Source organism: Fructobacillus apis, assembly GCF_023893635.1.
Lineage (GTDB): Bacteria > Bacillota > Bacilli > Lactobacillales > Lactobacillaceae > Fructobacillus > Fructobacillus apis.
The window spans coordinates 1-57671 of record NZ_JAMWYK010000006.1 but is presented as its reverse complement, the minus strand read 5'-3'; the positions used below and the strand labels follow the sequence as shown (position 1 = coordinate 57671).

The following is a 57671-nucleotide window of genomic DNA, read 5'->3' as shown; positions in this document are numbered from 1 at the left end:
TGCTTGGTTCTTTGCAAACGGCGTAGGACGCACGTTAAATCCGATGATGATGGCACCAGAAGCACCGGCCAATGAAACGTCAGATTCGTTGATGGCACCAACGGCGGCGTGAACAACGTCAACCTTAACACCTTCAACATCAATCTTCTTCAATGAACCAGCCAAGGCTTCAACAGAACCTTGAACGTCGGCCTTCACGATAACAGGGACCTTCTTCATGGCCTTTTCAGACATCGTGTCAAACAACGTGTCCAAGGTAACAACGGAACCAGCGTTGCGAACTTCTTCGCGGGCACGCTTTTCACGTTCTTCACCAGCGGCACGGGCGGACTTTTCGTCTTGCATGACAACGAAACGGTCACCAGCAGATGGCACGGCGTTCAAACCAGTGATTTGAACAGGCGTTGCTGGCTTGGCTTCCTTCAGGTCTTCACCCTTTTCGTTTTGCATCGTACGGATACGTCCATACGTGTTTCCAACAACGACAGGGTCTCCGATGCGGAGCGTTCCTTGTTGAACCAAAACAGTTGAAACAGGTCCACGACCCTTGTCCAAACGGGCTTCGATAACAGAACCACGTCCTGGTTGTGTTGGGTCAGCCTTCAATTCCAAAACGTCGGCTTCAAGCAAGATCATTTCAAGCAATTGGTCGATGTTTTGTCCTTGCTTAGCGGAAATCTTAACGAAGATCGTTGATCCACCGTATTCTTCAGGCACAAGGTCGTAAGCCATCAATTGGTTCATGACTTGGTCAGGGTTCGCCCCTTCCTTATCAATCTTGTTCACGGCCACGATCACTGGCGTACCAGCTGACTTGGCGTGGTTAATGGCTTCAATCGTCTGTGGTTGCACACCGTCATCTGCGGCAACAACCAAAACAGTGATGTCCGTTACGTTGGCACCACGGGCACGCATTTCAGAGAAGGCCGCGTGACCAGGGGTATCCAAGAAGGTAATCAAACGACCGTCCAAGCGTGCTTGGTAGGCACCGATGTGCTGCGTGATTCCACCAGCTTCACCTTCGGTAACGTTTGTCTTACGCAAGTAATCCAACAACGTCGTCTTACCGTGATCAACGTGTCCCATGATCGTTACAACGGGAGCACGTGGTTCGAGGGCTTCTTCGTTAACCGTTTCATCGTCGAAGAAGCGGTCGATGTCGGCCAAGTCTTCTTCTTCCTTTTGCTTGGCGTCGATACCGTAATCAGCTGCAAGGATTTCGATAGTATCTTCATCCAATGACTGGTTTTGGTTCGTCACAATTCCAAGCAAGAACAACTTCTTGATGATTTCAGAAGCGTCACGGTGCAAGAGCTTTGCCAAGTCCTGCACGTTCATGCCGACCTTGTATTCAAGCACTTCTGGCAATGGCTGTTCCTTACGAACCGTTGGTTGCTTCTTTGGTTGCTGCTTAGCAGCGATACGACGCGCCTTCTTTGAACCGTGTGGCTTGTCGTTACGACGAGGCGTTTGTTGTCCCGTTCCGTTCGTGTTGCGCTTACGCGTGTTGTTACGGGCGGAGTTGTTTCCTGAAGCAAGTGAACCACCGAAGCGTCCACCACCGTTAGCTGGCTTTGCTGCTTCGGCTGGCTTAGCAGCAGGCTTCTTTGCGGCTGGCTTCGCCGCCTTCTTTTCAGCTTGCTTTTGAGCTTCTTGCTTGGCCTTGTTGTTTTGAGCCACGTATTCCTTCAAAGAATCATCCTTCTTTGCTGAATAGTTAACTTGTCCTTCACGAGGCTTCGTTGACCAAGACTTCTTTTCGCGCACCATTGGGCGTCCAGAAGACTGGTTTGAACGGTTGTTTTGTGGGCGACGTGAGCCACCTTGACCTCCACGAGGTCCACCGTTTTGTCCGTTACGGGAAGTTGGACGTTGTCCGTTTCCTTCGTTTCGTGGTCCGTTTGACTTTGGACGTGCTGGACCAGCTGGCTTAGCCGCTCCCTCTGACAATTTAGCGGCGTGACGACGTTGGGAAGCTGGAAGTTCCTTTCGTTCTGGCACTGCCATCTTGCGGGTCTTACGGTTTGATCCAGAGAATTTCTTTTCTTCTGCCATTTAGTTCCGCTCCTTTTCTTCAAGTATTTCTTTGATTTTTTTTGAAAAACCAGCGTCTTCGATTGCTAGGACCGACCGGTTCATCCCGATGGATGAAACCAGTTCCTCTCTGGTCAAAGCATCTGAAAAAGTCACTTTATAGAAAGCACACTTATCTGAAAACTTCTTATACTGGCTAGCCCCACCATCTTTTGGGAAAAAGACGATTCGAGCACTTTGATTTTGGATGGCCTTCATCGTTGGGCCTGATCCTAAGACGACTTTGTTAGCACGACGGGCGAGACCCAAAGTCTGCATCAACTTATTCATCGTCATTTTCAAAGAGCTCTTTTCGGGCTTGTTGATGATCGACGTAAGCGTAAAGTTCATCATAGAAAGCCGGTTCGATTGCCTGTGAAAAGGCACGTTCAAAGACTTTCTTTGCTTTGGCCGCTTCAGCCGTCTTGCGGTCTAGCGCAATGTAAGCACCGCGACCGTTTTTCTTACCGGTTGGATCCAAGAAGACTTCGCCTTCTTTATTCTTCACCACCCGGACAAGGTCTTGCTTCGGGAACATCTCGCCCGAAACAATGTCTTTTCTTAACGGAATCTTCCGTGTTTTCATCGAAGAACCTCCTCGAAATTAGATTTCAGGATTTTCGCTATCGTCTTCAGCCAATGCATCAACACCAGCATCTACATCAGTGTCAACGGCTTCATCAGCGGCGTCATCAAATGAATCGTCTGCTGCTTCGTCCATGGCAACGGCCAAGTCAGCGGCTTCTGATTCAGGCTTGATGTCAATCTTGACACCCGTCAAACGAGCAGCCAAGCGGGCGTTTTGTCCCTTCTTACCAATGGCCAATGACAATTGGTCGTCAGGAACAATTACCGTGACGGCTTGATCGTTTTCAGGATCAAAGATAACGTCCGTTACTTCAGCTGGATTCAAGGCGTTTGCAATGTATTGCGCTTCGTCTTCAACCCATTCCACGATGTCCATGTGTTCGCCACCCAATTCAGTGACAACGGCTTGAACACGTGCCCCACGCTGACCAACCAAGGCTCCAACTGGATCCAAGTCTTCGTCGTGCGTGTAAACGGCAATCTTTGAACGGTCACCCGCTTCACGAGCAACGGAAACGATTTCAACCGTTCCATCGTACACTTCAGGTACTTCTTGCTCGAACAAACGCTTAACCAAACCAGGTGCCGTACGTGAAACAAAGATTTGTGGTCCCTTCAAGGAATCATCAACCTTTGAAACCAATACCTTGATGCGGTCACGCATGCGGTAGTGTTCCGTTGGCATTTGATCACCGGCCGTCATCACGGCTTCTTGCTTACCAGGAAGCATCACGTACAAGAAACGCGTGTCTTGACGTTCAACTTCTCCGGAGATGATTTCCCCTTCGTAGTCCTTGTAACGTTCGTAGACAGCCTGACGCGTTGCTTCACGCATCTTTTGTACGATAACTTGCTTAGCAGCTTGTGCGGCCATACGACCGAAGTCCTTTGGCGTTACGTCGAAACGGATTTCATCACCCGCTTCGTAAGCCTTGTTGATTTCCAAAGCTTCCGTCAAAGAGATTTCAGTGTCAGGGTCCAACAAGTCTTCGTCCAAGACAACCGTCTTGACCTGCTTGATGGTCATCTTACCCTTCTTGTCGTCGAAGGTTGCTTCGACGTTTTGGTTCGCGTTGTATTGCTTCTTGTAAGCCGCCTTCAAGGCGTTTTCCAAAGCTTCAACAACGACTTCACGGTCGATGCCTCGTTCTTGTTCCAAGGCATCCAAGGCCATTACTAATTCTTTACTCATATCTATAACTCCACTTTTAAACCATCAAAATTGGATTGAAACAACGGCTTTGGCAATTTCGTCAAAGTTAAAGCGCTTTTCTTCTCCATCAACTTCCAAAGAAAGACCATCATCATCTAATGAAGAAATGGCACCTGTCCATTTCTTTTGACCATCCTTAGCAGCAAACAAAGCAATTGAAATTTGTTCGTCTGCTTCCTTTGCCCAAGCAAAGTGCCAGGGTTCAGAAAGTGAACGATCCCAACCTGGTGATGCAATGTCTAGCATGTACTCACCTGGAACCGGGTCTACTTCTGCTTCGTCCAAGGCCTCGTTTACCGCCTGCGTAAAGGTGGTAATTTGAGTCATTGAGATGTTGTTATGATTTGGTAAATCAACTAAGATTTCTACTGTCTTTTTGCCGGCAACCTTCTTGATGACCAAGTCCCACAACAGCAGGTTTTGATCCTCAATAATCGGTTGGACAATGTCTAGTAGCGCTTGATTCTTTGCTTGTACCATCGCCGCTCCTTATCTATCAAAGTCATAAAAAATGAGCCGGTCAAATCTCCCTGACCCGCTCATTTACGACTGTAAATTAACTTACCTTTATAGTAGTTGATTTCCATTCAAAAAGCAAGGTAGACAAAGAAAAAACCACAGCAAGGCTGTGGTTTGTTGATTCTTTTTACCAAGAAGCCTTACGAACACCAGGAATCTGACCCTTGTGTGCTAATTGGCGGAAGTTCAAACGTGACATTCCGAATTCACGCATGTAACCGTGTGGACGTCCATCGATGCGGTCACGGTTGTGAACACGTACAGGTGATGAGTCCTTTGGCAAGGCAGCCAAACCGATGTAGTCACCGGCAGCCTTCAAAGCAGCACGCTTGTCAGCGTACTTGGCAACCATTACTTCACGTTGCTTTGCCTTTGCAATCTTTGATTTCTTAGCCATTACTTAATCTCCTTAAACGTTACAACTTTACGAAGTTTTGGTGAGTACTTCTTCAACTCCAAACGATCAGGGGTGTTACGACGGTTCTTTGACGTCAAGTAAATACGTTCCCCAGTTTCGTCATTGCCTAATACGACATGAATACGCATAGCTATAGCTCCTCAGTGTTAGTTTTTTGATAAAAATTTATTTGCTTGTCAATACAAAATAGTATTATACAGGCTAGTTTCTAGACTGTAAAGGGGTTCTTTTAACTTTTCTTAAAAAGTTCTTCAAACCCGTTCTTGTCTTAGAATTGCTTTTGCAATCGTGGTACCACTTGCTTCTTACGTGAAACCACGCCAGGCAAGTCGATGATGTTGTTTTCTAACTTAGCATCGAAAGCCTTTTCGATGTTGTCAGCGGCATCACCCAAGTAGATGGCCTTTGAATTGGAGTTCAAGATGTCCGTGATAACCAACAAGAAGTCTTCGTAACCAGAAGCCTTCATGGCCTTTTCCAAGTCACCTTGACGCTTCAAAACATCATCGATGTCAACCGTGTTCACCTGTCCGATACGGAAGTCGTGTGAACCCATGGTAAAGGACTTGGCGTCCCCTTCCAACAATTCTTCGTCAGAACGTGATGAAAGGTCCGTTCCGGCCTTCAACAATTCCAAACCGTAAGCTTCGATGTCATCGATGCCAGCAATCTTTGCCAATTCTGGCAAGGCCTTGCGGTCAACATCCGTTGTGGTTGGGCTCTTCAACAACAACGTGTCAGAAATCAAACCAGATGCCAACACACCGGCAATCTTAGCAGGAATCGTCAAACCAGCTTGCATATATTCGTAGTACAAGATGGTTGAAACAGAACCCCAAGGCTTTGCCGTAATGTAAAGTGGCGTACCGTTTTGGAAGTTGAACTTGTGGTGGTCGTAGATGCCGTAAACCGTTACGTCGGCCAAGTTGTCGACGGATTGTGCGGCTTCGTTGTGGTCAACCAAAACAACTTCTTCGGTTGAAGCCTTATCGATGATTGGCAATGCCTTCAAACCAAAGTGGTCCAAAGCAAATTGCGTTTCTTGGTTTGGCTTACCTTGTGCAACTGCTTCGGTATCCAAACCTTGTTGTGACAGCAAATCGGCCGCGGCCATTGCTGAGGCAACCGTATCCATATCAGGATTCTTGTGTCCAAAAACTTGAATCTTTGCCATGTTTTTAACTCCTCAATTTGCGGTAATCCGCATCAATTCATATCTATTGTAACCGATAACAGTGGTTGCTGACTAGTCTTCCGCGTCTAATTCCAAGACTTTGATTGACGTTGCTTGGCCATCGGATGATGGATCCAAGAGCGCTGAACCATTGGCCGTCCGGTTCGACAACGAGTGGTCTTGCAATTGAATGTCAAAGGTCTTCATCCGATCCGTTTCAATACGCAGGGCCGCTTGGTCGTCTTCAACAGCGGTGGCCGCCGCAACGGCGTAATCGACCGTCTTACGTGGTGACAAGACCTGGAGCCCCTTATTTGCACGGTGGGAATCGGAGATTTCGTCGAGGCGGGAGTACTTAAACGTTCCCTGGTTTGTCACGAGGGCCAAGTAAGTGTCCTTTTCTGACAAAGTCAATACGTCGGCAACCGAGTCACCGTCGCCCAACTTAATCGCCTTCACACCGGCGGTACGAGCACCAACCGTTGGCACTTCATCCGCCTTAAAGCGGAGTCCGAGTCCAGCCTTTGCCAAGACCAAGACGTCGTTGTCGTCGCTAACTGGTGCAACCGCAGCCACACGGGCAGCGTCGGACTTGAGCTTCATGACCGTTGCCGACTTCTTCTTGTATGACTTCGGTACCATGTCGACAATTTCGGAACGCTTAATGTAACCGTCCGTTGAAGCTAAGAGGACGGTGTCCTTAGCTGCTGGGTCCTTAATGACCATCGCGGCGATGATGGCTTCTTCCGGATCCCAGTTTGAAAGTGTCTGGGAGAAGTGTTCTCCTGGTTCCTTCCACTTGAATTCGGAAATCTCGTAGATTGGTCGGTAAATCAAGTTTCCCATGTTGGTGAAGGCCAACAGGTGCTCCGTCGTGTTCACGGTCTGTTCCATGATGATTGGGTCATCATCGGCCAAACCGTTTTCTTCGGCCGAAGCCTTGAATGAACGGAGGGATGAACGCTTCACGTAACCGTTTTGTGAAAGCAACAAACGAACGCTTTCGTCTGGCACCGTCACGGCCGTGTCGATGACAAGGGATTCGATTTCCTTTTCGATTTCCGTCAAACGAGGCGTTGCGTATTCGTCGATGACTTCTTGCAATTCCTTGCGGATAACGTCGTGCAAAGCAGACGTCTCGTTCAGAATTTTTTGCAGTTCGGCAATCTTCTTTGCCAAGGCGTCGTGTTCGTCTTGCAGCTGCGTCACGTCCGTGTTGGTCAAACGGTAAAGCTGCAAGGTTACGATGGCTTCCGCCTGGGCCTTGGTGAAGTCAAACTTGTCCATCAAGTTTTGCGTGGCGTCCTTACGGTTCTTAGAAGAACGGATGGTTGAAACCACTTCGTCCAAGATGGACAACATGCGAATCAACCCTTCCACGATGTGTTGACGAGCCTGGGCCTTCTTCAAATCGTAAGCGGAACGCTTCAAGACGACATCCTTACGAAAGTCCAAGAAGGCCTGCAAACCATTTTGCAACGTAACCAGAACTGGTCGTTGGTCGTGGATGGCCACCATGTTGAAGTTGTATGAAATCTGCAAGTCCGTCTTCTTGAAGAGGTAAGTCAAGATGCCATCGGCGGAAGCGTCCTTTGCCAATTCGATGACAATGGACATCCCCTCACGGTCCGATTCATCACGGACTTCGGAAATGCCGGCCACTTCCTTGTTCAAGCGAATGGCGTCAATCTTGGCAACCAAGTTGGACTTCACGACTTCGTATGGAATTTCCGTGATTTCAATCTTTTGCTTTCCACCCTTAAGTGGACTTACTTCGGTCTTAGCACGAACAACCACGCGGCCGCGACCCGTTTCGTAAGCTTGCTTGATACCGTCCAACCCCTGGATGATACCACCCGTTGGGAAGTCCGGTCCCTTCACGAACTTCATCAGTTCAGCCAAGCTGGCTTCCGGATGGTCGAGCAAGTAAATCAAGGCCTCGTTGATTTCCTTAAGATTGTGTGGCGGAATATCCGTCGCGTAACCGGCAGAAATTCCAGTGGCCCCGTTCACAAAGAGGTTTGGCAAACGAGATGGCAAAACCGTTGGTTCGTAGGTCGTGTCATCGAAGTTCAAAACCATTTCGACGGTGTCTTGTGCCAAGTCCTTCAGGATTTCGCCTGAGACTTTGGCCAAACGTGATTCCGTGTAACGCATGGCGGCGGCTGGATCGTTATCGACCGAACCGTTGTTTCCGTTCATGTCAATGAGCGGTTCACGCACTTTCCAATCCTGGGAAAGACGTACCATGGCTTCGTAGATGGAAGAATCACCGTGGGGGTGATAGTTACCCATGATGTTTCCAACGGCCTTTGCCGACTTACGGTATGGGTGGTCATAGGTGTTTGAGTCCTGGTCCATCGCGTAAAGAATACGACGCTGAACAGGCTTGAGCCCGTCACGAATGTCGGGCAGGGCTCGTTCTTGAATGATGTATTTTGAATAGCGACCGAAGCGCTCGCCCATGACGGCTTCTAGTGAAAGCTCGGTAATGCGGTCTGCCATATGGACAATCCCCTATCCTTTCGTATCAGTGCTTAAAACAAGTTCAGGTTCTCGAAGTTTTCAGGATTCTGTGAAGAAGGCTTTTCGTCCTTCTTTGGTGCAGCTGGCTTTGTCGCTTCCTTTTTTGGAGCGGCCTTTTCTTCTGCCACTGCTTCCTTCTTTGCTTCCGCTGGTGTTTCCTCTACAGGCTTGGCCCGAGATGCAGCAACCTTTTCGGCGACGGCCTTTTCAGCCTGGGCTGCCGGGCTGTTTTCAGCAACGCGGGCAACTTCTTCGGCTTCCGTTTCACCGTGTGGATCCTTACCGGCCATTACCTGGTCAAAGACCTGGCTGGAATCAGCACCACCGGCCACGTTATCCAAGATGGATCCTTCTTCTTCCAACGTGAATTGCACGTTGTTTTCAATCCATTGACGGCGTGGGTCAACTTTGTCACCCATGAGCGTCGTCACGCGCTTTTCAGCGAGCATGGCGTCGTCAATCTTCACACGAATCAACGTCCGTGATTCGGGGTCCATCGTCGTTTCCCAAAGAAGGGTCGCGTTCATTTCACCAAGACCCTTGAAACGAGTCAATTCGTACTTGGTCTTGGCCTTGGCCGTAATTTCGGCCAATTCGTCGTTGGTCCAGGCAAAGGAATCGTCTTGCTTACCACGGTACTTAATGCGGTACAGCGGTGGCAAAGCGATGTAAACCTTTCCTGCTTCAATCAAAGGACGCATGTACTTGTAGAAGAACGTCAAAAGCAAGGTTTGGATGTGGGCACCGTCGTCGTCGGCGTCGGTCATGATGATAACCTTGTCGAAGGCGGCGTTTTTGATGTTAAAGTCAGGCCCGACCCCGCCACCAATGGCGTAGATCAACGTTGAAATTTCTTCGTTCTTTAAGATATCAGGTAACTTAGCCTTCTGCGTGTTCAAGACCTTACCACGGAGTGGCAAGATGGCCTGGAACTTACGGTCACGTCCCTGCTTAGCTGAACCACCGGCAGAGTCTCCCTCGACCAAGAACAATTCGTTCTTATCAGCGTTCTTTGACTGTGCGGGTGCCAGCTTACCGGAAAGAAGGCGTTCCTTCTTTCCCTTTGACTTACCGGTACGTGATTCTTCACGTGCCTTACGAGCCGCTTCACGGGCTTCACGAGCACGGAGTGCCTTGCGGACAATCTTCTGTCCAAAGTCACCGTTTTCGAGCAAGAAACGGGCTAACGTGTCGTTTACGACGGAATCAACCGCCCCACGGGCTTCCGTGGTTCCCAACTTGTCCTTCGTCTGACCTTCGAACTGCAAGAGTTCTTCGGGCACACGCAAAGAAACGACGGCTGAGAGTCCTTCACGGACGTCGGAACCTTCGAGGTTCTTGTCCTTATCCTTCAGCAAGTTCACCCGGCGGGCGTATTCGTTAAAGGCCTTCGTCCAGGCAGCGCGGAAACCAGCTTCGTGGGTTCCACCGTCTTGCGTACGAACGTTGTTAACAAAGGACAAAAGCGTTTCAGAGTAACCATCGTTATACTGAGCGGCCACGTCGACGACGATGCCGTCGCTTTCCCCATCGAAGGACATAACGGGTCCGAGGCCTTCCTTTTCTTCGTTCAAGAAATCAACGAAGGCGTGGAGTCCCTTTTCATAGTGGTAAACTTCCTGGCGGGCAGGTGCGACACGCTTGTCTGTCAACGTGAACTTCACACCAGACATCAAGAAGGCGGCTTCGCGCAAGCGTTCCGCTAACGTATCAAACTTAAAGACCGTCGTTGAGAAGATCGAAGCGTCGGGCTTAAAAGTCACGGTCGTCCCGGTGTGGTCTTTTGTAGCACCCAAGTCAATCAGTGTACCGATTGGCTTTCCACCGTTTTCAAAGGTCTCTTCGAAGCGGTGTCCGTCACGGACAATCGTCACCTTCAAGTATTCAGAAAGTGCGTTAACAACGGATGAACCAACCCCGTGCAAACCACCAGAAGTGGCGTAACCACCCTGTCCGAACTTTCCACCGGCGTGAAGCACCGTCAGGATAACTTCGGGCGTTGGCTTCCCGGATGAGTGCATGCCGACTGGCATACCACGTCCAGAATCGGAAACCGTAATGGCATTATTTTCTTCAATTGTCACTTCGATGTGGTTTCCATAACCACCCAAAGCTTCATCGACCGCGTTGTCGACAATTTCGTATACCAAGTGGTGGAGACCACGTCCGTCAGTCGAACCAATGTACATTCCTGGTCGCTTCCGAACGGCTTCCAATCCCTCTAGGATTTTAATCGAATCTGCATCGTAATGTGTGTTGTTTGGCACAGTGATCATCCTTTATTGTCGTTTTTTCCAAAAGTGCCCATAATTGGGGCTTCTTTTGGCAATCTACCTTATCATAGATTAAAAATGAAAAAGTGACAATAGAAAATCTAAGCCGGTTTTGACTTTTCCAGCAGAAAACATCTTAAATCTGCTTTAGAATCAGCCAAAGACGAAAGCGCTGTGGTAAAATATTATCTGCGTTTCATTTAAGGAGTTCATCAAATGGAAAAAACAATTTTGGTCTTTTTACTGGCCTACTTGCTGGGATCACTTGTCCCAGGCTTTTGGATTGGTAAACTCTTTTACCACAAAGACATCCGAACGGAAGGTTCTGGAAACATCGGGACGACCAACGCTTTTCGAAGCCTCGGTCCCGTCGCCGGAACGACCGTTTTGGTCTTCGACATGTTGAAGGGTGTGGCGGCAGCCTTGTTGCCAGCCCTCTTCCACGTCGACATCAACGTGATGTACGTTGGTTTGGCCGCTATCTTGGGCCACACCTTCTCCCTCTGGATCGGATTTAAGGGTGGAAAGGCAGTCGCAACCTCAGCTGGTGTGCTCGCCGTTTACAACCCCGCCCTCTTCTGGATGGTCGTCGCAACCTTCATTTTGTGCCTGGTACTCTTTTCGATGGTATCGGTTGCCTCAATGGTTGGTTTCACTTTCGCCTCCATCATGTCCGTCTTCTACTACCAAGACATTATCTTATCGATTGTAGCGATTGCTTTGACAGTCTTTGTCTTCTATCGCCACCGTCAAAACCTTGGACGTATCTTAAAGGGACAGGAATCAACGATTCCATTCGGACTCGTCTACTGGTCGAAGAAAGCCAAATAAAGAAAACAAAAAGAGCTGAACCGTTTGGTTCAGCTCTTTTTTATTACGACAGGTGGCGTGGTGACAGCTTCAAGCGCTTGAAGACGTCTGGCTGAAGGCGACGCAGAAAGAGCGTGCCGTGCAGCGTCAATAGAAGCGCGTCCAGGAAGTTGGCCTTCACCAAGTACAGGAAGAAGAACAGGACCGTCGTTGGTGGCAACAGCACCAAAACGAAGATGATCCAAGCACGTTCGAAGGCCCACTTGGCCTTCAGGTGGCGTCGTTCCTGGTCGTTTGGATTCAGGCGTGCCAATTCAAAGAAGTTGATTGGTCGACGACGTTGTTCCCGAAAGGCCATCACCCAGAAGAAGAACGGGAGAATGGCGGATACAAAGAGGCCAAGCCACCACATCAGAGGCGACGTGATGTGCATCTTTGGTAAGGGAAGAAAACGTAGAATCCAGTAGGGCGTTGCCCAGATGGCAGAGATAATGAAAGTAACGAAAAGTGCTAAATCAAATCCCTGGAGCTTTTTCTTCTCCTTTGCTTGAAAGTAAGAATGACTGTCAATATCGTAATATACTTCTTGCTTGTGCCCAGCAATCTTAAGCGGAACTAGGCGGATGGGACTCGTGCTCACGGGTATTTCCTCTGTTTCGTTTTTATTGTTAGTGAATCGTCCGCTTCACGTCGTAAACGGAACGTTGTGCAGAAAGGGAATCAATGATGCCGTTCAACTGGGCCAGGTTGGCAACACCAAGGGAAGCTTGGACTAAGACCATGCCCCCCTTTGTGACGTGCCCGTTGATTTCCTTGATGAAGCGGGTCTTGGCGTTCAATGACTTCAACAGGTCGTTCAAAATTCCCGGCTCGTTTTCCGCGTGAATCGTTAGGTCTGCCGTGTAGTCCTGGCGCAAACCGTTTGGATCAGCCCAAACGACATCGACCAAACGTTCTCCTTGTTCTTGGGCCGCGTGGATGTTTGGGCAGTCAAAGCGGTGAACGGCCACTCCGCGTCCCTGTGAGATGTAACCTGAAACAGGGTCTCCCGGAACCGGCGTACAGCAACCAGCTAAGCGAACGAGCAGGTTGTCGATACCGGCAATCACCACTTCGGATTCTTGCTTGCTCTTACTTGGTGTCTGCGCCTCTTTTTTAAGTGCTTCCCCGTCTTCAAGCAACTTCTTTTGCAAAGCAGCGGCTTCGGCCGCGGCCTTCTCTTCACGAAGGGACTTCGTCAATTCCTTAACGACAGTTAAACGGGATAGGTCCCCGTACCCAACGGAAGCAAGCAAGTCATCACGACTTCCGGCGTTCAAGCCTTCCGCCGCCTGATTCATGTGCTCATCATCCCCATAGGTGGCGACGTCGTAACTCTGGTCGGCCAATTCTTTCAAAACGGCGTCCAAACCGGACTGAATGTTGTCGGCGCGGTCACGCTTCTTCAAGAACTGCTTAATCTTGTGGCGTGCCTTACGGGTCTTCACCAAGTCCAGCCAGTCACGTGATGGCTTGGCGTTTGGACTGGTCAAGATTTCCATGATGTCCCCGTTTTGGATTTGGTAATCCAATGGGACAATGCGGCCGTTGGCCTTGGCCCCAGTTGTCTGTTCCCCAACCTTGGAGTGGATGGCAAAGGCCATGTCCAAAGGACCAGCACCCTGGGCAAGTTCATAAACATCCCCCGCCGGTGAAAAAGCGTAGACGCGGTCCACGAAGAGGTCGGCTTGAACGGAGTCCATGAAGTCTTGGGCATCCGTTGCGGATTCCTGGAACTCCAAGATTCCCTGAATCATGTTCAAGACCTGCTCGGACTGGTCTTGTACGTTTGCGGTTTGGTCAGATCCACGGTTTTGCTTGTAGGCCCAGTGGGCCGCAACTCCGTACTCAGCCACCTGGTGCATCTGGTACGTTCGAATCTGAACTTCAAGCGGACGACCGCCGGGACCGATAACCGTCGTGTGCAAGGATTGGTAACCGTTTGGCTTCGGCAAGGCGATGTAGTCTTTGAAGCGGCCTGGAAGTGGCTTCCAGTGGGAGTGAATGGCACCCAAAACCGCGTACGTGTCCGCCACGTTTTCCGTTAGGATGCGAATGGCAGACAAATCGTAGATTTCATCAAAGGACTTGTGCTTGTCCACGAGCTTACGGTAGATCGAATAGATGTGCTTGGGACGACCATAGACGGAAACATCCTCGAGCTTCAAGTCCGAAATGCTTTGTTCAATCTTAGCGACGGCCTCTTCAATGATTTCGATGCGCTCCGTGCGCTTCATTGACATCATCTTGGCAATCTTGTGGTAAGCGTCTGGCTCCAAGTATGAAAGCGACAGGTCTTCGAGTTCCCACTTGATGGCCGAAATACCGAGTCGGTCGGCCAAGGGTGCGTAGATGGACAGCGTTTCCTTTGAAATGCGACGTTGCTTTTCAGGGTGCAAGGCGTCAAGCGTGCGCATATTGTGCAGGCGGTCGGCCAACTTCACGATAATCACGCGGATGTCTTTTGCCATCGCCAAAAGAAGCTTACGGTGGTTTTCGGCCAATTGAACCTTCGAGTCCTGGTACTTAATCTTTGAGATCTTCGTGACCCCATCGACAATGCGACCAACCGTTTCACCGAAGCGGTCAACAACGTCTTGTCCGGTGACCGGCGTGTCTTCCACGATATCGTGTAAGAAACCGGCGATGATGGTTGGACCGTCCATCTTCAATTCGGCGAGGATACCCGCCACTTGGATTGGGTGGGCAATGTAGGCTTGTCCGGATTGACGCTTCTGGTCCTTGTGCAGTTCGTTCGCCCAGTCAAAGGCCTTTTGTACGGCTGCTTGCTGTTCTTTATCAAGGTAGGCGTTCACCATGTCCAAGACGTCTTGTGCTTGGTATTCTTTGTATTGTGTCATGGCAAGCCTCCTTTAAATGAACGTTAAATGAAATCGTCTTAGACACATTATATGGTATATCGCCCCCCTAAACAAGCAAAAGACAGGCGATTCAAAGACTAGTTAATAGTTTAGAATAACGGTGTCGTTCTTTTGAATTTGAATCCAAAAAATATAGGAAAGCCCCTGCATTTTTCAGAGAAAAAGAGTAAGATTAATCAATAGAAATAACACTTGAAGGAGGCCCTCATGCAAGCAGAAAATCAGCCTGTCGACTGGAAACGCAATATGTGGATTGTCTGGCTGGCAGTGATGATGTCGGGAATTGCTTTTTCCGAAATCGTCCCCTTCCTTTCCCTCTTCATTGACACGCTGGGAAACTTCACTCGGGCGGAACTGAACTTCTATTCCGGCTTCGCCTTTGCCGCAACCTTTTTGACCTCAACCATCGTCTCCCCACTCTGGGGACGATTGGCGGATAAAAAGGGACGTAAGCTCATGATGATGCGTGCCGCGCTTGGTTTGGCCCTCGCCATGGGACTGACCGGTTTGGTGCAAAACGTCTGGCAGTTGATTGCCCTTCGCGCCATTCAGGGTGCACTCGGTGGTTTTGTGTCAAACGCCAACGCCTTGATTGCGACACAGACGCCCCGTGAACAGGTTGGTCGCGCTCTTGGAATCGTGGTGACCGGGTTCACAGGTGGAACGCTCGTGGGGCCTTTGATTGGTGGAACGCTTGCCACCTTCATGTCCTACCGGAACATTTTCTTCATTACCGCTTCCATTTTCGTTGTGCTTTTCTTCTTCATCTGGTTCTTCATTGAAGAAAAGAAGCCGGAAAAGAAGTTGCCGGAGGAAGATACGAAGGAAGAAGACCTGCGCTTCTCCAAGCTGCCAAACAAAAGCGTGCTGATCGCCCTCTTTGTGACGACGATGCTCGTGCAAATCGTGAACATGGCCATCAACCCAATTGTTGCGCTGTTCGTGCGTGAGGTGTTGAACGGTCAGGGAAACGTCACCTTCATTACCGGAGTTGTCGCTGCCATGCCTGGTTGTGCAACCTTCCTCTTCGCCCCATGGTTTGGACGCCTGGGCGACAAGATTGGAACGAAGTACATGATTCAGGCCGGCTTCGTGCTCGCTGTCTTGGCCTTCTTCCCAACGGCATTCGTGACGACGGTCTTCTGGCTCATCTTCTTCCGCTTTGCCATTGGAATTGCGGATGCGACCCTGTTGCCAGCCATCCAGACGCTCCTTTCGAGAAATACGCCGGAGCAGTTGGTATCCCGGGTATTCTCCTATAACCAGTCCTTCCAGTCGGCTGGTTCGGTGCTCGGTCCCCTCTTTGGAACGGTGATTGCCTCGTCCTTTGACTACCGCGCTATCTTCATCTTCACGGCGCTGATGATGGCGATTAACGGAACGCTCTTCTACTTCAACGTGAACCGTAAGAAGATCAATACGTAAGTCAATATAAAAACAAAAAACCCCACCAGCTGATGGCGGGGCTTTTTTTACGGGATCATCGCACCGCAGGCCACTTCTAAAACATGGTGCAGTTGCGCCGTCGAAAGCCTAATAACGACCAGTCCTGCTCCTTAAGTCCACGTACAATAAAAAGCTCCTGGGCGACTGCTCAGGAGCGTTTTCATAAGCCTTAATTAGTAATTCATAAAGTAGTTATCAATTTCCCACTTCGTCACGAACTGACGGTAGGATTGGTACTCGATGCGCTTTGCTTCCACGAACTTGTCCGTGATGTGCTGACCCACTGAGTCAATCACGATTGAATCCTTTTCCAATTCTTCCAAGGCGTCCAAGAGCGTGTCTGGCAAGTCACGGATACCCGCCTTCTTCCGTTCGTTTTCGTCCATCAAGTAGATGTTCTTATCAACGGATGAGCTTGGTTCAAGATGGTTGTCAATACCGTCCAAACCGGCCGTCAAGATGGCCGCCAACGTCAGGTATGGGTTGGCCGTTGGGTCCACCGTTCGGAGTTCCAAACGCGTTCCGATACCACGTGCGCTCGGCACGCGGATCATTGGCGAACGGTTTGACGCTGACCAGGCGATGTAAACGGGCGCTTCGAATCCAGGCGTCAAACGCTTGTATGAGTTCACCGTTGGGTTCGCAAAGGCCGTGATGGCTGGTGCGTGCTTCAACAAACCACCCAAGAAGTGCAAGGCTGTTTTTGAGAGACCGAAGAATTCGTCATCCCCACCCGCAAAGGCGTTACCGTCTTCGTTGAACAAAGACATGTTCACGTGCATTCCAGAACCGTTGATTCCAGAGATTGGCTTTGGCATGAAGGTTGCGTAATAACCATTCTTGCGGGCAATCGTCTTCACGACCAACTTGAAGGTCTGAATCTTATCGGCCGCTTCCAAAGCGTTGGCGTACTTGAAGTCCACTTCGTGCTGGCCGTCCGCCACTTCGTGGTGGGCCGCTTCGACTTCGAAGTCCATCTGTTCAAGGGTCAACACGATTTCGCGACGCACGTCTTCAGCACCGTCCAGGGGTGCCAAATCGAAGTACGATCCGTGGTCGTTTAGTTCCATCGTTGGGTTTCCCTTTTCATCCAACTTAAAGAGGAAGAACTCGGGTTCCGTTCCAACGTTGAATTCCGTAAAGCCGTCCTTTTGGGCGTGCTTCACCGCTTCCTTCAAGGCGTGGCGTGGGTCACCTGGGAATGGCTTGCGGTCGGCCGTGTAAACGTCCGCAATAAGACGGGCAACCTTACCACCGTGTGCATCTTCGGACCATGGAAAAATCAAAAACGTTGACAGGTCAGGGTACAAGTACATGTCGGACTCGTTGATCCGAACAAACCCTTCGATTGATGAACCGTCGAACATCACGTCGTTATCGAGCAAACTGTCCAATTGGCTCACTGGAATTTCCACGTTCTTGATGGTTCCCATCACGTCCGTGAACGTCACGCGAATGAATTCAACGTGTTCTTCTTTCACCTTTGCTCGGATTTCGTCTTTGGTCATTGTCTTTTGCGTCATGTCTCTCCTACTTTCTGCTAATGCATCCGGTTGTTTCGATTGGTCGATTGATTGAAGCGGGCAATCTGTGCAAATTCATCTTGCAAAGCACGGCGCAACTTGGCGTCCTGTTCTTCAGCTTGCTGGCGCTTCTTTCGCTCGGACTTGTCGAAGAGTTCCCGAATATCCTTCGTCGAATCCCCTGCATCCAGGTGGTCCTTAATGCGCAAGAGTTGGTCGATGTCGTTTAGAGAAAAGCGGCGCTGCCCACCCTTCCCACGCTCTGGCTTCACGAGGCCGTGTTCTTCGTAGTAACGAATCTGACGGTCCGTTAGCAAAGTCAGTTCACGCACCACCGACATCGGCAGGACAGCTTTGTTTCGTTGTAATTCTGAATTCTTCACGATGAACTATCCCCCCTTGCTAAAAAATATATACGAAAGAGCACAACTTGTTTAACAATTTGTCAGCTTTCTTGACCTCACATTCTAAATTGGTAAAGGAATTGGTCTAGTTTGACCCCATTTTGCCAATCTTTGAAGCCTTTCTACTCCTATCTTACCCTACCCGCTGATTCTAGTAAAAAAGAGTCGCTTTCTTGGCGACTCTTTTTCTTTACTTTGCTTCATACCAGGTTGGACCGGCGTGGGATTCAACCTTCAACGGAATGGCGAGCTTAACAGCGGAGTCCATCACTTGCGTGACGGTTTCACGCAGCGTTTCCAGTTCTTCCTTTGGACACTCGAAGACCAATTCATCGTGCACCTGCACGAGCATCTTGGCCTGGAGCTTCTTTTCTTGAATGGCACGGTCCACCTTAATCATCGCAATCTTGATAATGTCGGCGGCTGATCCCTGAATGGGCGAGTTCATGGCCGTGCGTTCGGCAAAGGAACGGGTGTTGAAGTTCTTCGCGTTAATGTCAGGTAAGTAACGGCGACGGTGTTCGATGGTTTCAACGAAACCGTCCTGGTGCGCCTTTTCCTTAATCGCATTCATCCAGTCGTGAATCTTTGGGAACTCCTGGAAGTACGTGTCGATGAAGGCCTTGGCGTCCTTGCGGGCAATGTTCAGGTTCTTTGACAAACCGTAATCGGAGATGCCGTAAACAATCCCGAAGTTAACCGCTTTGGCCGTCCGGCGTTGGTCGGCTGATACTTTGGCGTCATCACCGAGGCCAAAGACCTTGCGTGCCGTTTCGGCGTGAATGTCATGGTCTTCCACGAAGGCATGCTCCATGGCAGGGTCCTCCGTGATGGAGGCCAAGACACGCAGTTCAATCTGGGAGTAGTCGGCACCAAAGATGTCCCATCCCTCGTGTGATGGCACGAAGGCGTGGCGAATCTTGCGCCCGGCTTCGGTGCGCATCGGAATGTTTTGCAAGTTTGGATCCACCGATGACAAGCGGCCCGTTTGTGTCAATGTCTGCAAGAAGCGCGTGTGCACCTTTTGGTCAGTCTGATCAACAACGGCCAAAAGACCATCCACGTAAGTGGACTTAAGCTTTGTCAGCTGACGGTACTGTAAGATGTGGTCCACGATTGGCGCTTGCGGCGCCAACTTTTCGAGGACCTCAACGGCCGTTGAGTAACCCGTCTTGGTCTTCTTAATAACGGGCAAGCCCATCTTGTCGAAGAGCAGGGTTCCCAACTGCTTGGTTGAGTTGATGTTAAACTCTTCGCCGGCCATCGTATAGATTTCTTGCTTAAGCGAAGCGATTTGCTCTTCCATCTCCTGGCCCATCTTGGCCAAGCGTTCCTCGTTGACCTTGAATCCCTGGGCTTCCATCTTGGCTAAGACAAAGGACAGTGGCAATTCGATGTCGTGGTAGAGGTGAGCTTGCTTGTGTTCTTCCAGGTCTGAAAAGGCTTGGTCACGGAGCGTGAAGACGGTCTGCGCCTTGTGCCCGATGTGGTCCAAGACCACCGTCTTTTCCTCTGGAATGGCGAACTTGGACCCCTTGCCGTAAACGGATTCGTCGTCTGGCAAGTAGTGGTCGAAGCGTCCGGCCAATGTTGAAAGCACGTTGTCGTTTCCAACCGTGTCTAACAGGTAGGCAACGAGTAAGAAATCGAAGTCGACCCCTGTCAAAGTCAGACCCAACCGGTGCAGCAAAACCCAGTGGGCCTTGGCGTTGAAGAGCTGGATTTGAATCTGGTCGTCTTCCACGATGCGCTTTAACACATCTCCTTCGAAGAAGGAGAAGTCGCGACTCGCGTAGTAACCCACTGTGTCGTTACCCAGTGCGAAGCCAATCAGATCAGAAGTGTGGTAGTTATCTGACGTCGTGTCGATGTGAAGCGCCAGCGTTTTTTCATTGGCTAACTTAGTAAGTGCCTCATCCGAAAGCTCCGCCACCGGCTTAAAGTGCGCCTGCTCCATCGCCGTATCCGCGCTGTCATCGTCCTGGTCAATCAACTGGTGGGCACGCACCTTCGTCAACGCCTGCTTGAAGTGCAGCTTTTCGAACAGATCAATCAAGCCGGCCGTCTTCGGACCGTGGTACTCGATGTCATCCAAACCGATTTCGAGCGTTGCATCCGTGATAATCGTGGCGAGCTTCTGTGCCCGGTAGGCCACTTCCTTGTCGTTAATGAGGTTTTCCTTCATCTTCGACTGCTTCATCTCGTCCACGTGGGCGTACAGGTTATCGAGGTCGTGGTATTCCTTCAACAGCTTCAACGCCGTCTTCTCTCCCACCTTCGTCACACCGGGATAGTTATCGGACGTATCACCCGTGAGCGCCTTCTTATCGATGATTTGAGCCGGCGTGATACCGTACTTTTCCATAATGAATTCCGGCGTGTAGACTTCGACGTTCGTCACACCCTTTTTCGTGATCTTCACGGTCACGTCGTCGGTTGCAAGCTGCGTCAAATCCTGGTCTCCGGTGATCACAATCACCTTATCGCCGGCAGCGGCTCCGATGCGGGAAAGCGTCCCAATGATGTCGTCTGCTTCCAGGCCAACCTGCTCGTAGTTGTGAAGCCCGTGAGCTTCTACCATTTCACGCAGGTATGGGAACTGTTCTTTGAACTCGGCCGGTGTTTTATCACGGCCACCCTTGTACTCTTCGTACAAATCGCCTCGGAACGTTTCCTTACCAGAACGGGCATCCCAGGCCACCAGGGCCATGTCCGGTTGCATTGGTAAGACAATGGATTCCAAGAAATTGTTAAAGGCCACCAGGGCGTTGGTGTGCAGCCCTTCTGGGGTGACCATGCGGTCAAGCTGCTGGTACATCGCGTAGAACGCGCGGAATGCCAGCGAGTTTCCGTCAATTAATAGTATCTTTTTACTCATAAACACCTCTTTGATTACTAGTGTCAGTTTACCATAAAAAAAAGCACGCCAAGGCGTGCTTTTAAGGGATTTCTTAGTCTCTTGTGTCTCCGAAGATTTGCAAGATTGAGTAGAAGATGTTCAAGAAGTCCATGTAAAGGTTCAAGGCACCCCAAATGGCGATTCCTGAAGTTTGTGCTTCCGTGGCCCCCTGTGCCATCATCTGTGAGTAGTCGGACTTCAACTTGTTGTTATCGTATGCCGTAAAGAGAGCAAACAAGATCAACACAACGATTGAAAGCAACGTTTGGAAAGCAGATGATCCTACCAACATGTTAATCACGGTGGCAATAATCACACCGATCAAGATTCCGTTCAAGATAGGTCCCATGCCGGCCAATGACTTCTTCGTGAAGGCACCGTACAAGGCCATTCCGCCGAACAAACCAACCGTTGAACCAAAGGCAGCAAGGACTGAAGCGCCCGTGTAGACGGCCAAGAGCAAGCCCAAGAACAATCCTTGCGAAACGGCAAAGGTCATGAGCAACCCGAAGGCCTTCGCTGGGTTCAAGTTCACCGCTGCGTTTCGAATCATGACGACCAAAACCAATTCAACGACCATGATGGCAGCAAAGCCAATCCATGAACCAGTGAAAAGCGTGACCAACTGTGGCAAGAAGAATGTTTGGGCAATGTAACCCGTAACGGCCGTCACGGCCATGGCGATGGCCATGTAGCTGTAGACCTTTTGGAAGAAGTTCTTCATTCCCTGGTCGACGCCGGTCACGTCACGGCGTTCGTTCATATCAAAATTATTCATCGAATACCTCCTCGATATTATCGAATTGTTGCATCTATTCTAAATATAAGAGCTTAAACCAAGATTAAAGCGAAAGCTTTTATCTCCTGCTTTTTAGCTACGATCGGACTGAATTTGCCCGAGCAACTTTTCGTAAGCAAACTCGTACTTTTGAATGTCACCGGCACCCATGAAGACGAAAACCGCGTTTTCGTGCTTCAACAAGTCCGATACCGTGTCTTCAGTGATGATGGTTGCCCCACCCTTGATTTCCTTGGCGATGTCCTCTGCCGTCACTGTTCCAGTTGCTTCACGGGCTGAACCAAAGATTGGCGTCAGGTAAACCGTATCGGCGTTGGAAAGCACGCGGGCGTATTCATCCTTGTAGGCAATCACACGTGAGAAAGTGTGTGGCTGGAAGACAGCAACCACTTCCTTTTGTGGGTACTTTTGACGAGCAGCGTCAATTGTCGCTTGGATTTCAGTTGGGTGGTGCGCGTAATCATCAATGATGGTGATGTCTTCGACCTGCTTTTCAGAGAAGCGACGCTTCACACCTGGATAGGTCTTCAAGTGTTGTCGAACACCTTCCAAATCCAAGCCTTCCAAGTAGGCCACGGCAATCACGGCCGTTGCGTTGTAAATGTTGTGTTGACCAAAGATTGGGATGAAGAACTTCCCCAAATCCTTGCCTCGGTATGAGACGTGGAAGTTTGAACCCGTGGTTTCCTTATCGATCTGGTCGATCAAGAAGTCATCACGTCCAGCCTTATCACCGTAGTAATAAAGTGGTACGTCCACTGATAACTTTTGCAAGTTCTCATCGTCACCCCAGGCAACGATGCCCTTCTTCACACCCTTTGCGAAATCTTCAAAGGCAGAGAAGACATCGTTAATGTCCTTGAAGTAATCGGGGTGATCGAAGTCGATGTTCGTCAAGACGGCGTAGTCTGGGTGGTAAGGCTTAAAGTGACGGCGGTATTCGTCGGCTTCCAAAACGAAGAAGTCGGAGTCCGGCGTTCCCTTTCCAGTTCCATCCCCAATCAAGTAGGACGTCTTTTCGACGTTCTTCATGACGTGGGCGAGCAAACCAGTCGTTGACGTCTTCCCGTGTGCGCCAGCCACGGCAATAGTGGTGTTTTGGTCCACTTGTTCGGCAACCGCATCCGGGAAGCTCATCATGTCGACGCCTGCTTCGAGGGCGGCCTTCACTTCCACGTGATCATCGGTAAAGGCGTTTCCACGGATAAAGGTGAAATCCTTGTAGGCTTCGATGTTCTTAGCGTCGAAGGGCAAAAGCTTAATGCCAGCCTTTTCCAATGGCGCCTGCGTGTAAGTGAATTTGTCGATATCGGAACCAACGACTTCGTTTCCTTGGTCGTGCAGGATCTGAGCCAATGGGCCCATTCCCGTTCCTTTAATTCCGATAAAGTAGTATTTCTTTGGCATGGTTCTGCCCTCTTTTAGTAATTCGTATCAATTTTGCCGTCGATGTAAAGGTTCTTGGCTTTGTCAAAGTCAAAAACGTCCCCGACCTGTCCAAAATCATCTGGCAAGACCAAGGCCCCTGGCTTATCAGGAGCGCCTTCCAACTTCAATTCACGTCCAGAAACAATCATTCCGGCGGAAGGAACACCACGCAGGGCGCCAGGCCAGATGATTTCACCGGATGGCATCATGGAACCGGGTTGTGCAACCACAACCTTGATTCCCGTTTCCATGTTTGGTGAACCTGAAACGATTTGCAAACGTTCGTCTGCACCAGTGTCCACCTTCGTGACGTGGAGGTGGTCAGAATCTGGGTGTTCTTCCATTTCTTCCACCACACCGATCACCAACTTTGATGGGTTGGCTTCAACCTTGTCAGCGAAACCAGCGGCTTCAATGGCTTCGTTTACCATGGCTGCTTGCTTGTCGTCCAAGAAGACTTGGCCGGCTTGCCCAGTGAGGCCAAGCTTTTCACCCATGCCTTCAATGTTGATGGCGAAGAGGTCACCGTTTTCTTCGTCGAAAACACGCGTAACATTCTTCTTTGTTTCAATCTTTTGCTTCGTGTGCCCTGGGGCAAAAGTCAGCATCAGGATGTCGCCTGATGCTTCTTGGTTATAAACTGAAATCATCGCTTCTATCCTTTTCTAATTACTTTGGCAAACGGTCCAAGTAGTTGAGCAAAAGCTCAGCTGACTTTTGACCAGCTTGGATAACGTATTCTTCGAAGTCCACGTCAGATGAACCATCGGCCTTGTCGGAAACACCGCGCAAGACGATGAATGGCTTGTTAAAGCGCGTCGCTACTTGGGCAACAGCCGCCCCTTCCATCTCGGCTAAGTAAGCGTCTGGGAAGTTTTTTGCGATGGCATCCTTCTTTGACTGTTGGACGAAGGTATCACCGGTCACAATGAGACCGGCCTTGGCATCCGTCAATTCCTTGAAGGCCGCCACCATCTTATCATCCGCCGTAAAGCGAGCGGGTTGGGCAGGCAGTTGACCATATTCATAGCCAAAGGCCGTGACATCAGCATCAAAGTAGGCCATCTCAGAACCGATGACCAAGTCACCGATTTCAAGGCCCTGCTTCAAAGCACCGGCTGAACCAGTGTTGATGACGACATCCACGTCAAAGACCTGGGTCAGAATGGTCGTTGCCGTCGCTGCGGCAACCTTACCGATTCCTGATTCGGCCAAGAAAACTTCCTGGCCAGCGTATGTCCCAACGAGCACCTCTAAATCAGAAAAAGCGACTACTTCAGCATCAATTAGTGCTGAAGTAAGAGCCTTCTTTTCTTCGGCCATTGGGGTAATAATTCCAACTTTCATGCTTACCCTTTCTGATTAAGGGAGCACAAAGAAGGTCACGTATGTCACGACGATAATGATACCGAGTACAATCATTAAACGGTTGTAGCGGTATGATAGACGGTCGGTCTTCCCCTTCTCTGTTAACTCACCATTTGATCCAAGTTGAAAACGTCCTTTTTTCGTCAGGCGCATTTCCGCACGGTTGGCAGGTTCGACAACCGTAATCTTGTCTTCGTTTGCCTTGGCGTACTGTCGTTCAACTTGGCGGCGTTGCTTGGCCCGTTCTTTTTGTTCACGGGTCTTTTTATTCTTTGTAAAGAAATTAGCGGCCATTCTTCAACCTCCGAATTGTCCAGTGGAAGTAAGCGGCTAATGTTTTTAAGTCGTTTAGTTCACCGGCTTCGTACATCTTCGTCATCTCATCGTATGAGACCGTGATGACGTCCAGGAATTCGCCTTCGTCACGAGGCAGTTGGTCAGAACCATCCAAGTGTTCCAATTCCGTTGCCACGTACAAGGCAATCTTAGAGTCCGTGAAACCAACGGCTTCAAAACCGTCAGCGAACTCTTCCAAGTGACCAGGGTGAACGCGAATCTCTTCGTTCAATTCACGGATGGCTGCTTCGTGGCAGGCCGTTTTCACATCACCGTGATCACGGGCGTCTACCTTTCCAGCTGGAATTTCCAAGACAAAGTCTTGCACGGGTTCACGCCACTGCTTCACAAAGACCGCGTGGTCTTCGTCCACAAGGGCTAACACCCCAACAGCAGGTCCACGCGTCACAACGTCACGTTGTGCAATCGTACCATCAAAAAGTTTAACCCGCTTGGAGTCAATCTTAAAGATTGGTCCTTCGTACATGACCTCGTTTGAGTAAAACTCTTCTTTTTGAACCATCTATTCGTCCTCCTTGATGACAGAAACCTGGGCCGCCTGGAAGGCGTCCTTTCCCTGTACCAAGACGTACTCCACGCGCTGTCCCGGGATAAGCTTCTTGAAGCCATCCCCAGCGATTCCGTTAAAGTGAACGTAGATGTCATCCCCCTTTTCGTCGGGTTCGATATAACCGTATCCACGGTCTTGTTGCCAAATTTTTACTGTACCTTTTTTCATACCTCCAGTATACCAAAAAAAGCCCTATTCTAGGCGGAAATTGGAAAAGTCGGAAATAAAAAAGCGCCCCAGTATCAGGGCGCTTTTTATAAATGTCATTTAGGACACGGTTTAGATAAAGGCGAGCAAAATGAAGTTGAAAAGGAAGAAGCCAGTCACAATCATCAAGATTGGTGACAGTTCCTTGAACTTTCCTTGGGCGACCTTCACCAAGATGTAGAAGATGAATCCAGCGGCAATTCCGTATGAGATTGAGAATGACAAGCCCATGAAAATTGACGTGAAGAAAGCCGGAATGGCAACGGCCAAATCAGCCCAGTCAATCTTCTTGAACTCACCCATCATCATGATTCCAACCATGATCAAGATAGGAGCCGTCGCAGCTGATGGCACGATGGATACCAATGGAGACAAGACCAACATGGCCAAGAAACCAAGGGAGGTCACAACGTTCGTCAAACCAGTACGTCCACCTGATGCAACACCAGTGGCTGATTCAATCAAAGTCGTCGTGTTTGACGTACCAACAACACCGGCCAACGTCGTCGTAAACGTATCAACGACCAAGGCACGGTCCATCTTTGAGTTAAAGGAGTTATCAGCAACAAAGGCTTCTTGGTCCTTCTTTGAGAAGATACCCGTTTGGTTTCCGATTCCAATCAACGTACCGATGGCATCGAACAAACCAGTAAGTCCCATGGCAAAGACCGTCACAACGGCCAATGATGTCTTGGCCCAAGTTGACCAAAGTGAGCCCATTCCATTTGGACCAAAGGCGGCACCGAAGGCGTTCGTAAAGTCAGCAAAGGCATTTGGCAATGACGTTGCGGCAGACAAGTGCGTGCTTGTCACACCCATTGGAATACCAATCAAGGTCGTAGCAATCAACGTGATCAAGAATGATGCTGGAACCTTCTTGATGACTAAGAAAGTCAAAATCAACAAACCAATTAAAGCCAAGAGAACGGATGATTGTGTGAAGCGTGACAGTTCTGGCGTCACACCAGACGTTGCCATCACGGAAGTGATTCCTTCCTTCACTGCCCCACCTGAGTAAGGCTTGTCGTTCACAGATGCAATTCCAGATCCTGAAACCAGGAAGTTAATAAAGCCGGCGTTCTTCAAACCGATGTAGGTCACAAAGACACCCAAACCACCACCGATGGCAGCCTTTAATTCTTCCGGAATGGCCTTCACAATGGCCTGACGTCCGTGCGTCAACGTAATCACGATGTCCAAGAGACCAACCATGAAGACGATGGCGAGGGCCTGTTGCCACTTAAAGCCAAAGCCGAAGACGATGGTGTAAGTGAAGTAGGCCTGCATCCCGATTCCAGGTGCCAAGGCGAATGGGACGTTGGCGTACAATCCCATGAGCAACGTTCCAAACGTTGCCACGAAGATGGCAGCGATGAAGACGGCGAGTTGTGACATCCCCGCTTCTGACAAAATCTGTGGGTTCAAGAAGAAAATGTAGGCCATTGAGACGAAGGTCGTCAATCCGGCAATCACTTCTTTTTTAACCGTGGTCTGATTTTCCTTTAGTTTGAAAAATTTATCCATAATGCTGGGGCCGAGGCCCCCTCCTTTTAGTTTTTAAGTTTTACTTGCTGGTCGACAATCGACTCTTGTAAAAGTCGGTCACGCTAAAACAGCAAGTCTCTCGTTCCTCTGTTTAGAAGTCAAAGAGCGACAATTGATTTTCATCTGGCAAATCCGAAATCACGGAGTGGAGCGTCAAGAACTCAATAATGGTCTGTGACACCTTACCACGCTTCTTCAGATCTTCCTTTGAGATGAATGGCTTTTCAGCTCGGGCCGCCACAATCTGCTTGGCCACGTTGTCCCCGAGTCCAGGAATAACCGAGAACGGTGGAATCAATGTATTCCCATCGATCACCCACTCGGTAGCTTCTGAACGTTCCAGGTTCACCATTTCAAAGGAGACGCCACGTTCGAGGGCCTCGTTGGCCATTTCCAGAACGGTCAACAAATCTTGGTCCCCCTTCGTGGCATCGTTTCCCAAATCGCGCAACTTGGCGATAGCGACTTTGACAGCTTCCTTACCACGGGCCATGGCAACAATGTCAAAGGTGTTCGCACGAACCGTGAAGTAAGTGGCGTAGTAGGTCGTTGGGAAGTAGACCTTGAAATAGGCGATTCGAAGCGCCATTAAGACGTAGGCCGCCGCGTGGGCACGGGGGAACATGTACTGAATCTTCAAACAGGATTCGATGTACCATTCCGGCACATCGTGTTCCCGCATCAGTTTCTGATAGTCGTCCACGATTCCCTTACCCTTACGAACCTTTTCCATGATGTTAAAGGCATCGTCGGCGGGGAGTCCCCAGTTGATCAAGTCGGTCATGATTTTATCACGGGTTCCGATAACGGTGGCGATGGTGGCCGTCCCGTTTTCAACAAGGTCGTGGGCGTTTCCCAACCACACGTCAGTTCCGTGGGAAAGACCAGAAATCTGAAGCAAGTCGGAATACGTCTTTGGTTGCGTATCTTCCAACATGTTTCGGACGAATCCAGTACCGAATTCAGGCAATCCCAAGGTTCCGGTGTTTGAGTATATCTGGTCGGATGTTACGCCGAGCGGTTCCGTTGAAGTAAAGAGCTTCAAGACCCCAGGGTCGTTTGCCGGAATGGTCGTTGGATCAATCCCGGACAAATCCTTCAGGGTACGAACCATGGTTGGGTCATCGTGACCCAGGATATCCATCTTCAGCAAGTTATCGTGAATGGAGTGGTAATCCATGTGGGTCGTTTGCCAGAGGGCCGTCTGATCATCGGCTGGGTACTGCACCGGCGTAAAGTCGTAAATGTCGTAGTCCCCAGGAACAATCAGGATACCTCCAGGGTGCTGTCCGGTTGTTCGCTTGACGCCGGTCACACCCTGGGCCAAACGTTCAACTTCGGCCCCACGGAACTGCTTGTCGTGATCACGCTCGTACCCCTTCACGTAACCAAAGGCCGTCTTTTCGGCGACCGTGGCAATCGTTCCGGCACGGAACACCTTCTTCACCCCGAACATGACTTTCATGTAATCGTGGGCAATGGCCTGGTAGTCACCAGAGAAGTTCAAATCGATATCGGGCACCTTGGTACCAGAGAATCCCATGAAGGTTTCGAACGGGATGTTGTGCCCATCCCCAATTAGCATCTCCCCTGGATGGTTTGGGTCTTCCTTGTCAGGCAAGTCATACCCTGAACCATACTTCTTTGGGTCGGCTAATTCGAAGTAGTCACCGTGTGCTGACCGGTAGTGCGGTGGCAACGGGTTAACTTCGGTGATTCCAGACATTGTGGCAACGAAGGAGGAACCAACGGAACCACGGGAACCAACCAGGTAGCCGTCCTTGTTGGACTTAGCAACCAGTCGCTGTGAAATCATGTAGTGCGGTGCGAAACCATTACCGATAATGGACTTCAGTTCCTTATCAATTCGGGCTTGGATTGGTTCGGGGATTGGGTCACCGTATGCCTTCTTAGCTGCGGTCAACGTCTTTTCACGAAGCTCATCGCCGGCTTCAGGGATTTGAGGTGGGAAGGAACCAGACTTCAGTGGCACGATGTCTTCCAACATGTCGGCCACCTTGTGGGTGTTGTCGATGACGACTTCCTTCGCCTTTTCTTCTCCCAGGTAGCTGAATTGCTCGAGCAAATCAGCCGTGGTGCGGAAGTGCAAGTGAGGCAGCGCTGTTCGATTCAACGGGTTACCGGGTTGTGAACCAATCAGGATGTCACGGTAGATGTGGTCTTCTGGGTTGGTGTACTTCACGTCCCCTGTGACGACAACGGGCTTACCAACCTCTTCACCAATCTTGACCATCTGGGCCAGGATGTCCTTCAGCTTTTCCGGACCGGCAATCAATTCCGTGTCCAGCATTGGCTGGTAGTTTGGCAGTGGATTGATTTCGATGAAATCGTAGAAATCAGCCTTCTTCTTGGCCTTGTCATACCCCTTTTCAATCAGGGTCACAATCAGGTCACCGCTGGTATCACCAGAACCAATAATCAGCCCTTCGCGGTACTTCTGCAAAACCGAACGTGGAATGCGCGGTACCTTGTTGAAGTAGGTAACATTGGATTCGGAAACCAAGCGGTAGAGGTTCTTCAAACCAGTGGCGTTTTGAACAAGAATGGAGGCGTGGAAGGGCCGGCCGTGACGCCAGGCACCGCCGTCCAACATGTGGTCGTTCAGCTGGTTGATGTTGTCCAAGTCGTATTCCTTCTTGGCTTCCTTCAACAGCTTCCAACCCAAGTGACCAGTGGTCTCGGCATCGTAGATGGCCCGGTGGGCCTGTTCAAGTTCGACACCGAACTTCTTGGCCAAGGTACCGAGTCGGTAGGACTTGAAGTCCGGGTGCAACCAACGGGTCAACGGCAAGGTGTCGATGACGGGTTCTTCGATTGGTCCCTCGTCGTAGCGGGCGTAAGTGGCATTCAAGAAGTCCACATCGAAGGTCACGTTGTGACCAATCAAGACGGATCCCTTGATCCACTCACGGAACTTGTCGATGACGACCTGTTCAGGCTTGGCATCGGCCACCATGGCGTCCGTGATGGACGTCAGGTTGGTCGTGAATTCAGAAAGTGGGAAGCCCGGGTTGATGTACTCGGAATACTTATCAATCACGTTTCCCATCTGCATTTTAACGGCGGAAAGTTCGATGATTCGGTCGGAAACGGCGGACAAACCGGTCGTCTCCAAATCGAATGCGACGTAGGTTAATTCTTTGTCCTGAACTTCTTGGTCACGGGTGTTGTAGGCGATGGGGTCACCGTCTGACACGACGTTGGCTTCCATACCATAGATGATTTTGAGGTCGTTTTTCTTGGCAGCATCAACTGCTTGAGGGTATCCCTGCACGTTTCCAGTGTCCATGACACCGAGTGATTCAGCGCCCCACTTTTTGGCGAGCTTGGCCACTTGACCGAAGTCAGTCACGGCGTCCATGGCCGTCATGTTGGTGTGCGTGTGGAGCTCGATGCGCTTTTCTTCACCTTCGTACGGCTCTTGTCGGTCTTCGTGGTCGATGACCTGCAAGTCGTAGATGTTCAAGACGAGCTCGCGAGCGTAGGTGTCCTCTTGCACATTTCCACGGGCCTTGATCCAGCAACCGGACTTCAGCTGTTCGAAAACGGCTTCGTCTTGGTCGTTGTTCGAGAACTTCTTGGCGGAGATAGAAGAGGAGTAATCCGTAATCTTCAACGTCAGCAACTTCCGCTTTGAACGGAGGACGCGGACTTCGTCGGCGAAGATGTACCCTTCGATGACGACGCGTGATTCTTCCCCGTCGATTTGGTCCAAACGCGTGATTTCAGCGTCGGGATTGATGGCGCGTCCAAGGCGGAGGGCCACCCCTTCCTTGGACTTTTTAGGTGCGGCTTGCTCGGCCCGCTCGATGGCCTGGTTAATGTCGTTTTGCACACTCTGCTGGTGAACACCGTAGTGTTCAAGCAACGCTTCCGCCTGCTTGTCATCGACCGTGGCCTCAAAAGTCAGCCCCGACAGCCCCAACGTTTCATACACCCCCGCAAGCTCCGTGAGCACCGCAGGCGTCAACGCCTCGGCAAGAGATGTCGCGGCTGTGGCAATCGTTACTTTGCTACGACCGTCCAGCGACAGAGCGGACGACGATGCCAACTGCTGAGTAAGTGCATAGTTTAAAGAGGTCTTGCTTAACGCAAAATGAAAGTATTCGCGTACGTCCTCTTCACTGAAACCACCCTTTTCGGGTTGAATGGTGAGGTAAACGTCGTTTAGCTGTTGGAAGTTTTGCTTAATCCCACGGTAGAAAGCCAGGTAGGCGTTGAAGGGCAAAACCGAATCCATGCCAAGGATAAAGCGCCAGGTTTTCTCCTTGGGGTCAACGACAACGTAGGATAGAAAAGCGTCTTTAAAGGCGGGTTTAAAGTCTTCGGGCAGCTTGGCCTGCTCCATTAATTTTTCAAGTTGTTCTTTACGACTTAAGGCCATTGATCATCCTTCATTACTAAGCACAAAAAAGTCGACTGGTTGCTGTCGACTTTTTAAGTTGAAACATTACTTTGAGAGCCACTTTGGCAAAGCGGCAACGGCTTCGGCAATCGTCATTTCGAAGCTTTCGCCCGTTTCGCGGACAGAAACTTCAACGATGCCTTCGGAAGCCTTCTTACCAACCGTGATACGGACAGGCAAACCAATCAATTCGGCGTCGGCGAACTTCACCCCGGCGCGTTCCTTGCGGTCGTCAACCAGGCTGTCAAAGCCGGCGGCCTTCACAGTGGCTTCCAAGTCAGCGGCAAGCGCTGCTTGGTCTTCGTCCTTCAAGTTGATTGGGACGATGTGCACGTCAAACGGTGCGATGGCTGCTGGCCAAACCAATCCCTTGTCATCGGCCTTTTGTTCCGTGATGGCGGAAAGCAAACGGGAGATTCCGATTCCGTAACATCCCATGATCATGTCAACGTTACGACCGTTTTGGTCAAGCACTTGGGCACCCAAGGCCTTTGAGTACTTCGTACCCAACTTGAAGATGTGGGCGATTTCAATTCCCTTGGTAAAGGCTAACTTACCCTTTCCATCAACGGCGAGTTCGCCTTCCTTTGCCGTACGGAAGTCACCGATTTGTTCATCTTCCAAGGCCACGTCGCGACCCCAGTTGATGTTTTGGAAGTGCTTGCCGTCTTCGTTTGCACCGGCCGTGAAGTTCACGAGGTCAGCGGCGCGTTCGTCAACCAAGAGTTTGACGTCTTCTGGCAAGTTTACGGGACCAAGTGAGCCGAAGCCGGCACCCAACTTTTCCTTCACAACGGCTTCGTCGGCCATGTCCACTTCTGGCAAGCCAAGGGCGTTTTGGACTTTGACAAGGTTCACTTCGAAGTCACCAGTCGTGACAACGGCGGCGAGTTCCCCTTCGGGACCAGTAACCACAACCGTCTTTACGAGTGATGAAGCGGGTACATCCAACAGTTCAGACAATTCTTCAATCGTCTTGGTGTGTGGCGTGTCCAAAGTCGTCATGGTGTCTTGTTCTTCGTTTGAACGATCAACGCGTTCGTAGAAGTCCTTGGCCATTTCCAAGTTAGCGGCGTAGTCGGATTCTTCCGTGTAGACGATCGTGTCTTCTCCGGCAGCGGCTGGCGCTGAGAATTCCTTGGATGATGAACCACCCATGGCACCGGCGTCACCGTCGATGATGCGGTAGTCCAAGCCAACGCGGTTGAAGATGTTCACGTAGGCCTGTTCCATCTGGTTGAAGATGGTGTCCAAACCTTCGTAGTCGGCCGTAAATGAGTAGGCGTCTTGCATCAAGAATTCACGTGTGCGGAGCAAACCGAAACGGGGACGTCCTTCGTCACGGAACTTTGATTGGATTTGGTAAACCAAGAGTGGCAACTTCTTGTAGGACTTGATGTCGCCTCCGAGCAATTCCGTGAACGTTTCTTCGTGGGTTGGGCCCAGGATGAAGTCGCGGTCTTGACGGTTCTTGAACTTATACAAATCTTGTCCGTATGTCTGGTAACGGCCAGACTTTTGCCAGAGTTCGGCCGGCAAGATTTCTGGCACCAACATTTCGTTGGCGTTCACAGCTTCCATTTCCTCACGGACAATGGCTTCGATTTTGTTTAACACGCGCTTTGCCAAAGGCAAGTAGGCGAAGGCTCCGGCGGATACCGGACGGATGTAACCGGCCTTCAATAAGAGTTGGTGGGACTTCACTTCGGCGTCTGCTGGCACCTCACGCAAAGTTGGCATCAAGAGCTGTGATTGTTTCATAACATCCTTCTTTCTAATTTTAGTTATGTACGGGGCAAATGCCCCTTTTTTGTTTATTATATCTGTAAAAGTCAGGCCCGACCCCCGCTTTTCAGCCGAGCCGTCCGATGCAAATCACCGGATGCGATCCCGAAACGTATTCGGACCGCCAATGACAATCACCCGCGCCACCTAGAACTGAATCAAGTCCTTGGCAGTAACGAGCACCATCAAGATGACGAGTAGCGCTGTTCCGGCCCACATCAAGCCGTTCGTCAAAACCATTGGGAATGGCCGGCGGAAGATGCTTTCGTAGAGGTCCAAGAAGACCTTTCCCCCATCGAGTGGTGGGATTGGCAGCAGGTTCAGCAAACCGAGGTTAACGGAGAGCATGCCGAGCAAAGCCAACACGGTCAAGAAGCCTTGGTTCGAGGCAGTTGACGTGGCCTTGGCCAGCATGACCGGTCCACCCAACTTATTCAAATTGAAGCTTGAGGTGAACAAATCAACGATACCGTGCCCAACCTGGGTGAACCAGGAAGAGGCCATCGCCCAGCCGAAACCTAGGCGCGCGCCGAAATTCGTTTCCCCTCGGGCTACGATACCGACCTTGGCAACCTTCTTGCCAGAAACCTCGACGGCTTCTGGACGAAGCGTCGTGTGTTGGACCTTACCGTTGCGTTCGTAGGTCACCGGCAAATCCTTGTCGGCCTGGCCGGCTAATTCAGCGGCTAAGCCCGTAAAGGTCGATACCTTGTGGCCGTTCACATTGGTAATGCGGTCGTTCACCTTCAAGCCGGCCTTAGCAGCTGGCTGTTCCTTTACGACTTGTCCCAGGACCGGTTGGTCGACGGAAACCTGTTGCAAGGAGAAGGCCAACCCGAAGGCGGCGATGAAGGCCAAAACGAAGTTCATGAAGGGACCGGCCAAATTGATGGCCAGGCGCTTCAACGGCTTGGCGGATTCAATCCAAGTACTGCGTGGCGCCACGCGGTTTGGTTGGCCGTCTTCTAAGATGATGACGGCGAGAGATGACACAGCCAACGTTTCAAGCTCTTCCGAGCCATCGCGGTAGCCGCGTACTTCCATGTCGTCGACTAAGTCCGCTGAATCAACGGTGAAGAGAAAACCGGCTTCTTCTTGTTCGACACGAGTGTCTAAAGAAGTAACCAAGCCATCTTCATCCTGCTTCAGATAGACACGTTGTCCCGCTTCCAATTCATCGTGGTCGTCTTCTGAAGCCATGCGAACGTAACCACCGACCGGCAGCACGCGAATGGTGTAGGCCGTGTGGTTCTGGTACCAAGAAAAGAGCTTGGGCCCCATTCCAATGGCGAATTCACGAACAAGCACACCGGTCTTTTTAGCGACGATGAAGTGCCCGAATTCGTGAAAGGCCACCAGAAGGCCGAAGACGATTAGAAATGAAATGATGGCGGTCAATGACATGGCGCCCTCCTATCAAGTAATGCTGTGGAAAAGACTAATTCCGTGGACAAGGATAGAAAAAGCACTGACTTATCCCCGGAAATTGGATAAATTCCCCGGTTTATTGGAGCATGCCGAGGATGGATAGCAATGGCATCACGATCAACATGGAGTCGAAGCGATCCAAGATACCACCGTGTCCAGGCAAGATGTTTCCGGAATCCTTCACACCGAAGTGACGCTTGAAGGAAGATTCAACCAAGTCACCCAATTGACCACCAATTGACAGTACGATGACGGCAATCAAGATTTCCAAAACCGGCTTGTTTAACCAACCCGTGTAGGCGTACAAAGCCGTCATGAAGACAACGGCGATGGCGGAACCACCGATGGAACCTTCCCAGGTCTTATTTGGTGAAATGCTTGGGGCCAACTTCGTCTTACCGAAGGCGCGTCCGCAGAAGTAGGCGAAAGAATCCGTGATCCAAACCGTCAACATTCCGAAGAACAAGATGGGTAAGCCCTTCTGGTCGGCCAAGTAGAAGTAGTGGAAACCAGTTCCAATGTAGACCATGGACAAGAAGAGCACGCCGGCGTCGTTGATGTTAAAGGACTTCTTTGACAAAACCGTGCGCAAAAGGAACAAGAAGGCAATGATGCCGACGATGCTTTGAGAAGAAATCGTCATTGGCCAGTTGTCCGTCGCCCAGATCCAGAAGTTGTTAGGAACGATCAAAGCAACAACACCCAACAAAGAGATGAAGGCTTCAAAGGAAACCAAGAGCGTCTTGGTCATGCGGAGCATTTCACCCATGGCTACCCAACCAAGAACAATGGTCAACATCAGCAAGGGCAACTTACCGATAATCAACAGGGGAACAAAAACTAACAGAGCCACGATGGCCGTGATAATGCGAGTTTGCATCAGATAATTCTCACTTTCAAATTAAGCTTTTACTTTACCGAAACGACGGTCGCGTTTCGTGTAGGCCGTGATGGCCTGGTTGAAGTCTGCTTGACCGAAGTCAGGCCAGAGCACCTTCGTGAAGTAGAACTCAGAATAGGCAGCCTGATATGGCAGGAAGTTCGAGAGTCGTTCTTCACCGGAAGTACGCACAATCAAGTCCGGATTGGCGAGCTCGCCCAAGAAACCGGTCGTCAAACGGGCCGCAATGGCATCCTTGTTGATGTCGTCGGCTGAGAGCTTGCCAGCCGCCACCTCTTCGGCTAAGGTCTTGGCAGCCGAAACGATTTCGTCTTGCCCACCGTAGTTCAAAGCAAAGTTCAACACCAAACCAGTGTTGTTCTTCGTGGCTTCCTTGGCATCCAAGACGGCCTTCTTCGTGCTATCAGGCAGCTTCTCGATGTCCCCGATGGTTTCGACCTTCACGTTTTGTTCCTGCAATTCAGGGACAAAGGTATCGAAGAAAGTCACGGGCAACTTCATCAAGAACTTCACCTCGTCAGTCGGACGGGACCAGTTTTCGGTTGAGAAGGCGTAAACCGTGAGCACTTGCACGCCGGCCGCGTTGGCCAGCTTGGTGACGCGTTTCACCGTTTCCATCCCCTCTTTGTGGCCCGCCACACGTGGCAAGTGACGCTTTTGAGCCCAGCGTCCGTTTCCATCCATGATGATGGCCAAGTGCTTTGGGATTTTGTAGTTTCCGTCGGTCAAATCAAGACCGGTTAAATCGTTGTTTTCTGTTCGACCCTTTTGGCCAAACAAGTCCTTGATAAAAGACATGGCAACACCCCTAAAAATGTAAAATACTCTTCATTAGTTTACCAGAATTAGACCCGGTAAACAAAAAAAGCCGGCGAACTTTCACCGACTTTTTAAAAGGTATGAAACAGCCTCTAAAAAGCTGAAAAACACCAACTTATTTTAATTTATTGAACCGTTACTATTGAACCGTTACGGACTTGGCCAAGTTACGGGGACGGTCAACGTCCAAGCCGCGGGCCAAGGTTGCGTAGTAGGCAACCAACTGCGTTGGAATAACGGCGAGCAAAGGCATCAACAGTTCGTTGACTTCAGGCAAGACGAAAGCGTCCCCTTCCTTTGCGACACCCTTTGAGGCAAAGACAATCGTCTTGGCACCTCGGGCAGCAACCTGAGCCACTTCACCACGGAGCAAGCCGGCCGTCTTCTTTTGCGTAAGCAGGGCGAAGACCGGCGTCTTGTCTTCAATCAAGGAAATCGTTCCGTGCTTCAATTCACCGGCGGCGAATCCTTCGGTTTGGATGTAAGAGATTTCCTTCAACTTCAAAGCCGCTTCAAGGGCAACCGCAGCGTCCAAACCACGACCGATGTAGAAGGCGGAGTGTTGGTCAGCCAAGGCGTCTTCCGCAATGGCCTTGAACTTTTCCTTGTCATCCGTGATGGCTTGAATTTCCACGGCAACCTTGGCCAATTCGGCCTTGAGGTCGAAGCCTGGGTTACCAAGTGAAGAAGCCAAGATGGCTTGCACGATGACCTGAGCCGTGTAGGCCTTCGTTGAGGCAACGGCGATTTCAGGACCGGCCAAAAGTGGCAAGGCGAAGTCCGCTTCACGGGTCAACGTGGAGTTCATGACATTGGCCAAAGTCAAGGCTGGGTAGCCCTGCTTCTTAACGTTGTCCAAGACTTCGCGTGAGTCGGCCGTTTCACCTGACTGTGACAAGAAGATGAAGAACGGCTTTTCTGAAAGCATTGGTTGGTCGTAGGCGAATTCGGAAGAAATGTGCACTTCCGTTGGAATCTTAGCCCACTGTTCGAAGTAACGCTTTCCAACCAAACCGGCGTGGTAGGACGTACCAGCGGCCACGATGTAGAGGCGGTCGGCTTCCTTCATCTTGTCGGTGATGGCGCAGCCAATTCCCTGCAAGTTGCCGTCTTCGTCGTAGTAGTGACCGGCGATGTTACGGGCAACGACGGCTTGTTCGTCGACTTCCTTCAACATGTAGTAAGGGTAAGCACCCTTGTCCGTGTCTTCGGGGTCGATTTCAAGCGTGAATGGTTCGCGAACAATGTCATCCCCGTTTTCATCAAAAATCGTCAATGAATCAGGCTTTACAATGGCCACATCACCGTCACGGAGTTCAACGAAGTCCTTCGTCAAGTCGATCATGGCAGCGGCGTCGGAAGTGACGGCGTAACCGTGGTCGGAAACACCGATCAAGAGTGGCGACTTTTTCTTTGCGACGTACAACGTTTCGGGGTCGTTTTCGTCCACCAAAAGGAATCCGTAGGCGGAGTTTCCTTCAAGCATGGAAATCATCTTGCGGAAGGCGTCGACCGTGGCCATGCCTTCTTCGGCGAAATGGTTCACCAATTGAACGGCAACTTCCGTGTCCGTTTCGGAAACGAAGTCAACGTTGGACAAGTAGGTGTCCTTCAGTTCCTTGTAGTTTTCGATAACACCGTTGTGAACGAGGAAGAAACGGTTGTTTGCGGACTTTTGAGGGTGCGCGTTTTCAACCGTCACGTTTCCGTGCGTTGCCCAGCGGGTGTGGGCGATTCCGGCCGTCCCGTTGAAACCGTATGCTTCGGCCTTTTCGGCGAGCTTTGAGACACGCCCTTTTTCCTTAATGAGTTCGTTCTTGCCGGAGGCGTCCGTCAAGAAAACACCGGCGGAGTCGTAGCCGCGGTATTCAAGCTTTTGAAGTCCTTGCAAAAGGTATGGGAGGGCGTCTCCGACGCCGGTAACTCCAACAATTCCACACATATAAGTAACTCTTTCCAACCTTTAATTGGTTTGTAAATAATTATTTTTAACAATACCTATTGTAGCAACCATCCAAAGGCAATAACAAGACCGATTTACGGATTGGTATAGACTCTTCTTTGACAATTGTGACAAGGATTCGGAAACTGGTATAAAAACGCAAAAAAGACCCCAACAAATGAGTTGGGGTCTTTTTTATGCTCAAAACGACAGGCCGTTAAACGGTATTACTGATCGTTTTTCTTCTTGAGTCCGAGGAACAATCCGAGTGAGAGCATCATGGCAGCAATGAGACCGCCTTCGGCAAACTTCTCGGCACGCGTACCAGTATTTGGCAAGACGCTTGTCTTTGAAGCGTTGTTTGCTTCAGCTTCAGCAGCGTTCGTTGCGTTAGCAGGCTTTTCGTACTTCGTTGCTTCTTCCACGTCCTTTGCGAAGTGTGAGCTTTCGTCGATGAGTCCTTGGATTTCGTCCAGGCTGTTGGCCTTTTCGACGTTGTCCTTGGCAGTGGCGGCAGCTGCGTCAACCGCAGCCTTACGCTTTGCCTTTTCTTCAGGACTCATGTCCGGGTTATTATCAATGATCTTCTTAGCAGCGTCTGCGGCTGCGTCGATTCCGGCTTGAGCAGCCTTCTTCTTGTCATCGACGTTTTGAATCGTGCCGTTTTGTGCGTCCACGATTCGCTTAGCGTAATCAGAGTCGAGGCTTGCAGCAGCGTCAACTTCAGGCTTGTTCGTTGCTTCGTCGATGGCGTTGTACGCCGCGGCAGCAGCGTTCTTAATCGCTGCCTTCTGAGCAGCCTTCGCGTTGTCACCCAAGTCCGGATCGGCATCGATGCCGGCCTTCGCAGCCTTAGCGGCTTCGTCGATGGCGGCGTATGCGTTCTTCTGGGCGTCAGCCATGTCGTTAACGGCCGCAGCACCGTCTTGTCCCGCCTTCGTTGCGCCGTCGACCGTTGATTGTGCGTCAACGTTCGCCTTTGCTTTCTCAGCAACGGCGTCGATTCCGGCCTTCTGAGCAGCCTTGGCAGTCTCATCCAAGTCGCCGTTGGCATCGATGGCTGCCTTGGCAGCGTTAGCCGCGTCGTCGATGGCTGCGTAAGCGGCCTTCTTTGCACCAGCTAAGTTAGCGATGGCATCAGCACCGTCTTGGGCTGCCTTATCGATGGCTGGCTTATCGCCCGCCTTATCGACGTTGTTCTTGGCAGCCTTAGCGGCTTCCTTCACGGCGTTTTCCTGTGCCGTCTTGGCAGGGTCAACCGTCTTTGCGGCGTCTTGGATGGCCTGCTTTTGAGCCGTCTTGGCAGGGTCAAGCGTTCCGGCGTTGTCGATGGCTGCTTCCGCATCCTTTGCCGCCTGGTCAATCTTGTCGTAGGCGTCCTTCTTTTGGTTGTTCAAACCGTTAATGATATCAACACCGTCCTGTTGAGCCTTGTTGATTTCAGCTTGGTTCGTTCCCTTATCAATGTTTTTCTTTGCCAAGTCAGCGGCGTCATCGATGGCCTTCTTCTGGGCAGCCTTTTGACCGCCGTCCAAGTTGGTGTTGTTGTCGATTTCAGCCTTGGCCTTGTTGGCAGCGTCGTCGATGGCAGCGTAAGCGGCCTTCTTAGCACCGGCCAAGTTGTTGATGTTGTTTGCGCCAGCTTGGGCAGCAGCTTCAACTTCAGGCTTGGTCGTTGCCTTGTCAACGTCGTTGTACGCTGCGGCAGCAGCGTTTGTCACAGCGGCCTTTTGAGCAGCCTTTGCACCTTCTGACAAATCAGCGTTGTCGATGGCTGCTTCCGCGTTCTTCGCCGCTTCATCAATCGTCTTGTAACCATCAATCTTAGCCTGGTTCAACTGGTCGATCGTGTCAGCCCCTGCGTGTCCCGCCTGGGTCGCATCAGCAACCGTAGTCGTCTTGTCGACCTTCGTCTTTTCAGCGTCAGCGGCCGTCTTCAAGGCGTCCTTCTGATTCTTCTTCGCCGTGTCGTCTAATTGATCGTTTTGGTCGATGCTTGTTTCAGCCTTTTCAACCGCTGCGTCGATTTCGGCGTAGGCGTTTGCCTTCGCGTCATTCAAGCCGTTGATGTTGTTAACACCAGCTTCTTGCGCTTCCTTAATCGTATCCGGCTTCTTTGCCTTTTGAACATCAGCACGAGCTGCGTCGGCTGCACCGTCAATGGCTGCCTTCTGGTCGCGCTTTTGATCATCCGTCAACTTGTCGTTGGCGTCGATTTCAGCCTTCGCCTTGTTAGCGGCTTCGTCGATGGCGGCGTAAGCGTCCTGCTTAGCACCCGTCAACGCGTTGATAGCATCGATTCCGTCTGCGGCTGCGGCGTCGGCTTCAGGTACCGTGGCTGCTTTGTCCACGTTGTCCTTGGCTTCCTTGGCTGCTTCTTGAACAGCTGTCTTCTGTTCGCGCTTCTGATCATCAGTAAACTTCGTGTTGTTATCAATGAGACTGTTGGCGTCGGCCACGGCTGCGTCAATCTTGCCGTAGTCCGCGTCCTTGGCCTTGTTCAAACCGTTGATGTTGTCAACGCCGGCCTTTTGGGCAGCGGCGATCGTTTCGGCATCAGGCGCCTTATCGATATCGTTCTTGGCGTTCTTGGCCGCCGCGTCAACGGCTGCCTTCTGCGCCTTCTTTTGTGGATCATCGAGCTTCGTGTTGTTGTCGATTTCAGCCTTGGCCTTGTTGGCGGCTTCGTCGATGGCGGCGTAGGCATCCTTCTTCAAGCCGGCCAAATTGTCGATGGCTGCGGCACCCTTGGCTGCTGCGGCGTCAACGTCCGGCTTGTTTTCAGCCTTGTCGACGTCCTTCTTGGCAGCCTTGGCGGCTTCCTTCACGGCAGCCTTCTGAGCGGCCTTTTGACCGTCGTCCAAGGCGCTGTTACCGTCGATAGCTGCTTCGGCACGTCCAGCGGCAGCGTCGATTGTAGCGTAACCGTCGGCCTTGGCCTGGTTCAAGCCGTTGATGGTGTCGACGCCGTTATTCTTGGCTTCGTCGATATCAGCCGTGTTCGTGGCGTTATCGATGTTCTTCGTTGCTGTCTTGGCTGCGCCGTCAACGGCTGCCTTTTGGGCAGCCTTCTGGTCGCCATCCAACTGCGTGTTGGCGTCGATGGCAGCCTTAGCAGCGTCCGCCGCTTGCTTGATGGCCGCGTAAGCGTCTTGCTTGTTTTTCGCAAGGTTGTTCAGGTTAGCCAAACCAGCGTCGGTAGCGTCATCAACTTCAGGCTTGTTTACGGCCTGGTCGATGGCTGTCTTGGCTGCGTCAGCGGCGTTCTTCACGGCGTCCGTTTGAGCCTTCTTCGCATCCCCGTCCAAGTCCGATGCAGCAATGGCGTCCGTTGCGTTCTTCGCTGCTTCGTTGATCTTGTCGTAGGCGGCGTTCTTTTCGCCGTTCAAATTCTTAATGTTGTCCACACCAGCATTCGTGGCGTCGTCGATGGCTGCCTTGTTGGCCGCCTTGTCGATGTCAGCCTTGGCGTTGTTGGCCGCGTTATCGATGGCCTTTGCCTGGGCTTCCTTTTCACCGGCTTCCAACTTGCCGTTGTTAGCGATTTCAGCCTTGGCGTCCTTCGCCGCTTGGTCGATGGCCGCGTACGCGTCCTTCTTCAAAGCAGCCAAACCGTTAATGCCGTCGATTCCAGCGTTAGCGGCCGCGTCGATTTCAGCCTTGTTGTGGGCCTTGTCGACGTTGTCCTTGGCGGCCTTAGCGGCGTCTTGGATGGCCTTCTTCTGAGCCGTCTTAGCAGGATCAACCGTACCAGCGTCGTCGATGGCTTGTTCGGCCTTCTTCGCTGCTTCGTCAATCTTGTCGTAGGCGTCCTTCTTCTGGTCGTTCAAGCCGTTAATCGTGTCCACGCCATCCTGCGATGCCTTGTCCACGTCCTGCTTGTTTTGCGCCTTGTCGACGTTATCCGTTGCCGTCTTCGCTGCTTCGTCAACGGCCGTCTTTTGAGCAGCCTTCTGGCCGCCGTCTAAGTCGTTGTTGTTTTCGATGGCAGCCTTAGCAGCGTCGGCCGCTTGCTTAATGGCAGCGTAGGCGTCCTTCTTGTTTTGAGCCAAGTCGTTGATGCCAGCGATGCCAGCGTTGGCCGCAGCATCGATGGCCGGCTTGTCTTCCGCCTTGTCGACGTTGTCCGTGGCTGTCTTAGCAGCGCCGTCAATGGCGGCTACCTGAGCCTTCTTCTGACCGTCGTCGAGGTCTTCGTTGTTGTTAATCTGAGCCTTTGCAGCGTCTGCGGCCTGCTTGATTTGGTCGTAGGCGTCTTGCTTCTGGCCGTTCAAGTTGTTGATCGTTTCAACGCCGGTATTCTTAGCGGCATCCACATCAGCTGTGTTTTCAGCCTTGTCGATGTTACCCATGGCCGTCTTAGCGGCACCGTCAACGGCAGCCTTCTGGTTAGCCTTCTGGCCACCGTCCAAGGCGCTGTTTCCGTCGATCGCGTTCTTAGCAGCATCAGCCGCTTGCTTGATGGCTTCGTAGGCGTTCTTCTTGTTATCCGTCAAAGCACTCAAGTTATCGAAGCCAGCTTGGCCGGCCTTTTCGATGTCAGGCTTGTTTTCGGCCTTGTCGACGTTGTTTTTAGCCGTCTTAGCGGCTGCATCAACGGCGTCTTCTTGCTTCTTTGCTTGGTCAGGCGTCAAGTCACCGTTTGCCTCAAGGGCAGCGATGGCGTTCTTGGCGTCCTTGGCAGCGCCGTCGATCTTATCATAGGCGGCGTCCTTTTGACCGTTCAAACCGTTAATGGTGTCAACACCATTAGTCTGGGCCTGGTTGATGCCAGCGGCGTCGCTTGCGCGGTCGATGTTTCCCTTGGCCGTGTTGGCGGCGTTTTCAACGGCCTGCTTCTGAGCGGCCTTTTGACCGTCGTCCAACTTAGCGTTTGAATCGATGCCGTCTTCCGCTTCCTTCTTGGCCTTGTCGATGGCGTCGTAAGCGGCCTTCTTGGCAGCTGCTAAGCCTTGGATGTTGTCAAAGCCAGTCTGGGCAGCTGCTTCAACGTCAGGCTTGTTTTCAGCCTTGTCGACGTTGTTCTTAGCAGCCTTAGCGGCATCATCAACGGCCTTTTCCTGGTCGGCCTTCGCAGCGTCAACCGTTCCAGCATCCGCGATAGCCTGCTTGGCAGCGCTCGCAGCGCCGTCAATCTTGTCGTAGGCACTAGTCTTCGCTGGAGCCAATTCGTTGATGGTGTTCACACCGTTCGTCTTGGCAGCATCAATGCCAGCCGTGTCAGCTGCGTTGTTAATGTTGTTCTTAGCCGTCTTGGCAGCGCCGTCGATGGCAGCTTCTTGGTTGGCCTTTTCAGTGTCACCCAATTGGCTGTTGTCTGAAACGGCCTGCTTAGCCTTTGCAACCGCTTCGTCGATGGCGGCGTAGGCGTTCTTTTGAGCCGCAGCCAAATCGTCGACCGCTTGCTTACCAGTCGTTCCGGCTTGCGTGGCGTCGGCATCCGTTGGCTTGACATCAACCTTGGCCTTTTCAGCCTTAGCCAATTCGTCAATCGCCTTCGTTTGAGCGGCCTTTTCGCCGTCGCTCAACTTGTCGTTGCCGTTAATGTCAGCATCGGCCGTCTTTTGTGCTTGGTCGATCGCTGCCTTGGCGTTTTGCTTCGCATCAAATAAGCCGTCGATATTTTCTACGTGGCTGGCCGTCTTTTGCTTCAATTCCTTGCTGTTCTTAGCAGCATCAATGTCCTTGTAGGCCTTGGCCTTTGCGTCTTGAACCGCTTGCTTTTGAGCAGCTGCTTCGTTCGTGTCCAACTTGTTTTCGGCGACCGCTTCGTCGATCTGGTTGTTGGCGCGCGCAACGGCTGCGTCAATTTCCTGCTTGGCAGCGTCTTGCTTTGGCTTCAAGTTACCGGCCTGGTAAGCGTCGTTAATGGCTTTTGGACCGTTGTTCAACACGTCGTTGATGGCGTCAGCAGTGGCGTTTGAACCATCAGCTGGCGTCAACTTAGCCTTAGCTGTGTCGAAGGCAGATTGGGCTTTTTCGTACTGGGCCGTCTTTTCGTCGTTTGAAAGGGCGTCGTCGTCGCGGATGTTGGCATCCGTTTCGTTCTTGGCGTTTTCAATGGCGGTGAGGGCTTCTGCCTTGGCCTTGTCGAGGTCCATTTGACCCGTCTTGGCGGCGTCTTCCAACGCCTTCGTCAATTCGTCACGCTTTGAAACGATAGCGTCGGCCGTCTTTTCGGAATCGATTTCCTTCAAGCGTTGGTCGATGATTGTTTCAACGGCGGCCTTGTTCAAAGCCTTTTGTGCGTCCGTCAAAGTCGAGTCCGCATCAATCTGGTTGTTGGCGTCTTGAGCCAATTCCTTGGCCTTTGCAGAAACAGCGGCCTTAGCGGCTGCCTTCTGAGAAGCCAAGTCTTCGCCAGACGTCGTGAAGGCGTCGAAGAAGCTTGGTGCCTTGTCGATGCGGTTCTGCAAGTCCTGGGCGTCCGTCAACGCGTCAATGCCGTTGTTTTCAACGCCGTAGGCCGCTTCAATCTGGCGGACCTTTTCTTCCCTTTCAGATCTCGTAAGCGTTGGGTCGTTGTTGACTTTGTCTTCAGCCGTGTTCTTAGCTGCTTCCAACTTTTGCTTGTATTCGGCCTTCAAGGCGTCCAAACGGCCAGTGTTTGGCTTGTGGGCGTCGTTCATGGCCTTTTCGGCATCTGACAAATCCTTTACAACGTCACGGGCGTTATCCGCCTTGTCCAACTTATCGATGGCGTCGTTGTAGGCCTTGTCTGCGTCAGCGGCTTCACGACGTTCGTTCAAGGTCTTTTGAGGCGTTTGATCACGCAGACGTTCCATCTTGGCACGGTAAGTGGTTTAAGTCGTCTCGACTTGTTTAGTCGTGTAATCACGGGTCGCAAACTCATTCAAGGCATCCGTGTAGGCCTGCTTAACATCAGCTGTTCGCTGGTCAATTTCGTCTTGGGTCAAGTCCTTGTTGTTGTTAATGGAGTTCAAGACCGTTTGCATCGCGGTCCTTGTTTTCTTAAGATCAGCAGAACCAGTCGTTTCTTTATCACGAGCTGCCATACTGCTCTTCAACGTTGTTCCACTCGTTAAGAATCCAACGTTTCCGGTACCGAAGGTCTGGGCGACACCAGCAGTGGTTGAACCGTTTTGCCAACTCTTAAAAGCAGACTTATAGTCGCCCGTTCCGTAGTACATGAACTGACGTTCACCGGTGTTGAAATTGGCTTGAATGGTCTTTGATCCAGTTCCACCGGAAAGTGAAACAGATGCTGTTGAACCTGGGTTTGAAGCGGTTGGATTTGCCCAAAAAAGCGACAGTTTAGCATTTCCAGTAACCGTGTAGGTGTTCGTCGTTTGACCCTTCACCAGCACGAATTCCAGGTTTCCATCCGAACCAACGGAAATGAAAACACCAGTCGAACCAACGGAAACCGTTCCCTCTGGTCCAGAATAAATTTGGTGCTTAGGAATATCACCAACTATACCTGTGTACGCAGTTTCGATGTTTTTAAAAGTATAAACCGCTTTCGAAGCATCCAAGGTAGATTTTCCATCCACGTCAAAGTAGACCGGCCTATCCTGGTAGGAACCATCGGCTTCATCGGCCTATGCCCCGTTTGAAAGGCCTGGCAGGAAGTGGTTCTTCCCTTCCGCTTGGCCGAGGGCAACTAAGCCTCCCGTGATGGTAAAGGCCGTCACAGCGGCAAAGAGCCAGCGCCGTCCGGCTTTGTACATCTTGTAGTGTTGTTTATTATTTTCTGTGTTCATACAGACCTCCCAAAGAGATGTTTATTTAATAATTACAACACTATTATGTGCTCATATTTCTTTTATTTCAATACCGTTACGGCACTGTAATTTAAATAAATTCATTAACTTAGATTGGTTTTTTTGAATTTAATGTTTGATTAATTAGAAAGCCTTGGTAATCCTAGAAAAGTGTCCCATCGCATCCGCCGCCATTCCAAACAAGTTGTCTAGACCAATCAATTCTTTTATTATTGTTTTTTAAGATACTTTGTCTTAGAAAGTTCAAAGCATCCATCACGGTCGTTTTTGACTTTGACAGGATGAGAAAAAGGATAAAGAAAACCGAACATTTTACCGCTATATGTGCTAAAATAAATAAAATTTACGAGAGAACAAGAGGAGAAAACATGACGACGTCCGTTGATTTTTGCCTACAAGGCGCTAACGTTTTAAACGTATTTACAAAGGAATTCGAACAAAAGCCCGTCTATATTAAAGAAGGAAAGATTGTTTTTGTTGGTAAATCCGACGCCTACGAAGCAAACGTCGTGGTCGACTGCTCAGGCAAGTACATCGTGCCCGGCTTGATTGATGGTCACCTGCACATCGAATCCTCCCTCTTGACGCCGTCCGAATTCGGTCGTCTGTCATTGAAGCAGGGTGTCACGCGCATCTTCGCCGACCCACACGAAATCGCTTCCGTTGCCGGTGTGTCCGGAATCCAGTACATGATTGATTCCGCCAAGAAGACGCCGCTTCACGTGCACTACATGCTGCCATCATCCGTGCCATGTACGAACTTCGAGCACGCGGGGGCCACGCTTGACGCCGACGCCTTGAAGCCCTTCTACCAGCACAATGAAATTGCCGGCTTGGCCGAAGTCATGGACTACCCCGCCGTCGCCGGTCAAGATCCTGACATGCTCCAAAAGATTCAAGACGCCCGGGAGGCCGGTAAGCACGTCGACGGTCATGGCGCCGGACTGACGCCCGCCCAATTGGCCGTTTACCGTGCTTACGGGATTGACACGGACCACGAAGCCAGCACGAAGCAGGAAGCGCTCGACCGTATTTCAGCCGGGATGAACATCTTCGTCCGCGAAGGAACGGTGGAACGTGACGAAAAGGAACTCCTCCAGGCCGTGACACCGCTAAACCAGAGCCACTTCTCCTTTGCAACGGACGACAAGTCCGCGGCCGACATTCAGGCAGAGGGATCCATCAACTTCAACGTGGCCCTTTCCATTGAAGAAGGCATCGCGCCTGAAATCGCCTACACGATGTCGTCATTTAACGCCGCCAAGGCCCACCACCTCGAGAACGTCGGAGCGATTGCACCGGGATTTGAAGCGGACCTGTTGATTCTAAACGACCTGAAGACGGTCGATATCGAGCAGACGATGATTGCTGGTGAGTTCTTCGAGGACCAGAAGGAACCCGTCCTCTGGTTGCCAGGTCAACAAATCAACCTGACTTTCGATAAGAAAGATTTGGAACTGAAGTTGGACAGCAATAAGCCCGCCCACATCATCGAAATCGAACCCCACCACATTACGACTAAGCACGTCGTTGAAACGGTGAACACGGATGAAGATGGTAACTTCCTTCCAAACGAAACCCATGCCAAAGTCGCTGTCGCGGAGCGCTACCACGATCTCGGTTCTGGACTAGGCGTCATCAAGGGTTTGGACTTGAAGTCCGGGGCCATTGCTTCAACCATCGCACACGACTCCCACAACGTCATCGTGGCCGGTGTGGATGACGATGACATGTTGCTGGCCGTCTCAAAGTTGAAGGAAATTGGTGGTGGTCAGGTCGTCGTTCAAGACGGCGAAATCACCGCCCTTCCCCTCCCTATCGGAGGGCTCATGTCCGACCAGCCATACGAAGACCTGATTGCGATGCAAGACCAATTGAACGAAGCCTTTGCTCAAATTTCTGATTTGGACTTCGATCCGTTCTTGACGCTCTCCTTTATGGCTCTGCCGGTTATCCCATCATTGAAGATTACCGACCAGGGGCTCTTCGACGTCGAAAAGTTTGAATTCATCGACATTCAAGATTAAAATAGTGCCTATGAAAGCGATTAATATTCCAGCCGAAATCCTCATGAAGGTCCTCGTGGGCCAAGAGGTCAAAGTAAACGAAAACATCAAGGGTGTCTACCTGCTGGTCGCCAAGGAAAACAGCCAACCCGGCCTACCTTCTTCCATGGCCGCCTGCGTAGCCGACATCGCCCTCGGACAGGTCCAACTTCAAAAGCTGGTCCGTCCCCTAAACATCGCCGTTGACCAACCCGACTGGCAGGCCTACGAAGTCGACGAATTCTTCTTCACGGCCGAAGCCCACAACTGGTTTGGTCCGGAAGCGATTGTCATTGAAAAGCGCTTCGAAGACTTCCAGAAGGAATACGAAGGTAAGCGCGATGACCAGGGGCGAATTCCAAAGGACGCCTTCCCAGAAGAGTTGGTCAAGCCCTTACTCCAAGCAGACGCTTACTGGGCAAGCTACAGGAAGTACGTGAACGATCCGGACGGGACTTTTAAAGAGAAATTCAAGCCATTCTTTAGCGCGTAAAGAACGAACAAAAAAGAAAAGCAGATGAGCGAATCGCTCACCTGCTTTTTTGCTGCATTCAATTAGAGTTCGTCGTGCGTGTGGTTCTTATTCTTTGGAATCGAGAGGTCTAGTGGCTCCTCGCCATCGTTTCCATCGCGCTGCGTCGTGATGCGGACAGCCACCCCGTCGGCGTCAAAGTAGACCCGTCGGTTACCGAGCTGACGCCAGCGACCACGGGCCGAGCTCGGCGCTAGCTCTTCGTCATGGTTCGTCAGCTGCTGTTGAATCCAGCAGTTCAAATCGGCGTCGATGCGCGTGGCGAAGTTCCCGTACTCGTTCGAGGCCGAGATGATGCCGACGACCTGATTTTGGGAGTTCAGGATGGGTCCTCCGCTCTGTCCGTTCGTCCAATCGACGTTTTGGGTCAGCAGCTGCCGGTTGGTCATCGCCTCGATTGTGCCGTAGTCCACGTACATGTTGTCGTTGTCGTTGCCCGGTCCGCCGTTGTGGCCGTAGCCGAGGCTGGATGGGAAGCCGACCGCCGACACGACCTCGCGGTTCACGTCCTGTGGCCGGAATTCTGCCAAAGGCAGTACGTCGGCCCCAAAGACGGGCATGTTCAAGCGAATCAGGGCCAGGTCGTTATCCCCTGCGTCTCCTTCTGGACGGAGTGCCTGGTCAAAGTAGTCCGCCCGAACCGAGACGCTCTGGCCACGGTACTGATGACCGTACGGATAACGGACCGCTTCTGGTCCGGCGATACCACCTTAGGCGGGTAAGATGCGCATCGAGCTTGGTTCAATCAGCTGTCTTGGCCAGAGGTGTGAACCACCTGACGCCGTCTGTGGTGCCCGGTTACGCAAAACGACGTGGGCCGCGGTCAGCACCATGTCCGGTGCAATCAGCACGCCGGAACCCGACTCCCCCGTCAGTTCGTCCACGATGAAGACCACGGACGAGAAGGGCGAAAGCGAAGTGTCCGGTACACGTCCCTTTTGGAACTTGACCGGATTGAAGATGAAGGCGGAGGCGGATTCCGTGCCGGAAACCGCACCTGCCAGAATTGTCAAAGCCACAAGGCCTGCTTGTAACAACCGAAGTTTTTTCATGTTTGATTCTCCTTTACTCAACTTTTCGAACGTCAAGCAAAGGGCCTACCAGAGAATCGGATACCAGCCACAGGTCAGGTAGGAATCAAGCTTGCTGCGGGCAACCACATAGGCGTGCAGCACCAGGGCGAGGCCGTCCTGCCGTCTTTCAATCAGCGGTGGCGTCTTGTCGTTTTCTTTCATCCGCTCACCTCCTATCTGCTTGAAATATAGCACCCAAAAGCCCCGACACAACGGATTTGGCCTAACTAACATCAGATGACGGCATGTTATACAAAAGTCACAAAAATGCCGGGCAAAGCGCCACGGCCCGACACAAAAAGAACGCCCACGCACCGTCCAAAGCAAATGCCGGGCACAACCTCCCTGCCGGACACAGAAAGAACGCCCACGCACCATCGAGAACACACGTCGGCCAAAGCGCCTCTTCTTCACACACCGAAATCGTGCCCAGCCACCAACAGGCACACAAAAAAGCAGCCCCAAAGGGCTGCTTTTATCATTTCTTTTTATTCAGCGTCCGGCTTCTTTGCCAGGTTCACCTGACGCGGACGAGCCCCGTCGGCCGGTCCAATGTAGCCGGCGTTTTCAAGGTCGTCAATCAAGCGGGCGGCACGGTTGTATCCGATGCGGAAGCGACGTTGCAGAAGCGACGTTGACGCCTTCTGCTGGTCGATAACGAATTCGAGTGCTTCGTCGAAGAGCTCGTCGTCGGAGTCACCACCGACACCGGCCTCGTCTTGGGCAATTTCTTCGTCCGTCACCGTCATCTTATCGTCGTATGACGCATCCTGTTCGTCCTTCACGAAGTCCACAACGGCGGTCACGTCGTCGTTTGAGATGAAGGCACCCTGCAGACGCTTGTGGGCCTTGCCCGGTGGCGCGAAGATCATGTCTCCCCGTCCGAGCAACTTCTCGGCCCCGTTCCCGTCCAAGATGGTACGGGAATCGATTCCAGAAGCGGTACGGAAGGCGATTCGTCCAGGAATGTTGGACTTAATCGTTCCGTTAATCACCTTCACATCAGGTCGCTGCGTGGCCAAAATCATGTGGATTCCGGCGGCACGGGCCTTGGCACCAAGACGTGCGATGGAGACTTCGATTTCAGAACCGACGGTCGACATCAGGTCGGCGAATTCATCGACGACGGCCACGATGTAGGGCAGCTTCGTCATGATGGCGTTGCCGGTTTCCTTGGCATGCTTGTTGTTTTCTTCAACGGCCTGGTTGTACTCACCGATGTTTCGCTTACCGAACTGAGCCAGCAAGTCGTAACGGTTTTCCATCTCCTCGACCAGCTTGTTTAAGGACTTGGCGGCCTTCTTAGGGTCGGAAATCACCGGCGTGAGCAGGTTCGGAATACCGTTGTAAATCGAAAGCTCGACGACCTTTGGGTCGACCATCATCAGCTTCACTTCGGAAGGCTTAGCCTTCAATAGGAGTGACACGATGATGCCGTTCAACCCAACGGACTTACCGGAACCGGTTGAACCGGCGATAAGCAAGTGGGGCATGGCAGCGAGGTCAACGGAAACGATGTTACCGGTAACGTCACGTCCAAGGGGCACCGTGAGCAAGTCGTCTTGCACGGTCTTGGACTGTTCAATCATGTCGCGGAAGCCAACAACCGCCTGCGTGTCGTTTGGCACTTCGATTCCGACGTATGGCTTACCAGGGATTGGCGCCTCAATACGGATGGACTTGGCGGCGAGCGCCAGGGCCAAGTCGTCGGCCAGGTTGGCGATTCGGTTGACCTTCACACCTTGTCCCGGTTTCAATTCATACTGGGTAACGGTCGGCCCGAGGGAAACGGAGGAAACCGTCGCCTCGACACCGAAGGATTGCAAGGTGTCGTGCACGAGGCGGGACTTGCCGTTCAAGCTCTTGGCTTCGGCCGACTGGTCGGTCGCCTTAGTCTTCGTCAGCAACGTCGTCTTTGGCAGTTCGTAGTCGTCGTCAGACACGCTGCTTTCGCCCATGTCAAAGTCGTCCCCGCCCGAGCCCGCTCGGACGTGTTCGTACGGACTAGCCGGTTGTTCCGTCCCCTTACTTCCGTCCGGAATAACGTCTTCGATTGGAGGGACCGGAGCGACTGACGGTTCCTGCCAGTTAATCGTTGGCTCAACGGGATCCCCAGCAGCGTCCCCCTCCGTCAAGGCAGGGTTAACGGGCGCAAACGGATCGTCGTCCACACCGCTTGGTTCCGTTTTGTGGGCGGAACCGAATGGGTCGTCGCCGAAGTCGGTCAAGTCCTGCTTGTCCTTCTTGCCCAAAAGCGCGCGTTGGTCACGAAGTGAAGCCTGCTTCTCGCGGATTTCGACGGCCTTTTCCTGTGCCTTTTGCACGGACTTCTGCGCCATGTCACGGGCGGGCAACTTGAAGGTCACGATGGCACCGGCAACAAACAGCACGACGATGATGATCACCGTTCCGACGTTTGAAAGGAAGGTAAAGGTTAATTGATAGAGGATGGCCCCGAGCATTCCGGCACCAACTGGCGTGGTCGCCACTTGGTTTTGGAAGTCCTGACCAATGATGCGAAGCACCTGTTCCATGGCTGAACCATCAGGCAGTGTGGCCTGCGTGAAGAACAGCAAAGATGAAAACATCGTGGCTGCCAAATACAGCATGGAAAGGCCCGCGTAGATGCGCCCGGAGATTGGGTAGGGCTTGTCCATGATCAGGTAGTAACCCGCCATGAAAATAACAGCCAGTAGTGAGACCTGGTAGAGGTTTCCAAAGAAGAAACGCACGATGTCTGCCAGGTATACCCCAAAGAGGCCGATTTTAAAGATGGCAAAGACGGACAAAATAATGGCCGTCACCAAAGAGAGCACCTGCGTGGCTGCTCCAGAACGCGTCATCTTTTTTTGTGAGCGACTTTTCGTCTTTCTCTTGTTCGCCATGAATCTCTCCTATAATAGAAGGAAGTCCTTCTAAAGTGATAACTACTCTTCCTATCTTAGCACAAGCTAAAAGGACGCTCTACCCTTACTATTGCAGGTCTGTAACAGATTTTAGACAACAAAAAAGCCGCAAGCAAATGCTTGCGACTTTTTAGTAGCCCGTGAGAGAATCGAACTCTCGATTCCGCCGTGAAAGGGCAGCGTCTTAGCCACTTGACCAACGGGCCATGGTCAGTTGTTACTTGATATCGCTATCAAACAACTATGTTAGTATAGCAAGGATATTCACCCCGCGCAACCCTTTTGTTACATTTTCTTGACTTTATTTCAATTTATCTTGTTCGTAGGTGTAAACCTTGTCCAATTCAGCGAAATCTTGCTGACGCAAAGCCTCAAACAACACGATGGCGACGGTGTTTGAAAGGTTCAACGAACGGATGTGGCTGTCGTTTTGCGGAATGCGGATAGCCTTTTCTGGATTCTGGCGCATGAAGACTTCGGGCAAACCTGTGGTTTCCTTTCCAAAGAGGAAGTAGTTATCCCCCGCCCCGGCTGCTGCGCTGTAGTCCGGATCCGTATAATCCATGTTGGCAAACTTTGAGACAAGATAGAGCTTATCGTCTTCTTTCATTGTCTCCAAGAAGTCTGGCAATGATGGGTGCGTCACGAGGTTGACGTGTTCCCAGTAGTCCAGGCCGGCACGCTTCACGGCCTTGTCGGAGATGTCAAAACCAAGAGGTTCGATGAGGTGCAATACCGCGTTCGTACCGGCGGCGGTACGCGCAATGTTACCGGTGTTAGCCGGCATTACGGGTTCAAATAAAACGATGTGGTTGGTCATGGTTAATCCCCAGTTTTCTTAGTGTTATTCGTTCGAAGCGCATCATAACGGCTTCGAAAATGTCAAAGTCCCAGCCGAACCGGCCCGACCTCGCTCCTCTATTTTAGCATAGAACGGCGGTCTCAAACCGCCTTTCAAAGAAGCAAAAAAGAGCAGACGCCATCGCGCACTGCTCCTTATTTAAGTTAACGGTCGCAAGAATCCTTGTTCTCTTCCGTTCCGTAATCGTGTGGTTCGTTCTTGACCACGTGCTGACTGTGGGCCAAGGCCATGTCCAGCAGTTTCAAAACGTGGGGATCACGCAGCTGGTAGCGGATGCTCTTGCCGCAGCGGTGAGCGCTGACCAACTGGTGTTCTTTTAGTTTCAGTAGCTGGTGGGAAACACTGGACTGCTGCATCTGCAGCTGGTTAACGATTTCCGTCACGGAGAGTTCCTTGTCTTCCAAGAGAATCAAGATTTTCAACCGCGTCGGGTTGGATAAGACCTTAAAAAGATGATGGGTTTCAATCAAATAGTCTTCTTGCATGATTAAACCGTTCCTTTGATTAGAGTAAGCTTGCTACCCATTGTACGACATGTTCGATGAATCCGCTATCAAATAAGACGTACAAACCGATCAACACATAGCAAAGCTTCATCAATTTTTCACCGTAGCGCTCGATGACATCACCCACAATTTTGACTTTTTCAATCGCTTTAATGACCAAGACAATCGCAATCGTCAAAACGGAAATGTAGGCCAAGGTCATGCCAAAGGTTGCGACCGTTTCGTTCAACAAAACGGGCAAGAAGATGGCAAGGTTACAGCCGGCACAAACGGACAGGTACGTTCCCAAGACAATCAAGAACGGTGACTTGCTCTTCACGTCGGCGTCTTCATCGTCATCATCGTCTTTAAAGGCCAGGTAAATCGGGATGATACCAAGAATTCCAAGAATCCATTCGGGCAAGAAGGCCTCAAGCACTTGCCCTGCAACGAAACTCAGGGTCATCAAGAGGACGTTTCCGATAACGTAGGCAAAGAGCACGGACTTCAAGCTGTACTTCTTCAATAAGAAGAGCAGCATGATAAAGAAGTCGAGGTTCACGGCCAAGAAGGTCAGTGTCAAAAGTGAGATGTTCATTTTATATCCTTTCAAATTCGCATCATATATCGGCGTTTCGAACGCACATCATTGATATTCACGTTTTATCATATGAACAGAATACAATATGTCTTAATCGTCGTCAACTAAAATTTCAGAAATCGGCACCACCCTCTTCTAGAAAAAGAGAAAATGTCTCCGTTAAATGAACAGTCCGGCCTATGTTATAATAGTAAGCAACAAAACAAAGACAAAAGGAGTTTTTCTGAACATGACTGTTCGCCACGTACTATTCGGTACCTATACTAAAAAGACCTCAAAGGGAATCTACGAAGCGGATTTCGACGACCAGACTGGTCAGTTGTCAAACGCTAAGGACGTGTTCTCTGCTACCAACCCCACTTACTTCGCCCTCTCAAAGGCAAACAAGCTCTACGCCGTTGATAAGCGCGGTGACCAGGGTGGTGTGGCAGCGCTCGACAACAGCAAGCGCCCAATGACAGAAATTGGTGCCAACATGTCAGACGGTTCAACGCCGGCTTACATCGGTGTTGACGAAGAACGTCAGTTGGTCTTTGCGGGCTACTACCACCGCGGTACGGTGGAATCATACAAGATTCAAGCAGACGGTTCATTGAAGCTCCAAGACACTTGGCAAAACGAAGGTTCTGGCCCACGTCCGGAACAGCAATCATCACACGTGCACTTCGCCAACTTGACGCCGGACAACCGCTTGGTTGTGGTGGACCTTGGAACGGACGAAGTCGTGACATTCGATGTTGCAGATGACGGCAAGCTCACGGAAGTGGCTCGCTACGAAGCGACGACCGGATTCGGTCCGCGTCACATCCGTTTCTCAAAGGACGGCCACTACGCCTACTTACTTGGGGAATTGTCATCCCTCTTGTCTGTCTTGAAGTACAACAAGGAAGATGGAACGTTCGACCACTTGATGACGGCGTCAACGATCCCAACGGATTGGGACGATCACAACGGTGCGGCAGCCATCCGTGTGTCAGCTGACAACCGCTTCATCTACACGTCAAACCGTGGTCACGACACGATTGCTGTGTTCAAGGTGGAAAACATGGGTTCAGAAATCGAGCTCATCCAAAACATCTCGGTGGAAGGGTCATTCCCTCGCGACATGACTTTTGATCCGGAAGAAAAGTTCTTGGTTGTGCCAAACCAGGAAACGGATAACGTGACGGTCTTTGCCCGTGACGAAGAAAGCGGTGAATTGACGTTGGTTCAAGAGGACTTCGTGATTCCCGAAGGTGTCCGTGTGGCATTCGAAGACTAATCAAACAAGAATGAGTCAGGCCCGGTCGGGCCTGACTTTTTTATTAACCAAAACAAAAAAGAGACAGCCCCAAATGGGTCTGCCTCTCATCATCCCTTCGGGAAAACAAAAAGCGCAACACTTAACGTGTCGCGCTTTTTTTAAAACGTGAGGGATTAACGTTTCATCTTTCTTTCGACAAAGCCGAGCGCCCGTGAGATTGAGAACGTCAAGACGAAGTAAATGAGCGACGTAATCATGAGCGGAATAAATGGCTCAAAGGAAGCACCCTGAACAACGGATGTCTCGTACATCAACTCCCCGACTCCGATAACGGAGATAACGGAACCTTCCTTGATGACGTTCACGAACTCGTTTCCAAGCGCTGGCAAGATTGTGCGCACGGCCTGTGGCAAGATAATCAAGCGCATGGAGCGGTTCTTGGTGAACCCAAGGGAGCGGGCGGCTTCCATCTGGCCGTTTGGCACGGATTCGATACCAGAACGGATGATTTCAGCAACGTAGGCCGCAGAGTTCAATCCCATGGCCAAGGCTCCAGAGGCGAAGGCTGAGAGGTTCAAACCAAGCGCCTGGGCACCGAAGAAGACCATGAAGGCTTGAACAAGCAACGGCGTTCCACGGACGTATTCGACGTAGATGTTACCAATGGCCTTGAACAAGAACACGGAAGACAACTTAAGGAGGGCAAAGACCGTTCCAAGCGTCGTTCCAATCAAGACGGCCAAGACAGCAAGGGCCAAGGTGATGAACGTTCCAGAGAGGAAGTAGTGCCCGTACTTATCCCAGTAGGACTTCCCTTCGCCTGAAAGCATCATCTTGTTGGCCTTCTTTTGCCAACCGGCAAAGGTGCCGTCCGTTGTGACCTGGTCAATCACTTCGTTCACCTTGGCTTGCAAGGCGGGCGAGTTCTTCGTCATGGCAACGGCTGAGGCACCCGTGGCGTCGTCGGAGAAGCCGGGGTTAATGACTTTCAAGTCCTTGTTTTGTTCGGCGTAGGCATCCGCGATTGGCTTTTCAGCAACCACACCAGAAATGAGTCCCTGTGAGAGTTGTGAAATCAAGTTGGGATACTTCTGCAAGGAAACAACGGAGGCGCCGTCAATGTTCTTGGCTTCCGTTTCCTGAATGGTTTGGGTCTGTGCCCCAACCTTCTTGCCGGAGAAGGCAGACAAGTCGTTCAACTTATCAGCATTCTTCTTCAAAACGAGCATCGTTTGTGGCGCCTTCAAGTAGACGTTTGAGAAGTCCACATGGGCCTTGCGGTCTTCGGTGGCGGAGTAGCCGGAAACAATCATGTCGATCTTTCCGGTCTTCATGGCGCCGAGCAAGGCGTCCATGCCCATGTCCTTCACTTCGAGCTTCACGCCGAGCTTCTTGGCGATGGCTTCGGCCAAAGAAACGTCGAAGCCGACGATTTTATCCTTACCATCCACCTGCGTGTGGAATTCGTATGGCGCGTAGTCGGCGGAAAGACCAACGACCAACTTGCCCTGCTTTTGAATCTTCTCTAAGGCGGGGTCGGTGCTGTCGGCTTGGGCGTTCACTGCCGCACCGAGGGGTGCCAAGACGAGTGAACAGAATAAGGTCAGGAGGACGAGGACTGTTGCCCAATTTTTCTTAGTCAGTTTTTGCATGCAAAATGTCCTTAATTTAAGCGTATTTAACTTATTAATTATACAAAAATTAGAAGGCGTTGTCACGCCAGCGAAGCAAGAAAGACTCGTTTTCAACGAACCTTTTCCGGCTCCTATGATTAAATTATGGACAAAAATGTTCGATATAATTTAATCATAGGAGCTTTTTATGCAAAAAATATCAC

45 protein-coding genes and 1 tRNA gene (1 of these 46 running past the window's edge) are annotated in these 57671 nt (G+C 51.2%); 5 read left to right on the top strand and 41 right to left on the bottom strand.

Annotation, left to right across the window (positions count from 1 at the left end; genetic code table 11):
• From infB to parE, 10 genes are all read right to left on the bottom strand, one after another.
• A protein-coding gene (gene infB, locus NFX39_RS05315) for a translation initiation factor IF-2 (protein WP_252443723.1) crosses the window boundary here: on the bottom strand, positions 1 to 2055 show its 5' portion. 402 nt of this gene lie to the left of the window's left edge; the window shows 2055 of its 2457 coding nt (coding positions 1-2055); it begins with the start codon at positions 2053 to 2055; its stop codon lies beyond the left edge, outside the window.
• Positions 2056 to 2370, bottom strand: a complete 315-nt coding sequence (locus tag NFX39_RS05310) for a L7Ae/L30e/S12e/Gadd45 family ribosomal protein (protein WP_252443722.1) — start codon at positions 2368 to 2370, stop codon at positions 2056 to 2058. It abuts the gene before it with no gap.
• Positions 2357 to 2659, bottom strand: coding sequence for an RNase P modulator RnpM (gene rnpM / locus NFX39_RS05305; protein WP_252443720.1), 303 nt, complete (start codon positions 2657 to 2659; stop codon positions 2357 to 2359). Before rnpM ends, NFX39_RS05310 begins: the two co-directional genes overlap by 14 nt.
• Before the next feature lie 18 nt (positions 2660 to 2677).
• Positions 2678 to 3853 (bottom strand): transcription termination factor NusA, encoded by a 1176-nt coding sequence (gene nusA, locus NFX39_RS05300; protein WP_252443718.1) that lies wholly within the window; start codon positions 3851 to 3853, stop codon positions 2678 to 2680.
• A 24-nt stretch (positions 3854 to 3877) separates the two neighbouring features.
• The gene (locus NFX39_RS05295) at positions 3878 to 4354 is read right to left on the bottom strand and encodes a ribosome maturation factor RimP (protein WP_252443716.1); all 477 of its coding nucleotides are present in this window, start codon (positions 4352 to 4354) and stop codon (positions 3878 to 3880) included.
• Positions 4355 to 4520: 166 nt separating this feature from the next.
• On the bottom strand, positions 4521 to 4790 hold the full coding sequence (gene rpsN / locus NFX39_RS05290; RefSeq protein ID WP_252443714.1) for a 30S ribosomal protein S14: 270 nt from the start codon (positions 4788 to 4790) through the stop codon (positions 4521 to 4523).
• Positions 4790 to 4939, bottom strand: coding sequence for a 50S ribosomal protein L33 (rpmG, locus tag NFX39_RS05285; RefSeq protein WP_002815032.1), 150 nt, complete (start codon positions 4937 to 4939; stop codon positions 4790 to 4792). The genes rpsN and rpmG overlap by 1 nt, the downstream gene beginning before the upstream one ends.
• Before the next feature lie 140 nt (positions 4940 to 5079).
• Entirely contained in the window at positions 5080 to 5985 is a 906-nt protein-coding gene (locus NFX39_RS05280; RefSeq protein WP_252443712.1) for a manganese-dependent inorganic pyrophosphatase, read from the bottom strand.
• 72 nt (positions 5986 to 6057) lie between these two features.
• On the bottom strand, positions 6058 to 8490 hold the full coding sequence (parC, locus tag NFX39_RS05275; RefSeq protein ID WP_252443710.1) for a DNA topoisomerase IV subunit A: 2433 nt from the start codon (positions 8488 to 8490) through the stop codon (positions 6058 to 6060).
• Between the two features lie 32 nt (positions 8491 to 8522).
• Positions 8523 to 10787 carry a DNA topoisomerase IV subunit B gene (gene parE / locus NFX39_RS05270; RefSeq protein WP_252443708.1) on the bottom strand — a complete coding sequence of 755 codons (2265 nt, stop codon included), beginning with the start codon at positions 10785 to 10787 and terminating at the stop codon, positions 8523 to 8525.
• A 213-nt stretch (positions 10788 to 11000) separates the two neighbouring features.
• Between parE and plsY the strand changes: the two genes are divergently transcribed.
• On the top strand, positions 11001 to 11615 hold the full coding sequence (gene plsY / locus NFX39_RS05265) for a glycerol-3-phosphate 1-O-acyltransferase PlsY (RefSeq protein WP_252443706.1): 615 nt from the start codon (positions 11001 to 11003) through the stop codon (positions 11613 to 11615).
• Positions 11616 to 11658: 43 nt separating this feature from the next.
• On the opposite strand, the gene NFX39_RS05260 is transcribed toward plsY, so the two are convergent.
• Both NFX39_RS05260 and NFX39_RS05255 read right to left on the bottom strand, forming a co-directional pair.
• Positions 11659 to 12234: a hypothetical protein gene (locus NFX39_RS05260; RefSeq protein WP_252443704.1), complete on the bottom strand. Its 576-nt coding sequence runs from the start codon at positions 12232 to 12234 to the stop codon at positions 11659 to 11661.
• A 28-nt stretch (positions 12235 to 12262) separates the two neighbouring features.
• A complete protein-coding gene (locus NFX39_RS05255) occupies positions 12263 to 14494 on the bottom strand; it encodes a RelA/SpoT family protein (RefSeq protein WP_252443702.1) in 2232 nt (743 codons plus the stop codon).
• A 228-nt stretch (positions 14495 to 14722) separates the two neighbouring features.
• Between NFX39_RS05255 and NFX39_RS05250 the strand changes: the two genes are divergently transcribed.
• A complete protein-coding gene (locus NFX39_RS05250; RefSeq protein ID WP_252443700.1) occupies positions 14723 to 15940 on the top strand; it encodes an MFS transporter in 1218 nt (405 codons plus the stop codon).
• Positions 15941 to 16134: 194 nt separating this feature from the next.
• Here NFX39_RS05250 and glnA read toward each other — a convergent pair whose 3' ends face one another.
• The 20 genes from glnA to NFX39_RS05150 form a co-directional block, all read right to left on the bottom strand.
• On the bottom strand, positions 16135 to 17484 hold the full coding sequence (gene glnA / locus NFX39_RS05245; RefSeq protein ID WP_252443698.1) for a type I glutamate--ammonia ligase: 1350 nt from the start codon (positions 17482 to 17484) through the stop codon (positions 16135 to 16137).
• Between the two features lie 17 nt (positions 17485 to 17501).
• Positions 17502 to 17867: a MerR family transcriptional regulator gene (locus NFX39_RS05240; RefSeq protein ID WP_252443696.1), complete on the bottom strand. Its 366-nt coding sequence runs from the start codon at positions 17865 to 17867 to the stop codon at positions 17502 to 17504.
• A gap of 211 nt (positions 17868 to 18078) precedes the next feature.
• Complete coding sequence (gene polA / locus NFX39_RS05235; RefSeq protein ID WP_252443694.1) at positions 18079 to 20766, bottom strand: DNA polymerase I; 2688 nt, start codon at positions 20764 to 20766, stop codon at positions 18079 to 18081.
• A 73-nt stretch (positions 20767 to 20839) separates the two neighbouring features.
• Positions 20840 to 21565, bottom strand: coding sequence for a Bax inhibitor-1/YccA family protein (locus tag NFX39_RS05230; protein WP_252443692.1), 726 nt, complete (start codon positions 21563 to 21565; stop codon positions 20840 to 20842).
• A gap of 93 nt (positions 21566 to 21658) precedes the next feature.
• Entirely contained in the window at positions 21659 to 22993 is a 1335-nt protein-coding gene (gene murC / locus NFX39_RS05225; RefSeq protein ID WP_252443690.1) for a UDP-N-acetylmuramate--L-alanine ligase, read from the bottom strand.
• Between the two features lie 14 nt (positions 22994 to 23007).
• Positions 23008 to 23664: a YtpR family tRNA-binding protein gene (ytpR, locus tag NFX39_RS05220; protein WP_252443688.1), complete on the bottom strand. Its 657-nt coding sequence runs from the start codon at positions 23662 to 23664 to the stop codon at positions 23008 to 23010.
• Between the two features lie 19 nt (positions 23665 to 23683).
• Entirely contained in the window at positions 23684 to 24361 is a 678-nt protein-coding gene (locus NFX39_RS05215) for a 5'-methylthioadenosine/adenosylhomocysteine nucleosidase (RefSeq protein WP_252443686.1), read from the bottom strand.
• A gap of 15 nt (positions 24362 to 24376) precedes the next feature.
• Positions 24377 to 24676 (bottom strand): hypothetical protein, encoded by a 300-nt coding sequence (locus NFX39_RS05210; protein ID WP_252443684.1) that lies wholly within the window; start codon positions 24674 to 24676, stop codon positions 24377 to 24379.
• Positions 24666 to 25241 carry an NUDIX hydrolase gene (locus tag NFX39_RS05205; protein WP_252443682.1) on the bottom strand — a complete coding sequence of 192 codons (576 nt, stop codon included), beginning with the start codon at positions 25239 to 25241 and terminating at the stop codon, positions 24666 to 24668. The genes NFX39_RS05210 and NFX39_RS05205 overlap by 11 nt, the downstream gene beginning before the upstream one ends.
• Positions 25242 to 25457: a cold-shock protein gene (locus NFX39_RS05200; protein ID WP_252443680.1), complete on the bottom strand. Its 216-nt coding sequence runs from the start codon at positions 25455 to 25457 to the stop codon at positions 25242 to 25244. It lies immediately after the preceding gene.
• A 111-nt stretch (positions 25458 to 25568) separates the two neighbouring features.
• Complete coding sequence (locus tag NFX39_RS05195) at positions 25569 to 27020, bottom strand: NCS2 family permease (RefSeq protein WP_252443678.1); 1452 nt, start codon at positions 27018 to 27020, stop codon at positions 25569 to 25571.
• A gap of 112 nt (positions 27021 to 27132) precedes the next feature.
• Entirely contained in the window at positions 27133 to 31446 is a 4314-nt protein-coding gene (locus NFX39_RS05190; RefSeq protein ID WP_252443676.1) for a PolC-type DNA polymerase III, read from the bottom strand.
• Between the two features lie 66 nt (positions 31447 to 31512).
• Positions 31513 to 33228 (bottom strand): proline--tRNA ligase, encoded by a 1716-nt coding sequence (locus NFX39_RS05185; protein ID WP_252443674.1) that lies wholly within the window; start codon positions 33226 to 33228, stop codon positions 31513 to 31515.
• Positions 33229 to 33399: 171 nt separating this feature from the next.
• Positions 33400 to 34656, bottom strand: a complete 1257-nt coding sequence (rseP, locus tag NFX39_RS05180; protein WP_252443672.1) for an RIP metalloprotease RseP — start codon at positions 34654 to 34656, stop codon at positions 33400 to 33402.
• Between the two features lie 100 nt (positions 34657 to 34756).
• A complete protein-coding gene (locus tag NFX39_RS05175) occupies positions 34757 to 35560 on the bottom strand; it encodes a phosphatidate cytidylyltransferase (protein ID WP_252443670.1) in 804 nt (267 codons plus the stop codon).
• A 21-nt stretch (positions 35561 to 35581) separates the two neighbouring features.
• Positions 35582 to 36379, bottom strand: coding sequence for an isoprenyl transferase (locus tag NFX39_RS05170; RefSeq protein WP_252443668.1), 798 nt, complete (start codon positions 36377 to 36379; stop codon positions 35582 to 35584).
• A gap of 160 nt (positions 36380 to 36539) precedes the next feature.
• Positions 36540 to 38342, bottom strand: a complete 1803-nt coding sequence (gene glmS / locus NFX39_RS05165) for a glutamine--fructose-6-phosphate transaminase (isomerizing) (protein ID WP_252443666.1) — start codon at positions 38340 to 38342, stop codon at positions 36540 to 36542.
• 227 nt (positions 38343 to 38569) lie between these two features.
• The gene (locus NFX39_RS05160) at positions 38570 to 45127 is read right to left on the bottom strand and encodes a DUF1542 domain-containing protein (protein WP_252443664.1); all 6558 of its coding nucleotides are present in this window, start codon (positions 45125 to 45127) and stop codon (positions 38570 to 38572) included.
• Between the two features lie 18 nt (positions 45128 to 45145).
• On the bottom strand, positions 45146 to 45838 hold the full coding sequence (locus tag NFX39_RS05155; RefSeq protein ID WP_252443662.1) for a DUF1542 domain-containing protein: 693 nt from the start codon (positions 45836 to 45838) through the stop codon (positions 45146 to 45148).
• A gap of 66 nt (positions 45839 to 45904) precedes the next feature.
• Entirely contained in the window at positions 45905 to 46066 is a 162-nt protein-coding gene (locus tag NFX39_RS05150; RefSeq protein ID WP_252443660.1) for a KxYKxGKxW signal peptide domain-containing protein, read from the bottom strand.
• A gap of 389 nt (positions 46067 to 46455) precedes the next feature.
• On the opposite strand from NFX39_RS05150, the gene ade reads away from it, so the two are divergent.
• Both ade and NFX39_RS05140 read left to right on the top strand, forming a co-directional pair.
• Positions 46456 to 48114, top strand: coding sequence for an adenine deaminase (gene ade, locus NFX39_RS05145; protein ID WP_252443658.1), 1659 nt, complete (start codon positions 46456 to 46458; stop codon positions 48112 to 48114).
• A gap of 10 nt (positions 48115 to 48124) precedes the next feature.
• The gene (locus NFX39_RS05140; protein WP_252443656.1) at positions 48125 to 48625 is read left to right on the top strand and encodes a hypothetical protein; all 501 of its coding nucleotides are present in this window, start codon (positions 48125 to 48127) and stop codon (positions 48623 to 48625) included.
• 62 nt (positions 48626 to 48687) lie between these two features.
• On the opposite strand, the gene NFX39_RS05135 is transcribed toward NFX39_RS05140, so the two are convergent.
• The 8 genes from NFX39_RS05135 to NFX39_RS05100 all read right to left on the bottom strand — a co-directional run bounded on the left by NFX39_RS05135 (position 48688) and on the right by NFX39_RS05100 (position 54588).
• Positions 48688 to 49368 (bottom strand): S1 family peptidase, encoded by a 681-nt coding sequence (locus NFX39_RS05135; RefSeq protein ID WP_252443764.1) that lies wholly within the window; start codon positions 49366 to 49368, stop codon positions 48688 to 48690.
• A gap of 6 nt (positions 49369 to 49374) precedes the next feature.
• Positions 49375 to 49716 (bottom strand): trypsin-like serine peptidase, encoded by a 342-nt coding sequence (locus NFX39_RS05130; protein ID WP_252443651.1) that lies wholly within the window; start codon positions 49714 to 49716, stop codon positions 49375 to 49377.
• A 45-nt stretch (positions 49717 to 49761) separates the two neighbouring features.
• The gene (locus NFX39_RS05125) at positions 49762 to 49899 is read right to left on the bottom strand and encodes a hypothetical protein (RefSeq protein WP_252443649.1); all 138 of its coding nucleotides are present in this window, start codon (positions 49897 to 49899) and stop codon (positions 49762 to 49764) included.
• A 326-nt stretch (positions 49900 to 50225) separates the two neighbouring features.
• Positions 50226 to 52622 carry an FtsK/SpoIIIE family DNA translocase gene (locus NFX39_RS05120; protein ID WP_252443647.1) on the bottom strand — a complete coding sequence of 799 codons (2397 nt, stop codon included), beginning with the start codon at positions 52620 to 52622 and terminating at the stop codon, positions 50226 to 50228.
• A 155-nt stretch (positions 52623 to 52777) separates the two neighbouring features.
• Positions 52778 to 52849: transfer RNA gene (locus tag NFX39_RS05115), tRNA-Glu, on the bottom strand.
• Positions 52850 to 52944: 95 nt separating this feature from the next.
• The gene (locus NFX39_RS05110; protein ID WP_252443645.1) at positions 52945 to 53463 is read right to left on the bottom strand and encodes a tRNA (cytidine(34)-2'-O)-methyltransferase; all 519 of its coding nucleotides are present in this window, start codon (positions 53461 to 53463) and stop codon (positions 52945 to 52947) included.
• Positions 53464 to 53648: 185 nt separating this feature from the next.
• Complete coding sequence (locus tag NFX39_RS05105) at positions 53649 to 53990, bottom strand: ArsR/SmtB family transcription factor (protein WP_252443643.1); 342 nt, start codon at positions 53988 to 53990, stop codon at positions 53649 to 53651.
• Between the two features lie 19 nt (positions 53991 to 54009).
• Positions 54010 to 54588: a cadmium resistance transporter gene (locus NFX39_RS05100; RefSeq protein ID WP_252443640.1), complete on the bottom strand. Its 579-nt coding sequence runs from the start codon at positions 54586 to 54588 to the stop codon at positions 54010 to 54012.
• Positions 54589 to 54820: 232 nt separating this feature from the next.
• On the opposite strand from NFX39_RS05100, the gene NFX39_RS05095 reads away from it, so the two are divergent.
• Positions 54821 to 55852 carry a lactonase family protein gene (locus tag NFX39_RS05095; protein ID WP_252443638.1) on the top strand — a complete coding sequence of 344 codons (1032 nt, stop codon included), beginning with the start codon at positions 54821 to 54823 and terminating at the stop codon, positions 55850 to 55852.
• 155 nt (positions 55853 to 56007) lie between these two features.
• On the opposite strand, the gene NFX39_RS05090 is transcribed toward NFX39_RS05095, so the two are convergent.
• A complete protein-coding gene (locus tag NFX39_RS05090) occupies positions 56008 to 57486 on the bottom strand; it encodes an ABC transporter substrate-binding protein/permease (RefSeq protein WP_252443636.1) in 1479 nt (492 codons plus the stop codon).
• Positions 57487 to 57671 lie beyond the last annotated feature (185 nt).

Excerpts from the sequence above, each read along its gene's own strand:
- polA (WP_252443694.1), bottom strand. The coding sequence starts at position 20,766 with ATGAGTAAAAAGATACTATTAATTGACGGAAACTCGCTGGCATTCCGC.
- NFX39_RS05200 (WP_252443680.1), bottom strand. The coding sequence starts at position 25,457 with ATGAAAAAAGGTACAGTAAAAATTTGGCAACAAGACCGTGGATACGGT.
- NFX39_RS05210 (WP_252443684.1), bottom strand. The coding sequence starts at position 24,676 with ATGGCCGCTAATTTCTTTACAAAGAATAAAAAGACCCGTGAACAAAAA.
- NFX39_RS05120 (WP_252443647.1), bottom strand. The coding sequence starts at position 52,622 with ATGGCGAACAAGAGAAAGACGAAAAGTCGCTCACAAAAAAAGATGACG.
- NFX39_RS05310 (WP_252443722.1), bottom strand. The coding sequence starts at position 2,370 with ATGACGATGAATAAGTTGATGCAGACTTTGGGTCTCGCCCGTCGTGCT.
- NFX39_RS05280 (WP_252443712.1), bottom strand. The coding sequence starts at position 5,985 with ATGGCAAAGATTCAAGTTTTTGGACACAAGAATCCTGATATGGATACG.
- nusA (WP_252443718.1), bottom strand. The coding sequence starts at position 3,853 with ATGAGTAAAGAATTAGTAATGGCCTTGGATGCCTTGGAACAAGAACGA.
- NFX39_RS05295 (WP_252443716.1), bottom strand. The coding sequence starts at position 4,354 with ATGGTACAAGCAAAGAATCAAGCGCTACTAGACATTGTCCAACCGATT.
- NFX39_RS05190 (WP_252443676.1), bottom strand. The coding sequence starts at position 31,446 with ATGGCCTTAAGTCGTAAAGAACAACTTGAAAAATTAATGGAGCAGGCC.
- NFX39_RS05215 (WP_252443686.1), bottom strand. The coding sequence starts at position 24,361 with ATGAAAGTTGGAATTATTACCCCAATGGCCGAAGAAAAGAAGGCTCTT.
- NFX39_RS05255 (WP_252443702.1), bottom strand. The coding sequence starts at position 14,494 with ATGACACAATACAAAGAATACCAAGCACAAGACGTCTTGGACATGGTG.
- rnpM (WP_252443720.1), bottom strand. The coding sequence starts at position 2,659 with ATGAAAACACGGAAGATTCCGTTAAGAAAAGACATTGTTTCGGGCGAG.
- NFX39_RS05175 (WP_252443670.1), bottom strand. The coding sequence starts at position 35,560 with ATGCAAACTCGCATTATCACGGCCATCGTGGCTCTGTTAGTTTTTGTT.
- NFX39_RS05105 (WP_252443643.1), bottom strand. The coding sequence starts at position 53,990 with ATGCAAGAAGACTATTTGATTGAAACCCATCATCTTTTTAAGGTCTTA.
- rpsN (WP_252443714.1), bottom strand. The coding sequence starts at position 4,790 with ATGGCTAAGAAATCAAAGATTGCAAAGGCAAAGCAACGTGAAGTAATG.
- glmS (WP_252443666.1), bottom strand. The coding sequence starts at position 38,342 with ATGTGTGGAATTGTTGGAGTTACCGGCGTCGGAGACGCCCTCCCATAC.
- NFX39_RS05205 (WP_252443682.1), bottom strand. The coding sequence starts at position 25,241 with ATGGTTCAAAAAGAAGAGTTTTACTCAAACGAGGTCATGTACGAAGGA.
- NFX39_RS05170 (WP_252443668.1), bottom strand. The coding sequence starts at position 36,379 with ATGTCTTTTATCAAGGACTTGTTTGGCCAAAAGGGTCGAACAGAAAAC.
- rpmG (WP_002815032.1), bottom strand. The coding sequence starts at position 4,939 with ATGCGTATTCATGTCGTATTAGGCAATGACGAAACTGGGGAACGTATT.
- ytpR (WP_252443688.1), bottom strand. The coding sequence starts at position 23,664 with ATGATTTCAGTTTATAACCAAGAAGCATCAGGCGACATCCTGATGCTG.
- NFX39_RS05160 (WP_252443664.1), bottom strand. The coding sequence starts at position 45,127 with ATGGAACGTCTGCGTGATCAAACGCCTCAAAAGACCTTGAACGAACGT.
- rseP (WP_252443672.1), bottom strand. The coding sequence starts at position 34,656 with ATGTCATTGACCGCCATCATTTCATTTCTAATCGTCTTCGGCCTTCTG.
- NFX39_RS05230 (WP_252443692.1), bottom strand. The coding sequence starts at position 21,565 with ATGAATAATTTTGATATGAACGAACGCCGTGACGTGACCGGCGTCGAC.
- NFX39_RS05150 (WP_252443660.1), bottom strand. The coding sequence starts at position 46,066 with ATGAACACAGAAAATAATAAACAACACTACAAGATGTACAAAGCCGGA.
- NFX39_RS05110 (WP_252443645.1), bottom strand. The coding sequence starts at position 53,463 with ATGACCAACCACATCGTTTTATTTGAACCCGTAATGCCGGCTAACACC.
- ade (WP_252443658.1), top strand. The coding sequence starts at position 46,456 with ATGACGACGTCCGTTGATTTTTGCCTACAAGGCGCTAACGTTTTAAAC.
- glnA (WP_252443698.1), bottom strand. The coding sequence starts at position 17,484 with ATGACGCAAAAGACAATGACCAAAGACGAAATCCGAGCAAAGGTGAAA.
- NFX39_RS05125 (WP_252443649.1), bottom strand. The coding sequence starts at position 49,899 with ATGAAAGAAAACGACAAGACGCCACCGCTGATTGAAAGACGGCAGGAC.
- parE (WP_252443708.1), bottom strand. The coding sequence starts at position 10,787 with ATGATCACTGTGCCAAACAACACACATTACGATGCAGATTCGATTAAA.
- plsY (WP_252443706.1), top strand. The coding sequence starts at position 11,001 with ATGGAAAAAACAATTTTGGTCTTTTTACTGGCCTACTTGCTGGGATCA.
- NFX39_RS05095 (WP_252443638.1), top strand. The coding sequence starts at position 54,821 with ATGACTGTTCGCCACGTACTATTCGGTACCTATACTAAAAAGACCTCA.
- NFX39_RS05250 (WP_252443700.1), top strand. The coding sequence starts at position 14,723 with ATGCAAGCAGAAAATCAGCCTGTCGACTGGAAACGCAATATGTGGATT.
- NFX39_RS05100 (WP_252443640.1), bottom strand. The coding sequence starts at position 54,588 with ATGAACATCTCACTTTTGACACTGACCTTCTTGGCCGTGAACCTCGAC.
- murC (WP_252443690.1), bottom strand. The coding sequence starts at position 22,993 with ATGCCAAAGAAATACTACTTTATCGGAATTAAAGGAACGGGAATGGGC.
- NFX39_RS05140 (WP_252443656.1), top strand. The coding sequence starts at position 48,125 with ATGAAAGCGATTAATATTCCAGCCGAAATCCTCATGAAGGTCCTCGTG.
- NFX39_RS05185 (WP_252443674.1), bottom strand. The coding sequence starts at position 33,228 with ATGAAACAATCACAGCTCTTGATGCCAACTTTGCGTGAGGTGCCAGCA.
- NFX39_RS05090 (WP_252443636.1), bottom strand. The coding sequence starts at position 57,486 with ATGCAAAAACTGACTAAGAAAAATTGGGCAACAGTCCTCGTCCTCCTG.
- NFX39_RS05195 (WP_252443678.1), bottom strand. The coding sequence starts at position 27,020 with ATGGATAAATTTTTCAAACTAAAGGAAAATCAGACCACGGTTAAAAAA.
- parC (WP_252443710.1), bottom strand. The coding sequence starts at position 8,490 with ATGGCAGACCGCATTACCGAGCTTTCACTAGAAGCCGTCATGGGCGAG.
- NFX39_RS05130 (WP_252443651.1), bottom strand. The coding sequence starts at position 49,716 with ATGAAAAAACTTCGGTTGTTACAAGCAGGCCTTGTGGCTTTGACAATT.